The organism is Lelliottia sp. RWM.1, from assembly GCF_016859735.1.
Classification (GTDB): Bacteria; Pseudomonadota; Gammaproteobacteria; order Enterobacterales; family Enterobacteriaceae; genus Enterobacter.
This window is the reverse complement of record NZ_WLVC01000021.1, coordinates 1-57,671: the sequence shown is the minus strand read 5'-3', so window position 1 is coordinate 57,671 and position 57,671 is coordinate 1. Positions and strand designations below refer to the sequence as shown.

General features: G+C 52.6%; 54 protein-coding genes and 1 pseudogene (1 of these 55 running past the window's edge). 40 read left to right on the top strand and 15 right to left on the bottom strand.

Going from position 1 to position 57,671, the window contains the following annotated elements; all coding sequences use genetic code 11:
- The 3 genes in view from motB to cheW are tightly spaced (at most 19 nt apart) and all read left to right on the top strand, a layout consistent with a single transcriptional unit that may run on beyond the window.
- Positions 1-26, top strand: the 3' portion of a protein-coding gene (gene motB, locus GF617_RS15625) for a flagellar motor protein MotB (RefSeq protein WP_181619858.1). The gene continues 904 nt to the left of window position 1, outside the view; the window shows 26 of its 930 coding nt (coding positions 905-930); its start codon lies beyond the left edge, outside the window; the stop codon is at positions 24-26.
- Between the two features lie 4 nt (positions 27-30).
- The gene (gene cheA / locus GF617_RS15620) at positions 31-2,073 is read left to right on the top strand and encodes a chemotaxis protein CheA (RefSeq protein WP_203452034.1); all 2,043 of its coding nucleotides are present in this window, start codon (positions 31-33) and stop codon (positions 2,071-2,073) included.
- 19 nt (positions 2,074-2,092) lie between these two features.
- A complete protein-coding gene (gene cheW / locus GF617_RS15615) occupies positions 2,093-2,596 on the top strand; it encodes a chemotaxis protein CheW (RefSeq protein WP_181619856.1) in 504 nt (167 codons plus the stop codon).
- A 591-nt stretch (positions 2,597-3,187) separates the two neighbouring features.
- Here cheW and GF617_RS15610 read toward each other — a convergent pair.
- Positions 3,188-4,447 carry a dicarboxylate/amino acid:cation symporter gene (locus tag GF617_RS15610; protein ID WP_181619855.1) on the bottom strand — a complete coding sequence of 420 codons (1,260 nt, stop codon included), beginning with the start codon at positions 4,445-4,447 and terminating at the stop codon, positions 3,188-3,190.
- 429 nt (positions 4,448-4,876) lie between these two features.
- Between GF617_RS15610 and GF617_RS15605 the strand changes: the two genes are divergently transcribed.
- From GF617_RS15605 to GF617_RS15520, 18 genes are all read left to right on the top strand, one after another.
- Complete coding sequence (locus GF617_RS15605) at positions 4,877-5,449, top strand: spore coat protein U domain-containing protein (protein ID WP_203452033.1); 573 nt, start codon at positions 4,877-4,879, stop codon at positions 5,447-5,449.
- Between the two features lie 14 nt (positions 5,450-5,463).
- The gene (locus GF617_RS15600; RefSeq protein WP_181619853.1) at positions 5,464-6,012 is read left to right on the top strand and encodes a spore coat U domain-containing protein; all 549 of its coding nucleotides are present in this window, start codon (positions 5,464-5,466) and stop codon (positions 6,010-6,012) included.
- A 16-nt stretch (positions 6,013-6,028) separates the two neighbouring features.
- Positions 6,029-6,790: a molecular chaperone gene (locus tag GF617_RS15595; RefSeq protein ID WP_181619852.1), complete on the top strand. Its 762-nt coding sequence runs from the start codon at positions 6,029-6,031 to the stop codon at positions 6,788-6,790.
- A complete protein-coding gene (locus GF617_RS15590) occupies positions 6,766-9,150 on the top strand; it encodes a fimbria/pilus outer membrane usher protein (protein ID WP_203452032.1) in 2,385 nt (794 codons plus the stop codon). Before GF617_RS15595 ends, GF617_RS15590 begins: the two co-directional genes overlap by 25 nt.
- A gap of 14 nt (positions 9,151-9,164) precedes the next feature.
- Positions 9,165-10,115, top strand: a complete 951-nt coding sequence (locus tag GF617_RS15585) for a spore coat U domain-containing protein (protein ID WP_203452040.1) — start codon at positions 9,165-9,167, stop codon at positions 10,113-10,115.
- Positions 10,116-10,199: 84 nt separating this feature from the next.
- A complete protein-coding gene (tar, locus tag GF617_RS15580) occupies positions 10,200-11,867 on the top strand; it encodes a methyl-accepting chemotaxis protein II (RefSeq protein WP_181619850.1) in 1,668 nt (555 codons plus the stop codon).
- Between the two features lie 44 nt (positions 11,868-11,911).
- Positions 11,912-13,513, top strand: a complete 1,602-nt coding sequence (tap, locus tag GF617_RS15575; RefSeq protein WP_181619849.1) for a methyl-accepting chemotaxis protein IV — start codon at positions 11,912-11,914, stop codon at positions 13,511-13,513.
- A 19-nt stretch (positions 13,514-13,532) separates the two neighbouring features.
- Positions 13,533-14,402: a protein-glutamate O-methyltransferase CheR gene (cheR, locus tag GF617_RS15570; protein ID WP_181619848.1), complete on the top strand. Its 870-nt coding sequence runs from the start codon at positions 13,533-13,535 to the stop codon at positions 14,400-14,402.
- Positions 14,399-15,448: a chemotaxis response regulator protein-glutamate methylesterase gene (locus GF617_RS15565; RefSeq protein ID WP_166711579.1), complete on the top strand. Its 1,050-nt coding sequence runs from the start codon at positions 14,399-14,401 to the stop codon at positions 15,446-15,448. The genes cheR and GF617_RS15565 overlap by 4 nt, the downstream gene beginning before the upstream one ends.
- Positions 15,449-15,464: 16 nt before the next feature.
- Positions 15,465-15,854: a chemotaxis response regulator CheY gene (cheY, locus tag GF617_RS15560; RefSeq protein WP_095282410.1), complete on the top strand. Its 390-nt coding sequence runs from the start codon at positions 15,465-15,467 to the stop codon at positions 15,852-15,854.
- A 10-nt stretch (positions 15,855-15,864) separates the two neighbouring features.
- The gene (cheZ, locus tag GF617_RS15555) at positions 15,865-16,509 is read left to right on the top strand and encodes a protein phosphatase CheZ (protein WP_203452031.1); all 645 of its coding nucleotides are present in this window, start codon (positions 15,865-15,867) and stop codon (positions 16,507-16,509) included.
- A gap of 179 nt (positions 16,510-16,688) precedes the next feature.
- Positions 16,689-17,837: a flagellar biosynthesis protein FlhB gene (gene flhB, locus GF617_RS15550; RefSeq protein WP_181619847.1), complete on the top strand. Its 1,149-nt coding sequence runs from the start codon at positions 16,689-16,691 to the stop codon at positions 17,835-17,837.
- A complete protein-coding gene (gene flhA / locus GF617_RS15545; RefSeq protein ID WP_181619846.1) occupies positions 17,830-19,908 on the top strand; it encodes a flagellar biosynthesis protein FlhA in 2,079 nt (692 codons plus the stop codon). The genes flhB and flhA overlap by 8 nt, the downstream gene beginning before the upstream one ends.
- Positions 19,908-20,300: a flagellar protein FlhE gene (locus tag GF617_RS15540; protein ID WP_181619845.1), complete on the top strand. Its 393-nt coding sequence runs from the start codon at positions 19,908-19,910 to the stop codon at positions 20,298-20,300. Before flhA ends, GF617_RS15540 begins: the two co-directional genes overlap by 1 nt.
- Positions 20,301-20,672: 372 nt before the next feature.
- Entirely contained in the window at positions 20,673-21,116 is a 444-nt protein-coding gene (locus GF617_RS15535) for a hypothetical protein (protein ID WP_181619844.1), read from the top strand.
- 31 nt (positions 21,117-21,147) lie between these two features.
- Positions 21,148-21,657 carry a DUF805 domain-containing protein gene (locus GF617_RS15530; RefSeq protein WP_203452030.1) on the top strand — a complete coding sequence of 170 codons (510 nt, stop codon included), beginning with the start codon at positions 21,148-21,150 and terminating at the stop codon, positions 21,655-21,657.
- 317 nt (positions 21,658-21,974) lie between these two features.
- Entirely contained in the window at positions 21,975-23,558 is a 1,584-nt protein-coding gene (locus GF617_RS15525) for an MFS transporter (protein WP_181619842.1), read from the top strand.
- 4 nt (positions 23,559-23,562) lie between these two features.
- Positions 23,563-24,702 carry a glycoside hydrolase family 105 protein gene (locus GF617_RS15520; RefSeq protein WP_181619841.1) on the top strand — a complete coding sequence of 380 codons (1,140 nt, stop codon included), beginning with the start codon at positions 23,563-23,565 and terminating at the stop codon, positions 24,700-24,702.
- Between the two features lie 46 nt (positions 24,703-24,748).
- Here GF617_RS15520 and argS read toward each other — a convergent pair whose 3' ends face one another.
- Positions 24,749-26,482: an arginine--tRNA ligase gene (gene argS / locus GF617_RS15515; RefSeq protein ID WP_181619840.1), complete on the bottom strand. Its 1,734-nt coding sequence runs from the start codon at positions 26,480-26,482 to the stop codon at positions 24,749-24,751.
- A 239-nt stretch (positions 26,483-26,721) separates the two neighbouring features.
- On the opposite strand from argS, the gene GF617_RS15510 reads away from it, so the two are divergent.
- Both GF617_RS15510 and cutC read left to right on the top strand, forming a co-directional pair.
- Positions 26,722-27,282, top strand: coding sequence for a VOC family protein (locus GF617_RS15510; RefSeq protein WP_181619839.1), 561 nt, complete (start codon positions 26,722-26,724; stop codon positions 27,280-27,282).
- A gap of 86 nt (positions 27,283-27,368) precedes the next feature.
- A complete protein-coding gene (gene cutC, locus GF617_RS15505) occupies positions 27,369-28,112 on the top strand; it encodes a copper homeostasis protein CutC (RefSeq protein ID WP_181619838.1) in 744 nt (247 codons plus the stop codon).
- A gap of 139 nt (positions 28,113-28,251) precedes the next feature.
- On the opposite strand, the gene cmoB is transcribed toward cutC, so the two are convergent.
- Genes cmoB through GF617_RS15480 form a run of 5 tightly spaced genes read right to left on the bottom strand, consistent with a single transcriptional unit; the run spans position 28,252 to position 31,832 of the window.
- The gene (gene cmoB, locus GF617_RS15500; RefSeq protein ID WP_181619837.1) at positions 28,252-29,223 is read right to left on the bottom strand and encodes a tRNA 5-methoxyuridine(34)/uridine 5-oxyacetic acid(34) synthase CmoB; all 972 of its coding nucleotides are present in this window, start codon (positions 29,221-29,223) and stop codon (positions 28,252-28,254) included.
- Positions 29,220-29,963 carry a carboxy-S-adenosyl-L-methionine synthase CmoA gene (gene cmoA, locus GF617_RS15495; protein WP_181619836.1) on the bottom strand — a complete coding sequence of 248 codons (744 nt, stop codon included), beginning with the start codon at positions 29,961-29,963 and terminating at the stop codon, positions 29,220-29,222. Before cmoA ends, cmoB begins: the two co-directional genes overlap by 4 nt.
- A gap of 40 nt (positions 29,964-30,003) precedes the next feature.
- Positions 30,004-30,399 carry an MAPEG family protein gene (locus GF617_RS15490; protein ID WP_181619835.1) on the bottom strand — a complete coding sequence of 132 codons (396 nt, stop codon included), beginning with the start codon at positions 30,397-30,399 and terminating at the stop codon, positions 30,004-30,006.
- Between the two features lie 51 nt (positions 30,400-30,450).
- Positions 30,451-31,269 carry a DUF72 domain-containing protein gene (locus GF617_RS15485; RefSeq protein ID WP_203452029.1) on the bottom strand — a complete coding sequence of 273 codons (819 nt, stop codon included), beginning with the start codon at positions 31,267-31,269 and terminating at the stop codon, positions 30,451-30,453.
- A complete protein-coding gene (locus GF617_RS15480; protein WP_203452028.1) occupies positions 31,266-31,832 on the bottom strand; it encodes a hydrolase in 567 nt (188 codons plus the stop codon). The genes GF617_RS15485 and GF617_RS15480 overlap by 4 nt, the downstream gene beginning before the upstream one ends.
- 266 nt (positions 31,833-32,098) lie before the next feature.
- Between GF617_RS15480 and aspS the strand changes: the two genes are divergently transcribed.
- From aspS to ruvB, 6 genes are all read left to right on the top strand, one after another.
- On the top strand, positions 32,099-33,886 hold the full coding sequence (gene aspS / locus GF617_RS15475; protein WP_203452027.1) for an aspartate--tRNA ligase: 1,788 nt from the start codon (positions 32,099-32,101) through the stop codon (positions 33,884-33,886).
- 1 nt (position 33,887) lies between these two features.
- Positions 33,888-34,331 carry a dihydroneopterin triphosphate diphosphatase gene (nudB, locus tag GF617_RS15470; protein ID WP_181619831.1) on the top strand — a complete coding sequence of 148 codons (444 nt, stop codon included), beginning with the start codon at positions 33,888-33,890 and terminating at the stop codon, positions 34,329-34,331.
- Positions 34,332-34,471: 140 nt separating this feature from the next.
- Positions 34,472-35,212: a YebC/PmpR family DNA-binding transcriptional regulator gene (locus GF617_RS15465; RefSeq protein ID WP_181619830.1), complete on the top strand. Its 741-nt coding sequence runs from the start codon at positions 34,472-34,474 to the stop codon at positions 35,210-35,212.
- A gap of 111 nt (positions 35,213-35,323) precedes the next feature.
- Positions 35,324-35,845, top strand: coding sequence for a crossover junction endodeoxyribonuclease RuvC (ruvC, locus tag GF617_RS15460; RefSeq protein ID WP_003859749.1), 522 nt, complete (start codon positions 35,324-35,326; stop codon positions 35,843-35,845).
- Positions 35,846-36,038: 193 nt separating this feature from the next.
- Positions 36,039-36,650 carry a Holliday junction branch migration protein RuvA gene (gene ruvA / locus GF617_RS15455; RefSeq protein WP_181619829.1) on the top strand — a complete coding sequence of 204 codons (612 nt, stop codon included), beginning with the start codon at positions 36,039-36,041 and terminating at the stop codon, positions 36,648-36,650.
- An 8-nt stretch (positions 36,651-36,658) separates the two neighbouring features.
- The gene (ruvB, locus tag GF617_RS15450; protein ID WP_181619828.1) at positions 36,659-37,669 is read left to right on the top strand and encodes a Holliday junction branch migration DNA helicase RuvB; all 1,011 of its coding nucleotides are present in this window, start codon (positions 36,659-36,661) and stop codon (positions 37,667-37,669) included.
- Between the two features lie 55 nt (positions 37,670-37,724).
- Here ruvB and znuB read toward each other — a convergent pair whose 3' ends face one another.
- Both znuB and znuC read right to left on the bottom strand, forming a co-directional pair.
- Positions 37,725-38,510, bottom strand: a complete 786-nt coding sequence (znuB, locus tag GF617_RS15445) for a zinc ABC transporter permease subunit ZnuB (RefSeq protein ID WP_203452026.1) — start codon at positions 38,508-38,510, stop codon at positions 37,725-37,727.
- Positions 38,507-39,262: a zinc ABC transporter ATP-binding protein ZnuC gene (gene znuC, locus GF617_RS15440; protein ID WP_181619826.1), complete on the bottom strand. Its 756-nt coding sequence runs from the start codon at positions 39,260-39,262 to the stop codon at positions 38,507-38,509. Before znuC ends, znuB begins: the two co-directional genes overlap by 4 nt.
- Positions 39,263-39,339: 77 nt before the next feature.
- Between znuC and znuA the strand changes: the two genes are divergently transcribed.
- From znuA to lpxM, 3 genes are all read left to right on the top strand, one after another.
- Positions 39,340-40,284, top strand: coding sequence for a zinc ABC transporter substrate-binding protein ZnuA (znuA, locus tag GF617_RS15435; protein ID WP_203452025.1), 945 nt, complete (start codon positions 39,340-39,342; stop codon positions 40,282-40,284).
- 15 nt (positions 40,285-40,299) lie between these two features.
- Positions 40,300-41,619 (top strand): murein DD-endopeptidase MepM, encoded by a 1,320-nt coding sequence (gene mepM / locus GF617_RS15430; RefSeq protein WP_181619825.1) that lies wholly within the window; start codon positions 40,300-40,302, stop codon positions 41,617-41,619.
- A 119-nt stretch (positions 41,620-41,738) separates the two neighbouring features.
- Positions 41,739-42,710, top strand: a complete 972-nt coding sequence (gene lpxM, locus GF617_RS15425) for a lauroyl-Kdo(2)-lipid IV(A) myristoyltransferase (protein WP_181619824.1) — start codon at positions 41,739-41,741, stop codon at positions 42,708-42,710.
- 49 nt (positions 42,711-42,759) lie between these two features.
- On the opposite strand, the gene pyk is transcribed toward lpxM, so the two are convergent.
- Together pyk and GF617_RS15415 are read right to left on the bottom strand one after the other, a co-directional pair.
- Positions 42,760-44,202: a pyruvate kinase gene (gene pyk / locus GF617_RS15420; protein ID WP_181619823.1), complete on the bottom strand. Its 1,443-nt coding sequence runs from the start codon at positions 44,200-44,202 to the stop codon at positions 42,760-42,762.
- 123 nt (positions 44,203-44,325) lie between these two features.
- Entirely contained in the window at positions 44,326-45,195 is an 870-nt protein-coding gene (locus GF617_RS15415; RefSeq protein ID WP_203452039.1) for a MurR/RpiR family transcriptional regulator, read from the bottom strand.
- A 356-nt stretch (positions 45,196-45,551) separates the two neighbouring features.
- On the opposite strand from GF617_RS15415, the gene zwf reads away from it, so the two are divergent.
- The 3 genes from zwf (at position 45,552) to kdgA (ending at position 49,753) form a co-directional block, all read left to right on the top strand.
- Positions 45,552-47,027: a glucose-6-phosphate dehydrogenase gene (zwf, locus tag GF617_RS15410; protein ID WP_181619822.1), complete on the top strand. Its 1,476-nt coding sequence runs from the start codon at positions 45,552-45,554 to the stop codon at positions 47,025-47,027.
- Between the two features lie 234 nt (positions 47,028-47,261).
- The gene (gene edd, locus GF617_RS15405; RefSeq protein WP_203452024.1) at positions 47,262-49,073 is read left to right on the top strand and encodes a phosphogluconate dehydratase; all 1,812 of its coding nucleotides are present in this window, start codon (positions 47,262-47,264) and stop codon (positions 49,071-49,073) included.
- 38 nt (positions 49,074-49,111) lie between these two features.
- Entirely contained in the window at positions 49,112-49,753 is a 642-nt protein-coding gene (kdgA, locus tag GF617_RS15400; RefSeq protein ID WP_203452023.1) for a bifunctional 4-hydroxy-2-oxoglutarate aldolase/2-dehydro-3-deoxy-phosphogluconate aldolase, read from the top strand.
- A gap of 52 nt (positions 49,754-49,805) precedes the next feature.
- Here kdgA and purT read toward each other — a convergent pair whose 3' ends face one another.
- A complete protein-coding gene (gene purT / locus GF617_RS15395; RefSeq protein ID WP_181619819.1) occupies positions 49,806-50,984 on the bottom strand; it encodes a formate-dependent phosphoribosylglycinamide formyltransferase in 1,179 nt (392 codons plus the stop codon).
- Between the two features lie 181 nt (positions 50,985-51,165).
- Between purT and GF617_RS15390 the strand changes: the two genes are divergently transcribed.
- Both GF617_RS15390 and ptrB read left to right on the top strand, forming a co-directional pair.
- Complete coding sequence (locus GF617_RS15390; RefSeq protein WP_181619818.1) at positions 51,166-51,816, top strand: tellurite resistance TerB family protein; 651 nt, start codon at positions 51,166-51,168, stop codon at positions 51,814-51,816.
- Between the two features lie 85 nt (positions 51,817-51,901).
- A pseudogene (gene ptrB, locus GF617_RS15385) lies at positions 51,902-53,961 on the top strand (oligopeptidase B).
- Here ptrB and exoX read toward each other — a convergent pair.
- From exoX to GF617_RS15370, 3 genes are all read right to left on the bottom strand, one after another.
- Positions 53,958-54,620 carry an exodeoxyribonuclease X gene (gene exoX, locus GF617_RS15380; RefSeq protein WP_181619816.1) on the bottom strand — a complete coding sequence of 221 codons (663 nt, stop codon included), beginning with the start codon at positions 54,618-54,620 and terminating at the stop codon, positions 53,958-53,960. The pseudogene ptrB and the gene exoX sit on opposite strands and share 4 nt — an antisense overlap.
- 24 nt (positions 54,621-54,644) lie before the next feature.
- Positions 54,645-55,295 (bottom strand): carbon-nitrogen hydrolase family protein, encoded by a 651-nt coding sequence (locus GF617_RS15375; RefSeq protein ID WP_203452022.1) that lies wholly within the window; start codon positions 55,293-55,295, stop codon positions 54,645-54,647.
- 111 nt (positions 55,296-55,406) lie between these two features.
- Entirely contained in the window at positions 55,407-55,637 is a 231-nt protein-coding gene (locus tag GF617_RS15370; protein ID WP_181619814.1) for a DNA polymerase III subunit theta, read from the bottom strand.
- Between the two features lie 137 nt (positions 55,638-55,774).
- Between GF617_RS15370 and yobA the strand changes: the two genes are divergently transcribed.
- From yobA to GF617_RS15355, 3 genes are read left to right on the top strand one after another with little or no spacing between them, the layout of a single operon-like run.
- Entirely contained in the window at positions 55,775-56,149 is a 375-nt protein-coding gene (yobA, locus tag GF617_RS15365) for a CopC domain-containing protein YobA (RefSeq protein ID WP_203452021.1), read from the top strand.
- A gap of 1 nt (position 56,150) precedes the next feature.
- Positions 56,151-57,020, top strand: a complete 870-nt coding sequence (gene copD, locus GF617_RS15360; RefSeq protein ID WP_203452020.1) for a copper homeostasis membrane protein CopD — start codon at positions 56,151-56,153, stop codon at positions 57,018-57,020.
- 16 nt (positions 57,021-57,036) lie between these two features.
- Positions 57,037-57,375: a YebY family protein gene (locus tag GF617_RS15355; protein ID WP_181619811.1), complete on the top strand. Its 339-nt coding sequence runs from the start codon at positions 57,037-57,039 to the stop codon at positions 57,373-57,375.
- Positions 57,376-57,671: the final 296 nt, after the last annotated feature.

Here is a 57,671-nt window from a genome sequence, read left to right as displayed (position 1 = left end):
CATCGCCACCAGCCAATCCGAGGTGATAGCGTGAGCATGGATATTAGCGATTTTTACCAGACATTCTTTGATGAAGCTGACGAATTGTTGGCTGATATGGAGCAACACCTGCTGGATCTCGTGCCTGAAGCACCTGATTCAGAGCAGCTTAATGCCATCTTCCGTGCGGCGCATTCGATCAAAGGCGGAGCCGGAACATTTGGTTTTACCATTTTGCAGGAAACAACCCATTTAATGGAAAACCTGCTTGATGAAGCGCGACGCGGTGAGATGCAGCTCAATACCGACATTATCAACCTGTTTTTGGAAACCAAAGATATTATGCAGGAACAGCTCGACGCCTATAAAAGCTCGGCAGAGCCTGATGCCGCAAGCTTTGAATATATCTGCAATGCTCTGCGCCAGTTAGCGCTGGAAGCGAAAGGCGAAGCGGCGGTTCCCGCCGTTAGCGCAGCAAAATTGAGCGTTGTTGACGCAGCAGCTGCACAGGATGTTGCAACGGCCTCTGCGCCGGCCAGCAAACTGCGCGTGGTCCTCTCTCGCCTGAAAGAGAACGAAGTCAATCTGCTGGAAGAGGAACTGAGTAACCTGGCGACATTAAGCAATGTCGTGAAAGGGAAAGACAGCCTCGCTGCGACGCTTGATGACGGTATTGGCCAGGATGATATCGTGGCGGTCCTGTGCTTTGTTATTGAAGCGGATCAGATTGATTTTGAAACCGAAACGGTAAGCGCCGACGTCCCAGCTGAAGTGGAAGAGACGGTTGCTGTGGCAGAGGTCGCTCCACCTGCTGCCGTGGCCGCTGTACCGGCGTTAAAAGCTGTGCCGAAAGAGGCAGGCGCGCAGGCGCGTGGCGAGCGAGAAAAACCTGCTGCGCGTTCCAGCGAATCCACCAGCATCCGCGTTGCGGTTGAGAAAGTGGATCAACTGATTAACCTGGTGGGTGAACTGGTGATCACCCAGTCGATGCTGGCTCAACGTTCTAATGAACTGGATCCTGTGACCCACGGTGATCTGATCACCAGCATGGGGCAATTGCAGCGCAATGCACGTGACCTGCAAGAATCGGTGATGTCCATCCGTATGATGCCGATGGAATATGTCTTCAGCCGCTTCCCGCGTCTGGTACGCGATCTGGCCAGCAAGCTTAATAAGCAGATTGAACTGACGCAGTTGGGCAGTTCTACTGAGCTGGATAAGAGCCTGATTGAGCGCATTATTGATCCGTTAACGCACCTGGTGCGTAACAGTCTGGATCACGGTATTGAATCCCCGGAAAACCGTATTGCCGCCGGGAAATCTCCAGTGGGGAACCTGATTCTGTCCGCAGAACATCAGGGCGGTAATATCTGTATCGAAGTGACCGATGATGGCGCGGGTCTTAACCGTGAACGCATCCTGGCGAAAGCGATTTCGCAAGGCATGAATGTTAACGAAAACATGACCGACGAAGAAGTGGGCATGTTGATCTTCGCACCTGGCTTCTCGACCGCAGAGCAGGTGACCGATGTGTCTGGCCGTGGTGTGGGTATGGACGTTGTGAAACGTAATATCCAGGAGATGGGCGGCCATGTTGAGATCAAGTCTAAACAAGGCTCTGGCACGACCATTCGTATCCTGCTGCCATTAACACTGGCGATCCTCGATGGGATGTCGGTAAAAGTGGCGGGGGAAGTGTTTATTCTGCCATTGAATGCGGTAATGGAATCGTTGCAGCCTCGTGAAGAAGATCTGCATCCGTTAGCGGGTGGCGAGCGCGTACTGGAAGTACGTGGCGAATATCTGCCGCTGGTGGAACTGTGGAAAGTCTTCGAAGTCGATGGGGCAAAAACCGAAGCCACCCAGGGGATCGTGGTTATTTTGCAAAGCGCAGGTCGTCGCTATGCACTGTTAGTCGATCAACTGATTGGTCAGCATCAGGTTGTCGTGAAGAACCTCGAGAGCAACTACCGTAAAGTGCCGGGTATTTCTGCAGCTACCATCCTCGGTGATGGCAGCGTCGCGCTGATCGTCGATGTATCGGCGCTTCAGGGATTAAATCGTGAACAACGCGTGGCATACACAGCCGCCTGATTAAGAAAAAGGTAATAACATGACCGGTATGAGTAATGTAACGAAACTGGCCGGCGAGCCATCAGGGCAGGAATTCCTGGTCTTCACTTTAGGCGATGAAGAATACGGCATCGATATTCTTAAAGTGCAGGAAATTCGCGGCTACGATCAGGTGACTCGCATTGCCAATACGCCTGCGTTTATCAAGGGCGTGACGAACCTGCGCGGTGTCATCGTGCCTATCGTTGACCTGCGTGTGAAGTTCAGTCAGGGCGATGTGGAGTACAACGATAACACCGTGGTGATTGTCCTGAACCTCGGCCAGCGAGTGGTGGGGATTGTCGTGGATGGCGTATCTGATGTGCTGTCTCTGACTTCTGACCAAATCCGTCCTGCGCCAGAGTTTGCGGTAACGCTGTCTACCGAATATCTGACGGGCCTTGGCGCTCTTGGCGATCGCATGTTGATTCTGGTGAACATTGAGAAGCTGCTGAACAGCGATGAGATGGCTTTGCTGGATATTGCGGCGAGTCACGTAGCGTAATGTCATAAATGTAATTTTCGTGGGTTTTTCCGTTCACCTTATGTCCGGTTTCCCATGTCATATTCTCCGCCCGTGAACGGGATAAGGGGGCCGCTGCGGCCCCCTTATCAATCCCCGTGGCCCGCAGAAAATCGGTGCTTCACACGACGCTCACCTCCCGACCGGCTGCCAGCGGTCGCTCGACTTGACCTCCTGTCTCGTTTCGCCTCTGGCCACCATACCTGGCGTCCAGCCCTTGTCATCAGGCCTCCGGCTCGCCGATTTTAGCGGGGACTCAACCTCCGTACCTCATTCAGGCAATGAAGAAGCGAGAGGGAGCGAGAGTCCGGCTGGACATCGCCGAGACGTTTGCGGCTGGCCGGGGCCGCCTGCAGGGATGTGACGTCGTACCCGACCCGAAAGCCAGACGCAATAAGTCGAGGGAACCGTGAAGTGGCGATTTTCCTTGCCGGGAGCCGGGATTGTTAAGGGGGCGGCGATAGCCCCCTTAACACGTTCACCGCAGAGAAATGGACAGAAAGCAGGGGAACAGAAGTGAACGGAACATGACCACCAGAACTCTATATGACGTGTTCTGGAAGATTCATCACATTATGCTTCCTGCTCAACCATCTCTGGCTGCTCTTCCAGCAATCCTTCATTCTGCGCCAGCATCGCCGTTGCGATCCCGTTACCCAGTACGTTAATCGCTGAACGTCCCATATCCAGGAAGTGGTCAATGCCCATCAGCAGCAAAATGCCGGCAACCGGGATATTAAAGCTCGGAATGGTCGCGGCCAGAACAACCAGGGCAGAGCGCGGCACACCCGCAATCCCTTTAGAGGCCAGCATCAACGTCAGCATTAACACTGTCACTTCTGAGAAACTCAGGTGAATGTTGTACGCCTGGGCGATAAACATGGAGGCGAAAGAGCAGTACACCATAGAGCCCACCAGGTTGAACGAGTAACCAATTGGCAGTACGAACGACACGATGTTGCGTGAGCAGCCAAAGCGCACCAGTTGTTCCAGCGTTTTTGGATAAGCCGCTTCAGAACTGCTGGTGGTAAAGGCCACCAGGACCGGGTCCTTAAGCATACTGACTAAGCGGAACACCTCTTTTTTCAGCACCATGTAACCCACAGCCAGCAGCACCATACAGGTGAGTACAATCGCAACATAGTAGCCTCCGATAAAGGACGCATAGTTCAGCAAAATACCCAGACCCTGCGTTGCCACAACGGAGGAGATCGCGGCAAAAATGGCCAGCGGCGCAACATACATTACATAGCCCGTCACCTTCAGCATGATGTGGGAAACCACATCAAGTGCTGCAACCAGCGGCGCATTAAACTTCTCACCCAATGATGCCCCACCAATTCCGAAGAACATGGAGAAGACCACAATTTGCAGGATCTCGTTGTTTGCCATTGCGCCCGCAATGCTGGTCGGGATGGTGTGGGAAAGGAAGCCTTTCAGCGTCATCCCGCCAACAGCCAGACCCGTGTCAACGGATTCAACCGGAATGGCTAAGTTCAGACCGCTGCCAGGATGTTCCATGGTGACAATGAACAACCCGACCAGAATAGACAGTACAGATGAGCTAATAAACCACACCATCGCTTTACCGCCTACGCGGCCAATGGTGGAGGTTTCACCCAGTTTCATGATCCCAACGGTCAGCGTACTGAACACCAGAGGGGCAATGACCATCTTAATGAGTCGGAGGAAAATATCGGTAAGGAGCGTGATGTTGTCTGCCCAGGTGGCGATGACGTCATGTGATGCGTATTCATGAATCGCTGCCCCTGAAAGAATACCCGCCAGCATGAATATCACGATGAAGAGTGTGAGTTTGTTTGCACTTGCCACGAAAAAATACCCTCTATGCGCTTAGGTTGTCTTTGGCGCTGATGCATATTGATTTTTTATTACAGCGCCAGAAAAGATTCGGCACATAAATTGAAGTAAAGCGGGGGCAGATACAACTAGTTTTTATTTTTTATTAAATTTGTTGCTAACACAGTGACGATATATCGTGACGCTAATCACACTTTTGTGGATATATCCTCATCTTATTGCTTTTTTCTTCATTTTTATTTCATCTAATTTATTGTTTTTTATGTGAAATATGGGTCAATACGGCAAAGGTATTAGGCGAAGCGGCAGGAGTGGTTGAACGCGTCACCATAAACTAAATTCACATTAACCCCCCGTCAGGAAAGTTAAGTGGGGCTAACATATTGAGCCGTATCAATAAAATGCGAAAAGCGAACGGCAACATTTTCTGGAGGGCTGTAAATGAAACGAAAACTCCTTCTGATATGTACAGGCAGCATTCTGGCTACGGTGGCAGGACAAGCGCAGGCGGTGGTAACCAGCAGTGGAACCATCGGTGCAACACTGACGCTAACCAATGGCTGCTTGATCAACGGTTCGCCTTCGCAAAACGGCATTAACTTCGGGACGCTGGATTTTGGGACCCATCCAGCGACCTTTTCAACGCTCTCCACTCAGTTGACCGGGGCCAGCGGCGGCAACACCTTCACGATCCAGTGTACGACGACAAGCTATACCGTTGCGATTACCGGGAATACCAACTCCACTGCACCAGGTACTATTGTGGGAACCCCCGGCACACCGGCACGTTATCTGATCAACACCACGAATGCGGCGCAGGGTGTAGCTTACAGCCTCTATAGCGACAGCGGGTTTAACAACGTTGTGGCTAATAACGCCGCTCTGCCGATTGCGTCAACTACCGGGGGAGTCAATAGCTATACCCTTTATGGGCGGATCACCGGAGGTGGTAACAGCGTGTCAGTCGTGCCGGGAACGTACACCGATACCATTAACGTTAGCGTGACCTACTAGCTTCAGCGTTGATCATGAAGGCGTCCATTTTATGTCTGCGCTCTGGCGCAGAGGGCATTCTGCAAACTTTTTTTATGCTGGTGATAGGGCTGCTTTTGCTTCCTACGGCAGAGGCCGTCACCTCAAAGTCTTTTAAAGTTAGTGCGACCATTGTGCCGGGGTGTTCGGTGACAACCGGCAGTGGCGGGCTGTTTGGAACACTGGATTTTGGTACGCATACCGGTGTGGAAAGTAGCCCTGTGAGCACCAGTTTTGTGCCAAACGGAGCCCTGTCCATCGCCTGTACGCCCGGAGTGACGCTGAGTATGAGCATTGATGGTGGGCAGCACTACTCGTCTGTTCGACGAATGCAAAAAGCCAGTAGCACCGATGTTGTGGGATACCGGTTGTACAGCAGCAGTTCACTGGCCGCGAACAGTGAGATTGGGGTCAACCAGTCCGTGTCGGTGACCTATACCAACAGCAATAACATTGCGCTGCCACTGTTTGGTGTCGCGCTCTTGACGGGGTTTAGCCCCGCAGGAACCTATTCAGATCAACTTGCCGTGACGTTGTCATGGTGACTCAGGGAGAAGGTCGATGAAGGTCTCTTATGTGCGAAATGCTGTACTTGGCCTGTGGGGTATTTTCGGGGTGATCAGTGGCCATGCGAATGCCGCGGCGACAATTCTGTTATGGCCGATCGACCCCTGGTTGTCGGCAGATACCAAAGCGACTGAATTATGGATCCAGAACCAGGGCAGTGGCGCGACTACGATGCAGGTACGTATTGTACGCTGGCGTCAGGAAAATGGCTTTGAACGCTACGCCGCACAGCAGGATGTGGTTGCCAGTCCGCCGATTGTGACGATAGCGAAAGGCAGCAAACAGCTGATTCGGTTGATCAAACAGACCACCATCCCTATCGGCGTTGAACAAGCCTACCGCATTATTGTGGATGAAATTCCGCAGCCTGACGCGAAAGCAGAACCTGAAATTGGTCTCAAACTGCAAATGCGATATTCCATTCCACTGTTTGTCTATGGTCAGGGGATCCCGACAATAAAAGAAGGGGCGCACCATGCCCTGGCCGATACGCAAAAATTGAGCTGGCGAATCATTCAGGAGGCGGGACAACCTGCATTACAGGTCCGTAATCAGGGGGATGTGCATGTCAGGCTGAGCCAGGTGACGTTGAGTCAAGGTGGCCGGAAACGCGCGCTGGCAGAAGGATTGCTGGGATATGTCCTGCCGGACAGTACCCGCAGTTGGCCGATACCCGCAGGTGTACATCAGCCGGAGCAGATGAGCGCACAAATTAATGCCAGGGACACGCAATGGCAGTCGACGCCCGGCAACTGAAACCTGTGATGATTATCCTGCTCTGCGTCAGTACAAGCTCCTGGGCCGAATCCGGTGATGACAGTTTACCGCCACCGCCGGATGCCCGGGCAATAAATGACGAGGCGGTATTCCAGCTGGCCGTGGTGCTTAACCACTACGACACCGGGTTGGTTGCGCCGGTTGCGCAGCGGAGCGGGGCGTTCTTCATCTCCAGTGCCGATCTGCTGCGCGCGGGACTTCCACCAGAGCATGTGCCACCAGGTGAGGTAAATCTCTCCACGCTTTCGCAAGTCCGAGTGGCGTATGACAGCACGGCGCAACGCCTGCTGTTGACGGTTCCGGGAAACTGGGTTCCGTCACGCGTGACGCCGTTCAGCGGGCAAGCGATGCAGAGCAAACCCCATTACGGCAAAGGTGCGCTGCTTAACTACGATCTTTATACCAACCACACCGAACACGCTGGCGGTCAGGCTTCCTTCTGGCACGAATTCCGCTATTTCAATGAAAATGGTTCGCTCTCCTCGACCGGCTATGCCCGGGAGAACTTCGCCGGAAACAGTAGACAGCAGGAAGGGTATGTTCGCTATGACACGACCCTGATGATCACGAATGAAGACGATGCAATCACCTGGAGTGCTGGGGATGTGATAAGTGATGCCCTGAGCTGGAGCACCAGCGTGCGTATGGGCGGAATCAGTTATGGCCGTGATTTCTCCCTGCGCCCCGATCTGGTTACCTGGCCGCTGCCGGAATTCTCAGGAGAAGCGGCTGTTCCCACGTCGGTGGATCTCTTCATCAACGGCTACCGCTCGGGATCGACCCAGCTACAGCCTGGCCCGTTCACGCTCACTAATCTGCCCTATATAAACGGAGCAGGCGATGCTGTGTTGATCACCACCGATGCGTTGGGTCGTCAGGTCAGCACGACGTTACCCTTTTATGTGACCAGCGATTTACTCAAACAGGGGCTCAGCGATGGCGCCGTGACTCTGGGCCGTTTGCGCCGTAATTACGGTATCAAAAATTTTGACTATGGCCCGGCGGCGGGGAGCGGATCGTACCGCTATGGCGTGACCGACTGGCTAACGCTTGAAGGTCACGGTGAAGGAGCAGAGGCACTGGCGCTGGGTGGGGGCGGTGCAGTGGTCAAGTTGGGCCGCTTTGGCGTGGTGAATACCGCGTATAGCCACAGCAAAATGCGTGGGGACGATGGAGGGCAAATTAACTGGGGATACCAGTACAGCACGAGCGAGTTGAGTCTGAGTACCCAACATACCCGGCGTGACCGCGGGTTTGGTCACCTGGCATTGTATGACCAGCCTACGGTCTACGATGAAAATAATAAACCGATCGCCAGCCTGAGTCGTAATACCGATCAGTACTCCCTGACGTTTAACCTGGGCCAGTTCGGTAATATTGGCGCCGCCTGGATCGGCGTTGAGAGCTTTGACCGCCAAAAAACGGAGTTGCTCAACCTCTCGTGGAGCCGAAATTTATGGGGAAGTAGCAGCATTTATCTGGCGGCCAGTCGTGACCAGCAGCGCGGCGACTGGACTGTTGCTCTCTCCTTGCAGGTTCCGCTTGGTGAGCGTGACAGTGCCGCCGTCACCTTTGAAAACACGCCAGGCGCTGGCAACACACAGCGTATTAACTACAACCACTCTATGCCATCAGAAGGAGGTCTGAGCTGGAATATGGCCTGGGCGAACCAGTCACAGTCGAGCAACTATCAGCAAGGAACGCTGGGCTGGCGGAATAACCACATTGAGCTCCAGGGAGGTGGGTACGGCGAACGGGACATGATGGCCTGGTGGGGCGAGGCGATGGGGGCCATTGTGCTGATGGACGGCGAACTGTTCGCCGCGAACAAAATTAATGATGCCTTCGTGGTGATCAGTACTGATGGACATCCGGATGTTCCCGTAAGCTATGAAAACCAGCCTGTAGGTAAAACCAACAATAATGGTTACCTGCTCGTGAGCGGGGTATCAGCCTATTATCCGGCAAGTTACAGCATTGATACCCTCAATCTGCCAGCCGATACGCGGCTGAAGGAGACCGAACGCCGGATTGCGATTCGACGTCACAGTGGTTATCTGGTGGACTTTCCGATGGCGCAGGAACGGGTGGCGAGTGTGATCCTGCACGATGCGCAAGGAAATGCGATTCCGGTTGGCAGCCAGGTCAGGCGAGTTTCGCGTAGCAACGCGGTGGTTGGGTATGACGGGATTGCCTGGCTGGAAAATCTCAGCGATGTGAACGCGCTGGATATCTCCACCCCGGAGGGCAGGCACTGTAAGACCACTCTGACCATTGGCGCTAACCCTGAACATAAACTCTTAACCTACGGTCCACTGGTCTGCCGGGAGGCGCAGTGAAGCGCGCATGGTTGATGTTCATGCTGCTTCTGATCTCTTGCGGCAGTTGGGCTGCGTGTACCGTCAGTACCGTTAATGCGTCATTCGGGAATGTCCCGTCATTTTCCCTCAGCGGAACCGGGGAAGTGGAAACGACCGGCACGCTGGTGGTGGCATGTGATGCGCTACTCAACCTGCTCACCAGTGATACGGTGACACTGAACTACACATCAGCCACGATTTCGGCCAATAGCCGTGCCACCCTGAAACGCACCGACAATGCGACGATCACCGATGTGATCCCAACGCGGCTGTGTGGGTTGTCAGGCTGTGCGAGCAGCAGTGAAGTGCAAATCAGTAAAGCCTATACCTGGGGCAGCAGTACATTGTTAAATCTTATCGGAGGCAGGCAGTACAATATCCCTCTCTATTTCCGCACTGTGGCCGGACAAAACGTCACTGCAGGGCCGTACCAGGTCACCTTGACGTTGAGTATTACCTACAGTGTCTGTTCGGTGGGCGTGCTGAACGTATGCCTGTCCGGTTTACAAACCGGAACATCCATCACCACCATCACGGTAGACATGAACGTGACCAACGACTGCAGTGCGATGACAACACCTGATGTGAGCTTTAATAGCGCGCCGCTGGTCCAAAATTTTCCTGTTATCTCGCAGGCGATTGCGGTGACATGCACCAAAGGGAGCGTCTACACCATTGGTATTAATGATGGCGCGAATTCGCAGAACAACGTGCGCAGGATGGCCAGTGGCAGTAACTATATGAGTTACGACATTTATAAAGAGGCCACCTCTAACCGATGGGGCGGAAGTGGCGGCGAGCGCTGGGCCAGCTCGGCATCATCACAGCTCAGCGCAGACGGATTACTGCGCACCTATAACTACACCGCCAAAGTTCTCACCAGCCAGACTACGCCGCCTGCAGGAACTTACAGTGACACCCTGATAGTCGACGTTACGTTTTAAGTCCACGCTTTTCCCTTTCTCAAATGTAAAGTTCCCGCTGTCTGTGCCGATAACACCGTTAATAAATCTATGAGAAGGTGTTGTATGTTGAACCGTATCCGCGTTGTCACAATGCTTATGATGGTGCTGGTCATTTTCGCGCTTCTTCAGCTTATTTCCGGCGGATTGTTTTTCTCGTCGTTAAAAAACAATCAGGACAGTTTTGCCACGTCAAATGAACTGCGCTTACAGCAAAGTGAACTGACCTCGACCTGGGATTTGATGCTGCAAACGCGTATCAACCTGAGCCGTTCTTCTGCTCGCATGATGATGGATCCAAATAATCAGCAAAGTAGTGCAAAAACGGATCTGTTGAAAAATGCCCGCGCAACCCTTGCAGACGCCGCAAAACATTACGACGCCTTCAAAAAGAGTACGCCACAGCCTGCAATGGAGCAGGCGAGCCAAAACATCGACGAAAAATATAACGCCTACTTCGCCGGTCTGACGGAACTGATCCAGTTCCTGGAGAGTGGGAACACTGACGCCTATTTCGCCCAGCCTACACAAGGCATGCAAAACGCCCTCGGTGCGGCACTGACTGAGTATGCGAAAGCCAGCAGCGAGCAATATCACTCAGCATTTACGGCCAGCCAAAATGACTATCTTTTTGCCAAATGGCAGATGGCGGTTCTGGCGTTAGCGCTGGTGATTGTGCTGGTCGTCGTCTGGTATGGCATTCGCCACATTCTGCTTAATCCGTTGGGACGCGTTATCGCCCATATTCGTGAAATTGCCAGTGGCGACCTGACCAAAACGCTGACGGTTTCCGGACGTAACGAAATCACCGAACTGGCGAACAGCGTTCACCATATGCAGGGCTCGCTGATTGATACCGTCGCGAATGTGCGTCAGGGGTCGGATGCTATTTATACCGGTACGAGCGAAATCGCGATGGGTAACAACGACCTCTCTTCGCGTACCGAACAGCAAGCCTCTGCACTGGAGGAAACCGCCGCCAGTATGGAAGAGTTGACCGCGACGGTGAAACAGAACGCCGATAATGCCCGCCAGGCGTCTCAGCTTGCAGAAAGCGCCTCAGAGACGGCGCAGCGTGGTGGTCGTGTGGTGGATGGCGTGGTGAAAACCATGCATGAAATTGCCGACAGTTCGAAGAAAATCGCTGACATCATCAGTGTGATTGATGGAATTGCTTTCCAGACCAATATCCTGGCGCTGAACGCTGCTGTAGAAGCGGCACGTGCCGGAGAGCAGGGCCGTGGCTTTGCGGTGGTGGCCGGTGAAGTTCGTAACCTGGCAAGCCGCAGCGCGAATGCCGCGAAAGAAATTAAAGCCCTGATTGAAGACTCTGTCTCGCGCGTTGATACCGGCTCTGTGCTGGTGGAAAGTGCGGGAGAAACCATGAATGACATCGTTAATGCGGTCACCCGCGTTACGGACATCATGGGTGAAATTGCCTCTGCCTCGGATGAGCAGAGTCGGGGGATCGATCAGGTCGCTCTGGCAGTATCTGAAATGGATCGTGTTACACAACAAAACGCCGCACTGGTGCAGGAGTCCGCTACGGCGGCGGCTGCGCTGGAAGACCAGGCGAGCCGTCTGAAGATGGCCGTCTCGGCATTTCGTCTTATCTCAAAACCTACAAATACGGTCTCTTCTCGTCTGACACACAGCGAGGCGACGTCAGCGACGGTGGCAGTAAAAAACCGTGCGCTGACGACCGGACAAGATGACAACTGGGAAACATTTTGACTGACATTTAAACCGCGGCTGCTTGCCGCTTGATGGGAGCGTGGATGTTAAATCGTATTCGTATCTCGACCACACTGTTTTTGATTTTGATTCTTTGCGGTGTGTTGCAGGTTGGCAGTAACGGGTTGTCTTTTTGGGCGTTTCGCGATGGCTATCAGAATTTGCAGGAAGTCGAGGCGAGTAATCAACAGCGCTCCGCTCTGGCACAAACGCGAGCGGTTTTATTGCAGGCAAGTACGGCGCTGAATAAGGCAGGGACCTTAACCGCCCTGAGTTATCCGCCGGATGATATTAAAGCGCTGATGGTGACTGCGCGTGACAGCCTCAAGCAGGCCGATGCGCAGTTTAAAGCCTTCACCGCACAAGAGGCTGTCAGCGAAAAAGGGAAAGCGCTGACGGCAACCATGAAGAAGAATTTCGACCAGTGGCACAGCGATCTGGAGCACCAGGCGACCTGGCTTGAGAACAACCAGCTTTCAGACTTCCTGACCGCGCCAGTGCAGGATTCTCAGGCCGCGTTCGATGGCAGTTTCAACGCGTGGCAGCAGGATATTAACCAGTTTGTTGAACGTGCAGGTGAGGGCAGCCGCAGCAGTTACCACATGTCCGGTGTGATTTTCGCGGTCGTGGTCATTCTGGCCGCACTGTTAACCGGCGGGGCGTTGTTCTGGTCGCGCAAAATGATTGTGCAACCGCTGGCCATTATCAGCAGCCATTTTGACAGCATTGCGAAAGGCAATCTGGCGCGCCCGGTGGCGGTGTATGGCAAAAACGAAATTTCGGCCATTTTTGCCAGCCTGAAAGCAATGCAGGGCTCATTGCGTGAAACGGTTACAGATGTGCGCCAGGGCAGTTATGCCATGCACACGGGGATTTCTGAGATTGCGGCAGGCAATAACGATCTCTCTTCACGTACCGAACAGCAGGCCGCTTCGCTGGCGCAAACGGCGGCCAGCATGGAGCAGTTGACCGCGACGGTAAGCCAGAACGCCGACAATGCCCGTCAGGCGTCTGATCTGTCAAAGCAGGCCGCGCAGACTGCGAAGAAAGGTGGCGAACAGACGTCTCACGTTGCCAGTACCATGCATGCGATTGCCACCAGTTCGCAGAAAATTGGTGACATCATCAGCGTCATCGACGGTATTGCGTTCCAGACCAATATTCTGGCACTCAATGCGGCGGTTGAAGCGGCACGTGCAGGTGAACAAGGGCGTGGGTTTGCGGTTGTGGCAGGTGAAGTACGTAACCTGGCGAGCCGCAGTGCGAATGCGGCGAAAGAAATTAAGGTGTTGATTGAAGAGTCCGTGTCGCGTGTGCAGCAAGGATCAACTCTGGTTGATACTGCTGCGCAAACCATGACTGAGATCGTGACCTCCGTCACCCGTGTGAACGACATCATGGGCGAAATTGCCTCTGCATCGGATGAACAGCGCCGCGGGATTGAGCAGGTTGCTCAGGCGGTAAGCCAGATGGATCAGGTGACGCAGCAGAACGCCTCGTTAGTCGAAGAAGCGGCTGCAGCCACCGATCAACTGGCGAATCAGGCAGACCATCTGACCGGACTGGTCGCGGTATTTAATGTGAAAGAGCATGTTGAAGCAGTAACAGAAGTCGGGCGGTCGCAGGCCGTGCCAGTTGTATCCTGAATGTGATTAAGAAGGCGCTATGACATCACCAATGCCCTCAGGGCAAACGTCATTACTGTTGCAGATGACACAGCGCCTCGCGCTGTCCGACGCGCATTTTCGTCGGATATGTCAGTTAATCTACCAGCGTGCGGGGATCGTACTTGCTGATCATAAGCGAGATATGGTCTACAACCGTCTGGTTCGGCGCTTGCGCACACTTGGACTGGATGATTTTGGCCGCTATCTGAGCATGCTCGAAGCGAACCAGAACAGCGCCGAATGGCAGGCTTTTATCAACTCATTAACGACCAACCTGACCGCTTTTTTCCGTGAAGGTCACCACTTCCCGGTACTGGCGGATCATGCTCGCCGCCATAGCGGTGGTGAATACCGTGTCTGGAGTGCGGCGGCGTCTACTGGTGAGGAGCCGTATTCTCTGGCGATTACGCTAGCCGACACGTTAGGTATGGCCCCTGGTCGCTGGAAAGTGTACGCCAGCGACATCGACACTGAAGTGCTGGAAAAAGCGCGGAACGGGGTGTATCGCCAGGATGAACTTAAAACGCTGTCACCTCAGCAGTTACAGCGTTACTTCATGCGCGGTACGGGTCCGCATGAAGGTTTAGTACGTGTGAGACAAGAGCTGGCGAACTGTGTGGAATTTGCCCCCGTTAACCTGCTGGATAAGCAGTACAACGTGCCTGGGCCATTTGACGCTATTTTTTGCCGTAACGTCATGATCTATTTTGACAAAACGACGCAGCAGGACATCCTGCGCCGCTTTGTTCCGCTGCTCAAGCCTGACGGATTACTGTTTGCAGGGCACTCGGAGAATTTCAGCAACCTCGTGCGTGAGTTTAGCCTGCGTGGGCAAACGGTATATGCGCTGAGTAAGGAAAAAGCATGAGTAAAATCAGGGTATTGTCTGTCGATGATTCAGCGCTGATGCGTCAGATCATGACGGAAATTATCAATAGCCACAGCGATATGGAGATGGTGGCAACTGCGCCTGATCCTTTAGTTGCGCGGGATTTAATTAAAAAATATAACCCCGACGTGCTAACGCTGGATGTCGAAATGCCGCGCATGGATGGCATCGATTTCCTTGAAAAATTAATGCGTCTGCGGCCAATGCCTGTCGTGATGGTGTCATCGCTGACCGGTAAAGGTTCAGAAATTACGCTGCGTGCGCTGGAACTGGGGGCGGTCGACTTTGTGACCAAACCGCAGTTGGGCATCCGTGAAGGAATGCTGGCGTATAGCGAGATGATTGCGGAAAAAATCCGTACTGCCTCGCGTGCAAAACTGGCGGCGCATAAACCGATGGCAGCTCCCGTTACGCTCAAAGCTGGGCCGTTGCTCAGCTCTGAAAAACTGCTGGTCATTGGCGCGTCAACCGGAGGAACAGAGGCAATTCGTCATGTACTCCAGCCATTGCCGCTTTCAAGTCCCGGTATTCTTATTACCCAGCATATGCCACCAGGCTTTACCCGCTCGTTCGCGGAGCGTCTGAACAAGCTGTGTCAGATCAGCGTGAAAGAGGCTGAAGACGGCGAGCGCGTTCTGCCGGGTCATGCGTATATCGCCCCAGGTGACAAGCACATGGAGCTGGCGCGCAGTGGCGCAAACTATCAAATCAAAATTCATGACGGACCACCGGTTAACCGGCATCGTCCGTCAGTGGATGTGCTGTTTCATTCGGTGGCGAAACACGCGGGGCGCAACGCCGTTGGGGTGATCCTGACGGGGATGGGCAACGATGGCGCCGCCGGAATGCTAGCAATGCACCAGGCGGGCGCCTGGACCATTGCGCAGAATGAAGCAAGTTGTGTGGTGTTCGGCATGCCGCGCGAGGCCATCAATATGGGTGGCGTGAGCGAAGTGGTCGATCTTAGCCAGGTAAGCCAGCAGATGTTGGCAAAAATCAGTGCCGGACAGGCAATACGTATTTAAAGAGGAGTGTAGTTTTATGGCGGACAAAGAGCTCAGATTTTTGGTTGTGGATGACTTTTCCACCATGCGTCGCATCGTTCGCAACCTGCTGAAAGAGCTGGGTTTCAACAACGTTGAAGAGGCAGAAGACGGTGTTGATGCGCTGAACAAACTGCAGGCTGGCGGTTTTGGTTTTGTTATTTCTGACTGGAACATGCCTAACATGGACGGTCTGGAACTGCTGAAAACCATTCGCGCGGACGGCAATATGTCTTCTCTGCCGGTACTGATGGTGACCGCAGAAGCGAAAAAAGAGAATATCATCGCAGCAGCACAGGCGGGCGCAAGCGGGTATGTGGTGAAGCCATTTACTGCAGCGACTCTGGAAGAAAAGCTCGGCAAGATCTTCGAGAAACTCGGCATGTGAGGTAGTTATGATGATGCAACCTGCTATGAAACCCGTTGAAGAACATTCGCCCAGCGACATTATTGCCCGCATTGGTAGCCTGACGCGCATGCTGCGCGACAGTCTGCGCGAGCTAGGTCTGGATCAGGCTATTGCTGAGGCAGCAGAAGCGATTCCGGATGCACGCGATCGTCTCGATTATGTTGTACAGATGACCGCTCAGGCCGCTGAACGCGCACTGAATAGCGTTGAAGCGTCACAACCGCATCAGGATGAAATGGAAAAAGGGGCAAAATCCCTGACCAAGCGCTGGGATGAGTGGTTCGAAAACCCCATTGAGCTGGCTGATGCCCGCGAACTGGTGACGGATACGCGTAAATTCCTGGGTGATGTTCCCGGTCATACCAGCTTCACGAATGCGCAATTGCTGGACATCATGATGGCGCAGGATTTCCAGGATCTTACCGGTCAGGTGATCAAGCGTATGATGGACGTGATCCAGGAGATTGAACGTCAGTTGCTGATGGTTCTGCTGGAGAACATCCCGGAACCTGCTGCACGTCCTAAACGTGAGAACGAAAGCCTGCTCAATGGCCCTCAGCTCGATGCCTCTAAAGCGGGAGTTGTGGCAAGCCAGGACCAGGTTGACGACCTGCTGGACAGCCTCGGTTTCTGATTGCGAGTCTTATCCTCAGGTTGCGCGAGCAGCCTGAGGATACCCTAACGCAAATATCTCAAGACAACTCAACACCCCAGAAACCTCGAAAAGAGCCCGAATAGACAGGCTTTTCCCGCCATTGGTTTCTATCGCGGCTGGCATGATAAGCGTGACGTAATGGGCAGCGAGCGCGCACTGTGGCAGAAGACAGCGACGACAAAACAGAAGCCCCCACACCCCACCGACTTGAAAAAGCGCGTGAGGAAGGGCAAATCCCCCGATCCCGAGAACTGACATCCCTGCTGATTCTGATTGTAGGCGTGTGCATTATCTGGTTGGGAGGGGAGTCGCTCGCCCGAAGATTGGCGGGAATGCTGACGGCTGGGCTGCGTTTTGATCACAGCATGGTCAATGATCCGAATCTGATTCTTAGTCAAATCATCCTGTTAATTAAAGACGCGATGATCGCATTACTTCCGCTCATCGTTGGGGTCGTTCTGGTGGCGATTGTGTCGCCTATCATGCTGGGCGGCCTGGTGTTTAGTGCCAAATCACTGCAGTTCAAGTTTTCCAAGCTTAATCCATTTCCCGGCATAGCCCGGATGTTCTCGGCCCAGACAGGGGCTGAACTGGTTAAAGCTATCCTCAAATCGACGCTGATGGGCAGCGCGGCAGGTTTTTATCTGTTGCATAACTGGCCTGAAATGATGCGTCTGATGAGCGAATCCCCGTTTAGTGCCATGAGCAATGCCATGAACCTGGTAGGGTTGTGCGCGTTGCTGGTAGTGCTCAGCATCATCCCGATGGTGGGTTTTGACGTTATCTTCCAGATTTATACCCATATCAAGAAGTTGCGAATGTCCCGTCAGGATATCCGTGATGAATATAAACAAATGGAAGGTGATCCGCACGTGAAAGGGCGTATTCGCCAGATGCAGCGTGCTGCTGCACGCCGTCGCATGATGGAAGATGTGCCAAAAGCGGACGTTATCGTCACCAACCCGACGCACTATTCTGTTGCACTGCGATACGACGAAAACAAAATGAGTGCGCCAAAAGTGGTGGCCAAAGGGGCTGGACTGATTGCGCTGCGCATTCGTGAAATTGCAACTGAAAACCGTGTTCCGATTCTTGAAGCACCGCCACTGGCGCGTGCGTTATACCGCCATGCGGAAATCGGACAACAGATCCCTGGACAACTTTACGCTGCCGTGGCGGAAGTTCTGGCCTGGGTATGGCAACTGAAACGCTGGCGTTTAGCGGGCGGTCAACGACCTGTGAAACCTGAGAACCTTCCAGTGCCTGAAGCGCTGGATTTTATGAATGAGAAGGATACTGATGGCTAATCTGCTGGCAATGTTGCGCCTGCCAGGCAACATGAAATCGACACAATGGCAGGTTCTGGCCGGGCCGATTCTTATCCTGCTGATTCTGTCGATGATGGTTCTGCCGCTACCGGCGTTCATCCTCGATCTGCTGTTCACATTCAACATTGCGCTATCCATTATGGTGCTGCTGGTGGCGATGTTCACCCAGCGTACGCTGGAGTTTGCAGCGTTTCCGACCATTTTGCTCTTTACCACGTTGTTGCGACTGGCATTGAACGTTGCGTCCACGCGTATCATCCTGATGGAAGGACATACGGGTGCAGCCGCGGCAGGTAAGGTGGTTGAAGCCTTCGGCCACTTCCTGGTGGGCGGGAACTTCGCCATCGGTATCGTGGTGTTCGTTATCCTGGTCATCATCAACTTTATGGTTATCACCAAAGGTGCGGGACGTATTGCGGAAGTTGGCGCGCGTTTTGTGCTGGATGGGATGCCGGGTAAGCAGATGGCGATCGATGCCGACCTGAATGCCGGGTTGATTGGTGAAGATGAAGCGAAGAGACGTCGTTCCGATGTGACCCAGGAAGCTGACTTCTACGGTTCAATGGATGGTGCAAGTAAGTTTGTGCGTGGTGATGCCGTCGCGGGCATCCTGATCATGGTGATCAACGTTGTCGGCGGCCTGTTGGTCGGTGTGCTGCAGCACGGTATGGACATGGGGCACGCGGCAGAAAGCTATACGTTGCTGACCATCGGTGACGGTCTGGTCGCCCAGATCCCGGCGCTGGTGATCTCGACGGCCGCGGGTGTCATCGTGACGCGCGTGAGTACCGACCAGGACGTAGGCCAGCAGATGGTGGGGCAGCTTTTCAGCAACCCACGCGTGATGATGTTGTCAGCCGGTGTTTTAGGTCTGCTCGGACTGGTTCCAGGAATGCCAAACCTGGTCTTCCTGCTGTTTACTGCTGCGTTGCTTGGCCTGGCGTGGTGGATGCGCGGGCGCGAAAATAAACCCGTGGCTGAGTCTGTCCCGGTAAAAATGCCTGAGAATACTCAGGCGGTAGAAGCGACCTGGAACGATGTTCAACTGGAGGATTCACTGGGGATGGAAGTGGGCTATCGCCTGATCCCGATGGTGGATTTCCAGCAGGATGGGGAGTTGCTGGGCCGTATCCGCAGTATCCGTAAAAAATTCGCTCAGGACATGGGCTTTTTACCGCCAGTAGTCCATATTCGTGACAACATGGATTTACCTCCTGCGCGCTACCGTATTCTGATGAAAGGTGTAGAGATTGGCAGTGGTGATGCCTATCCAGGTCGCTGGCTGGCCATTAACCCAGGTACGGCCGCAGGGACTCTTCCCGGCGAGCAGACCGTCGACCCAGCCTTTGGGCTGGCGGCTATCTGGATCGAGAGTGCGCTGAAGGAACAGGCGCAAATCCAGGGCTATACCGTGGTTGAAGCCAGTACCGTCGTGGCAACACATCTGAATCACCTTATTGGTCAATTCTCCGCCGAGTTGTTTGGTCGACAGGAGGCACAGCAGCTTCTCGACCGTGTGACCCAGGAGATGCCGAAGCTGACGGAAGATCTGGTTCCGGGAGTGGTGACATTAACTACCCTGCATAAGGTACTGCAAAACCTGCTTGACGAAAAAGTGCCGATTCGCGACATGCGAACCATCCTGGAAACACTGGCGGAACATGCACCGCTGCAAAGCGATCCGCATGAACTGACGGCGGTTGTGCGTGTGGCTCTGGGACGTGCGATCACCCAGCAGTGGTTCCCGGGAAATGGCGAAGTTCAGGTTATTGGCCTGGATACACCGCTGGAACGTTTGCTGCTACAGGCATTGCAAGGGGGGGGCGGCCTGGAGCCGGGTCTGGCCGATCGTCTGCTGGCGCAAACTCAGGAAGCGCTGGCGCGTCAGGAGATGTTGGGCGCACCACCGGTTCTTCTGGTAAACCACGCGTTACGTCCGTTACTGTCCCGCTTCCTGCGTCGTAGCCTGACGCAACTGGTGGTGTTGTCAAATATGGAACTGTCGGATAATCGTCATATTCGTATGACGGCGACAATCGGAGGGAAATAATGCGCAAGTGGTTATGGATAGTGCTGTTTCCGCTGGCGGCGCAAGCCGCGGGTGATGGAATGTGGCAGGCCAGCAGTATTGGCATCACGCTGAATAATCGCGGAGTGTCTGCCTCGTCACGTCCTCTCGCAGCATCTGAACCCGTTTCAGGTTTGATGACGCTGGTGGTCTGGCGTTATCAACTGAATGGTCCAACGCCTGCCGGGTTGCTGGTACGTTTATGTTCTCAGACCCGCTGCACAGAGATTGATGGTGAAAGTGGAACGACCCAGGCGTTCAACGGCGTACCTGCTGTTGAACCGCTGCGCTTCGTCTGGGAAGTACCTGGCGGAGGACGTCTGATCCCTGCGCTCAAAGTACAGAGCAATTCTGTCATCGTAAACTACCGCTAACTGGTCAATGCCATTCACTTAAACGGAATGGCATTGCAGTTCATCAAATCATGTGTGCTTTTCTCTTTATCCCTTTCTCTGTTTTATTGCTTCAGTTCTTGTCGTAACCTGCGGATATAATATATTTGCAGAGATTATGTTTTTTGTCGTTTTATTCATTAAGATTCTATTTATTCATTCCACTTTGATCTTTTTAGTCTTGGTCACAAAGAGATTATGCCGCATGACTAAGCGGTGGCGCGATTTTGGCTGGATAAAAGACAGTGTGGACCCTATACTGCGCACTCGGATAGCTTTATTTTTTAATGCAATGATGAATTCATCATCCGCCCCGGGTTTTATGAATGCATTATCTTATCGTAAGGAGCGCAGGTGAAAATTAATTTCAGAAAGGTCTGCATGTTCTGGGGAGGGATGGATGCTTTATATATAGCACACTACTTTTGGTATAAAATTGCACAGAAACAAGTTCCTTTTGTCGATGATATTTTAAATTTTACAAATATATATTCTGATCATGGCAGCAGTTATTTACTGGTTACTATATTTGTTTTATCAATGCTCACAACGCTGTCGATTGTTTTTTCTGCTCTACTCCTCTTTTTATGCTGGGATCGGGTTTTCTGCGTGGTCGTGGCGCAGACCCCACTGCGCCTGTTGCTTGTGATACCTTCTGTCACTTTTTTACCGTGGTTAGTTAAGTCTATTGCGCCCGGTGAAATAGTGGTTGCGATAGTTTTATTGTTACTTTCTGAGGTTACAAAAATCGGTTCATTTTTGATTGCAATTCGACTGGAGAAGAGAGTTTTACTGTAGATAACGTGTTTATTTTAAAAAGGATGGATTAATGAATAAAAGTATCATGGAGTGTTACCTTGAAGGCTGGAAGAAAACCTTTGTCTATAAAGGTCAGACGACACGCAGAGAATTATTTCTATTTATATTAGTCAATGCTGTTATCATTTTATGCATTGCCGGAATAAGCTACTTATGTTTGGTCGGTTTTATGGCAGACCATACCAGCAGAGGCGGAATGATGCTGGTATGGGCCTGGTTTGTCTACTTTCCTCTTCAGACATTTGCTCCATTAATACTGTTAGCACCGATAATTTCTCTTGGTATCAGAAGAGTGCACGATACAGGAAGATCAGGTTGGTGGTTCGGCGGAGCGCTTTTGGTAAACCTGTTTGTGCTGCCTCTTATTCTTACTGGAATTCATAATGCCATTGTTGCAATAACAGATGACACCTCTGGGCAGCAGATAACGAGTGTTATCAGTATGGTATTAAATTCAATTGCCGTCTTTTATACGCTGTGGCTATGTTGCTTACCGACAAAAACGAAAGCACAACATTAAAAACATGTCTGTGTGCTGGCCGTGTGCCGGAAACATCAGGGTATCTTGCCCGCGTCTTGCCCATTTTTCACCCAGTCACCAGGTTATTCTGATGACTGGATCTCAAAATTGACCCTCTCTTTTGATGCAAAAGAAACGCTGTTTTATAAATCAGTGACACGCGTAACGACACTCTTTGCGTTTTTGCCACGCGATTCTTTGCGATGGCAGAAACAGAAAGGTATCAACAAAGCGATACTTTTACTGTAGCCGTGTAAAAGCTCCCGGACGAGGTTTGCTTACAGGGAGTCTCCTAAAACTGATTAGGGTTGACGGCAATGAAAACACGTAAAATTGGACTCGCAAATTATCTTGCTTATGGGTCAGGCGATTTCCTCGGCGCGGGCACAACTGCGCTGACCGCGGCCTGGCTTTTATATTTTTATACGACCTTCTGTGGACTCTCACCTATTGAAGCTACGTTCATCTTTGCTGCGGCAAGGGTGCTGGATGCGGTAGTCAGCCCATTAATGGGCTTTTTAACCGATAACTTTGGCACAACCTGGCTTGGCAAACGCTTTGGTCGCCGTAAGTTCTTTATTCTGATTGGTATCCCCTGCGTATTTAGCTATTCCCTGATGTGGGTAGGGGACATGGGCTTCTGGTATTACTTGCTGACTTATCTGGTGTTTGATGTTGTTTACACCATGATCTTAGTGCCCTACGAAACCTTAGTGCCGGAAATGACCGATGACTTCAAACAGAAAACCAAGTTTTCGGGCGCCCGTATCTCAATGGCGCAGATGTCAGCAATTCTGGCTTCCTTCCTGCCGGGTATTTTGTTGACGCAATTCGGTAAGGACAATGCTGTCTCCTTTTTCTATGCGAGCCTGGTGTTCTCCGTTCTTTGTGCGCTGATGCTGACGTTCGTGTGGTTCTTTACCTGGGAACGCCCGCGTGAAGAGTGGACGGAAGCGGCGTTGCGTGCTGAAGAAGAGAAAAAGAAACTCTCATTAGGGCAAAGTCTCAATCGGCTGTTTGTGGAGTTAAGTTCTACGCTGCGTATCAAGATATTCCGCCAGCATCTGGGGATGTATCTCGGCGGGTATATTGCTCAGGACGTGTTCAACGCGGTCTTTACGTATTACGTGGTATTCGTCCTGATGCAGGAAGCCTCAATGGCCTCAAACCTGCTGGGTACAATGGCTATCTTCCAGTTCATCGCTGTGATTGCCATGATCCCGCTTTGCATCCGGTTCGGGCCCGCGCCGTCATATCGTATGGTTGTCGTGTTGTTTGGCCTGGCGTCAATGTCTTACGCAGTGCTCTACTACGCCGGTCTGAGTGATCTCTATTCATTGCTGCTGCTGGTTTCTGCGGTGGCAGGTCTGGGGCGCGGCGGTATCAACTACGTGCCATGGAATACTTACACCTATATTGCCGATGTGGACGAAGTGATCACTGGCCAGCGGCGTGAGGGGATCTTCGCGGGGATCATGACGCTTACCCGCAAGGCGTCTCAGGCAGGGGCGATAATGCTGGTGGGCATCGTGATGCAGATGTCTGGTTTTGTCAGTGGACAAAAAGTACAGCCTGCGGAAGTGAGTCACACCATTCTGATGATCCTGAGCTTTGGCACGATCGCCGTTCTGATTTGCGGCTTCCTGGTGTCATTACGCTTCAAACTGAATTTACAAACACACAGCACATTGCGCGAAGAGACGGCAAAAATGCGCGAGTCTGGTCGGGCTATGCCTGAAGGAGCCACTCCGCAGGCCCGCGCCACCGTGGAAATGCTGGCCGGTATGCCGTACGAATCGTTGTGGGGCAACAACAACATCGGTTATCTCAATCGCAATAAGCCTGCTGCACCTTCCCTGAAGGATCGTACGGTACTGAATTCGACATATAACAGAGGTTAAGATTATGAAGGTTTGGCCTGTCAAACAGAGTCCGTTACTGCGTCAACCTGAGCGTTTTATCGCCAGGGATGAGCTGAAATCACTGATTAAAAAAGTGACGCTAAATCTGGTCAATATCCATGACAAAACGGGCGATTTCTTACTGCGGCTGGACGACGGGCGCGTGATCGACACCAAAGGATGGGCGGGATGGGAGTGGACGCATGGCGTTGGTCTTTACGGTATCTGGCAGTATTACTGCCAGACCGGCGATGAGAGCATGCGTGACATTATTGACAGCTGGTTTACTGATCGATTCCGTGAAGGGGCGACCACCAAAAACGTCAATACCATGGCGCCGTTCTTAACGCTTGCCTCTCGCTATGAAGAGACCAAAAACCCGGCCTGGCTGCCGTGGCTGGATAGCTGGGCTGAATGGGCGATGTATGAGATGCCGCGTACCGACCATGGCGGTATGCAACACATCACCCTCGCCGAAGAGAATCATCAGCAGATGTGGGATGACACGCTGATGATGACCGTCCTGCCACTGGCGAAAATCGGTAAGTTGCTTAATCGACCGGAATACGTGGAAGAGGCGGTGTATCAGTTCCTTTTGCATGTTCAAAATCTGATGGATCGCGAAACAGGGCTGTGGTTCCACGGCTGGAGTTACGATGGGCAGCATAACTTCGCGAACGCCCGCTGGGCACGGGGAAATAGCTGGCTGACTATCGTGATCCCGGATTTCCTGGAACTGGTTGATTTACCGGAAAATAATGCCGTTCGCCGCTATCTGGTTCAGGTACTCAACGCGCAAATTTCTGCTCTGGCGAAATGCCAGGATGAAAGTGGTCTCTGGCATACGCTGCTGGACGATCCGGATTCCTATCTTGAGGCATCGGCCACGGCAGGGTTTGCCTACGGTATCCTGAAAGCGGTGCGTAAGCGCTATGTCGGCGCGGAATTCGCGGACGTGGCTGAAAAGGCGATTCGCGGCATTGTGCAGAATATTTCGCCGGAAGGAGAGTTGCTGCAAACGTCATTTGGAACTGGTATGGGGAGTAACCTGGTGTTTTATCGAGAGATCCCACTCACCTCAATGCCGTATGGACAGGCCATGGCGATCCTCTGCCTGACGGAATATCTGCGGAAATACTTCTGATAATAAAAAAACCCGGCACTGGCCGGGTTTTTTTATGAAACGATCATTACATCCGTTCTACGGTTTCGATACCCAGGGTATCCAGACCCAGCTTCAGGGTTTTCGCCGTCAGCTGCGCCAGTTTCAAACGGCTGTGACGTACCGCGTCATTCTCGGCAGAGAGAATAGGGCAGTGTTCGTAGAAACCAGAGAACAGACCCGCCAGGTCATACAGATAAGCACACATTACATGCGGTGTGCCGTCACGGGCAACGACGCCCAGCGTCTCTTCAAACTGCAGCAGGCGAGCCGCCAGCTGCGCTTCACGATCTTCGCCGATCACAACGGCAGCATTAGCCAGCACGTTTTCGTCAATGTTAGCTTTACGGAACACGGACAGCACGCGGGTGTAAGCATACTGCATGTATGGCGCGGTGTTACCTTCAAACGCCAGCATGTTATCCCAGTCAAACACGTAGTCGGTGGTACGGTTTTTGGAGAGATCGGCGTATTTCACTGCGCCAATACCGACTGCGTTAGCCAGTTTTTCCAGCTCCTCTGCGGCCATATCCGGGTTTTTCTCTGCAACCAGACGACGGGCACGTTCCAGCGCTTCGTCCAGCAGATCGGACAGCTTCACTGTACCGCCCGCACGGGTTTTGAACGGCTTACCGTCTTTGCCCAGCATCATGCCGAACATGTGGTGTTCCAGTGGAACAGAATCTGGCACGTAGCCGGCTTTACGCACGATGGTCCATGCCTGCATCAGGTGCTGGTGCTGACGGGAGTCGATATAGTAGAGCACGCGATCGGCATGCAGCGTTTCATAACGATATTTCGCGCAGGCAATATCCGTCGTCGTGTACAGGTAGCCACCATCCTTTTTCTGGATGATGACGCCCATAGGTTCGCCTTCCTTGTTTTTATATTCATCAAGGAACACAACCGTAGCACCTTCACTCTCGACTGCCAGGCCTTTTGCTTTAAGATCGGCCACGATACCCGGCAGCATTGGGTTGTAGAGGCTTTCACCCATCACATCGTCACGGGTCAGCGTTACGTTCAGGCGGTTATAAGTCAGCTGATTCTGGGACATGGTGATGTCGACCAGCTTGCGCCACATCTCACGGAAGTATTCGTCGCCACCTTGCAGCTTCACTACGTAGCTACGGGCGCGTTCAGCAAACACTTCATCTTCGTCGTAATGTTTTTTCGCTTCGCGGTAGAAACCTTCCAGGTCCGCCAGTGCCATTTCACCAGCATTTTCCTGCTGTTGTTTTTCCAGGTAAGCGATCAGCATGCCGAACTGCGTACCCCAGTCACCGACGTGGTTAGCGCGGATCACTTTGTGACCCAGAAACTCCAGCGTGCGGACAGCGGCATCACCGATGATGGTGGAGCGCAAGTGACCAACGTGCATCTCTTTCGCAACGTTAGGTGCTGAGTAGTCAATAACTACCGTCTGCGCCTGTGGTTGGCTCACACCAAGACGGTCGGATTTCAGCGCCGCGTCAACATGTTGTGCCAGGAAAGCAGGCTCAAGGAAAATGTTAATAAAACCAGGACCGGCGATTTCTGTTTTACTGGCGATACCGTCCAGATCCAGATGAGTCAGCACCAGCTCAGCGAGTTGTCGCGGCGGCATGCCCAGTTTTTTAGCCACTGCCATCACGCCATTAGCCTGATAGTCGCCAAACTGTACTTTTGCTGACTGACGAACCTGGGGTTCGCAATCCGCAGGCGCACCTGCGGCAATCAGTGCCTGACTGACTTTTTCTGAGAGAAGAGCCTGAATATTCACCTGGATACCTTACGTTTTTGACGCGGGTTAACCAACACCCACGGCAGTTTAAGAATTTAGGGCGGGAGTATACTGCAAATGCCTTCTGGCGTCAGCATTGCGCGGGGGGAAGATCGCTCAGAATCCAGGCGGAGAAGGTCTGCATAAACATGCAGGAATAAAAACCCGAATTCAGCGGTTGGTTGACGTCTGGCAACAGAGTAAATTAGCGGCTTTGCGACACGATAAGAGACTGACTTATGGCGAACTGGCTATCCATTGACGAACTGCATGATATTTCCGCAGATTTACCCCGTTTCACTCAGGCGTTCACAGAACTTGCCACCCGTCTTGGACTGGATATCGCGCCGCTTGAAGCAGATCACATTTCTCTGCGCTGCCATCAGAATGCCACCGCCGAGCGCTGGCGTCGTGGATTTGAACAGTGTGGTGAGTTGCTCTCAGAAAACATTATTAATGGCCGTCCCATCTGCTTGTTTAAATTACATGAGCCCGTCTGCGTGGCGCACTGGCAATTCACTGTTGTCGAGTTGCCCTGGCCGGGAGAGAAACGTTATCCGCATGAAGGGTGGGAGCATATCGAAATTGTCTTGCCTGGTGACCCTGAAACCCTGAATGCCAGGGCGTTGTCGCTGCTCTCTGATGATGGGTTAAGCAAACCGGGTGTTTTTGTAAAAACCAGTTCCCCAAAAGGTGAGCGCGAGCGGTTACCAAACCCCACGCTTGCCGTTACCGACGGGAAAGTGACTGTAAAATTTCATCCGTGGACAATCGAACAGATTGTCGCCAGTGAAGAATAACACGTAAGACTTTGTGAACTTACGCTGAGTCCCAAAGTGGAAGGCGTGGGATGATAGCTCGTTTTAGGGACGTTAAGGAGGAAGGAATGGCGCTGCTGGAGATTTGTTGTTACAGCATGGAGTGTGCCGTCACCGCGCAACATTACGGCGCTGACCGTATCGAGTTGTGTGCGGCTCCGAAAGAAGGTGGATTAACACCGTCATACGGTGTGTTGATGTCAGTTCGCCGTGAGGTGACGATTCCGGTTCACCCGATTATTCGTCCGCGTGGTGGAGATTTTTGTTATACGACGGATGAGTTCAGTGCCATGCTTGATGATATCAGGCTGGTACGCGATCTTGGATTCCAGGGCCTGGTCATCGGCCTGCTGGATGAAGAGGGCCATGTCGATATGCCGCGTATGCGTCAGGTTATGAAGGCGGCAGAGGGGCTGGCGGTCACTTTTCATCGTGCTTTTGATATGTGTGCCGATCCGCTTCAGGCATTTGATAATCTTGCAGAACTTGGTGTGGCGCGCATTCTCACATCGGGCCAGCAAGCGTCGGCTGAAAAAGGTTTGCAATTAATTACGGAACTAAAAGCCCATTCCGGTGTTCCAATAGTCATGGCGGGTGCGGGAGTCCGTGCCAGCAATCTGGATAAGTTTTTAAACGCAGGGGTAGAAGAGCTTCATAGCTCAGCAGGCAAGTGGACGCCTTCACCTATGCGATATCGCAATACAGGGTTGTCAATGTCGACGGATGCTGAGGCGGATGAGTATTCCCGCTACGGTGTAGATGGAGAGTCGGTTGCGGTAATGAAATCGATGATTGAACGTTATCACGTGTAGCAACGTAGCGATTTTTACCGCGCATCATGTCGCCCAATATGATGCTTGCTTGTACCAGGCCCCTGCAATTTCAACAGGGGCCTTTTTTTATTCCCCTAACCCTCGCTCCTGTGGGGGGAGGGACGGGATGAGGGGAACATTACGGTTTGGTGGCAATCAACACTGCACGCATCGGCGCGGGATAGCCTTCAATGGTTTTGCTGTGGTCTTCCGGGTTGAGGAATTGCTCCAGTGATTCGGTTACCATCCAGTCTGTACGGCGTTGTTCCTCGATTGAGGTTACGCTCACATCTGCAATACGCACATCAACAAAGCCACACTTCTCCAGCCAGTTTTTCAGCGCCAGGGCAGAAGGAATAAAATAGACATTACGCATCTGCGCGTAGCGATCGCCTGGAACCAGTACGGTATTTTCATCGCCGTCGACAACCAGCGTTTCCAGTACCAACTCGCCTCCGTTCACCAGCTGATCTTTTAGCTGCCAGAGGTGTTCCAGTGGGGAACGGCGATGATAGAGCACGCCCATGGAGAAGACGGTATCAAAGGCATTTAAGGCTGGAAGTTGCTCTATCCCAAGCGGGAGAAGGTGCGCCCGCTGATCGTTACCCAGTAATTTACGTACCGCTTCAAACTGGCACAGGAACAGTTGCATAGGGTCGATGCCGACAACAAGATGTGCGCCTGCGCCAATCATACGCCACATGTGGTAACCGCTGCCGCAGCCAACATCCAGAATGGTTCGACCGCTCAGGTCAGACAGATGTGGCAACACGCGGTCCCATTTCCAGTCTGAGCGCCATTCAGTGTCGATATTCACGCCATATAAGGAGTAGGGGCCTTTGCGCCAGGGCATCAGGTTACGCATCAACGTTTCAATGCGATTTAACTGCCCAGGGCTGAGCGGCTCTTCGCTTTCTGCCGTGACACTGTGCAGGAGATCTAAACGGTGAGGCGTCAGTTCAGGCAGAAACTCAACGGCGTTTGACCACTGTTTTAACAGGCCATGTTGTTGCTCGCGTTGCCAGGTGGCAATTTGCGCAGGCAGTGTTTCCAGCCAGTGAGAAAGATGATTTTTGGCAATCAACTGATAAAAGTTACCGAACTCGATCATGCAGCCACCTCTGCTTTCAATGCCACCAGTGAGCCAAAGTTAAAACACTGGAACCAGAGTTCGCTGTGCTCGAAGCCAGCGCGATGCAGACGCGCTTTGTGCGTTTCAACGGAGTCCGTCAGCATCACATTTTCCAGCATGCTGCGTTTCTGGCTGATCTCCAGTTCGCTGTAGCCATTGGCGCGCTTAAAGTCGTGGTGCATGTTGAACAGCAATTCGCCCACGCTGGCGTCTTCAAAACTGAATTTCTCAGATAACACCAGCGCGCCGCCAGGGTTCAGGCCTTTATAAATTTTGTCCAGCAACAACTGGCGGTCGTCAGGCTCCAGAAACTGCAGGGTAAAATTCAGGACCACCATTGACGCATTTTCAATGTTGATCTCGCGGATATCACCTTCAATGACATCCACTGGCGTGGGTGCTTTGTAGGCATCGAGGTGACGGCGGCAGCGTTCGACCATTGCCGGGGAGTTATCAACCGCAACGATCTTACAACCGTCATGATGAATGTTACGACGAACGGACAGCGTTGCGGCCCCAAGCGAACAACCCAGGTCATAAACCTGCGTACCAGGCTGAACGAAGCGTTCAGCCAGCATGCCGATCATGGAGATAATATTGGAATAACCTGGAACAGAGCGCTGGATCATGTCAGGGAAGACTTCGGCTACCCGTTCATCAAAGGTCCAGTCGCCAAGGCTGGCGATAGGCGCGGAAAAAAGCGTGTCGCGATCAGACATAACGTAAACATCCGGGAAAAATAAAGTGGCGTATTGTGCGCTAATGGAAAGAGAAAACCAACTCCCACGGCATATACCAAAGGTTAGCCAGCACCATCAGCAACAGCGAACACCAGGTTGCACTCATGCCAGAACGACGCCAGCGAAATAAGCGATGATGAAAACCGTAGTAATGCATTAACCGGCCTGCAATCAGCAGAAGACCGCAAACGTGAACCATCCAGGTTTCCGCGCCGTTCATCTCCATAAACAGCAACAAAACGAGCGCGACAGGAATGTATTCCACCGCGTTGCCATGAATGCGAATGGCGCTTTGCAGCTCAGAAAAACCACCATCACCGTAGGAGACGCGATACTGCATTCTCAGGCGCACAACATCAAACGAAAACTTAATCAGCAGTAATGCACCTAACACGGCATACAGCGCGCTGACCATACAAACTCCCTGTTTTTGGCAGATGGCTCGTCTATATGATAGGGGCTGATATCAGAAAAGAGAAGATTGTTGTGGGATAGAAGGCGCTGGTCCGACCGACGGAACCGCAGTTTGTAAGGCTTGCCAGAGAGCATCGACCAGTTCAGGTGTCTGGGCAATATCCGGAGTATGCAGGAAAAGGTAGGGCGTAGTGGTTTGCTCCCATACAGGCAACGTGCGCAGCCAGACGGCAAACATCGCCTGATTCTGCTGCATATTGTCACTCCCGATAAAGCGCACCATTGGGTTCGTGGCGGTGACAACCGCATGCACGGGAACCTTTGGTTTTTTCCGTTGAGCCTCAATAACCGCCTCATTATGTGGAATGGCGCTATGCACCGGTCGGCTGTCGAGGATGACACGATTCACCGCGCGCTCATGCAGGCCGCGATTAAGCGCTTTTTCCGCGTCACCTTTTGCGAAAAAATCAGGGTGTCGCACTTCGACACCGTAAGTGAACTCACGAGGCAACATATCAAGAAACTGCCACAGCGCAGGCAGGTCTCGTGGGCCAAACGTGGCGGGAAGCTGGAGCCAGTATTGTCCGATTCGGTTTGCCAGCGGCGACATTCGGCTCAAAAATTCCTCGGTCAAATCACCGCAGTTACGCAGCGCTGCGTTGTGGGAAATGGTTGCCGGAAACTTAAAGCAAAAGCGGAAGCTATCGGTGGTTTGTTCGTGCCAGCGCGCCACAATTTCGGCCTTTGGCAAGGCGTACAGCGTGGTATTGCCTTCGACACAGTTGAAGTGTCGGGCGTACTCTTCGAGGCTGGTGATACCCAGCCGCACCCATTTCGGGTGCGACCATTGGGGAAGGCCCAGATAGATCATAACGCGCTTACGATCTCTTCTGTGCTGCGTACACGCCCAATGCGCGGGAAGATGTTTGTCATGCTGCCCTTATGCTGGTCAGCCGATGCCGCGCTGCATGCATCTTCTGCAATCACCAGGTTAAAGCCCAGTTCCCAGGCGTTGCGGGCGGTAGATTCCACGCCGATGTTGGTGGAGATCCCACACAGAATGATGGTGTCAATGCCACGGCGGCGCAGCTGTAATTCGAGATCGGTTCCGTAGAATGCGCCCCACTGACGCTTTGTTACCTCAATATCGCTGTCGCATTTACCCAGTTTTTCTGGATAAGCCCACCAGTTAGCAGGCAGTGCGTGAGCAGGCGCTTGCGCATCGACGGGCTGTTTTAATGCTTCAGCGAAGTCTTCAGACCAACCTACACGGACCAGGACAACCGGAGCGCCAACACGACGACATTTTTCTGCCAGGCGGGCAGCACGGTCGACCACATCCCCTGCGGTATGAGGGCCACCGGCAAAGGGCAGGATCCCTTCCTGCAAATCAATCACGACAAGGGCAGTTTTAGTGGCATCAAATGTCAACATGGTTACTCCAGTAAAATGAATCGCTTTGGCCACACCTTACGACGTAAAGGGGGGATGAAGATCGGATAATTTTGTTAATTTTTGTGAGAATGCGCAATAAGAGTGCAGCAAACGTGCGTCAGGCGCGCTTCTCTCTTATCGTATGGCGGAATTTTCAGTATAATAGCCGCCTTTTTTCACCCAGTGGTGACATACAGTTAAAGCTGCGACAAACGTAGCCTGGAACAAAGGCGACAATCAGCCTGCGGCTAATTAAGGGATATCTCATGCGTACAGAATATTGCGGGCAGCTGCGTCAGTCCCATGTCGGACAGCAAGTTACCTTGTGTGGTTGGGTCAACCGTCGTCGTGATCTTGGTAGCCTTATTTTCATCGATATGCGCGACCGTGAAGGTATCGTTCAGGTGTTCTTCGATCCGGATCGCGCGGATGCATTGAAGCTGGCTTCTGAACTGCGTAATGAATTCTGCATCCAGGTGACCGGTACGGTGCGCGCGCGTGATGAGAAGAACATCAACGCTGAAATGGCGACTGGCGCAATCGAAGTACTGGCCTCCGATCTGACGATCATCAACCGCGCAGAAGCGCTGCCGCTTGACTCAAACCACGTCAATACGGAAGAAGCTCGCCTGAAATACCGTTATCTGGATCTGCGTCGCCCAGAAATGGCTCAGCGTCTGAAAACACGCGCGAAAATCACCAGCCTGGTGCGCCGCTTTATGGATGATCACGGTTTCCTCGACATCGAAACCCCGATGCTGACCAAAGCCACGCCAGAAGGCGCACGCGATTACCTGGTCCCGTCCCGCGTTCATAAAGGCAAATTCTATGCGTTGCCACAGTCTCCACAGCTGTTCAAACAGTTGCTGATGATGTCCGGTTTTGATCGCTACTATCAGATCGTAAAATGCTTCCGTGACGAAGACCTGCGTGCTGACCGTCAGCCAGAATTTACCCAGATCGACGTAGAAACCTCCTTCATGACTGCCGAACAGGTGCGTGAAGTGATGGAAGCGCTGGTGCGCGGACTGTGGAACGACGTGAAAGGTGTAGAGCTGGGTGATTTCCCAATCATGACCTTTGCTGAAGCGGAGCGTCGTTACGGCTCAGACAAACCAGACCTGCGTAACCCAATGGAGCTGGTGGACGTGGCTGACCTGGTAAAATCCGTCGAGTTCGCGGTATTTGCTGGCCCGGCTAACGATCCAAAAGGCCGTGTTGCTGCTCTGCGCGTACCGGGTGGTGCAGCTCTTAGCCGTAAACAGATTGACGACTACGGCAACTTCATCAAGATCTACGGCGCGAAAGGCCTGGCCTACATTAAGGTGACCGAGCGAGCAAAAGGTCTGGACGGTATTACCAGCCCGGTCGCGAAATTCCTGAATGCGGAAATCGTGGAAGCGATCCTTGAGCGCACTGGTGCGCAAGACGGCGACATGATCTTCTTCGGCGCAGACAACAAGAAAGGCGTTGCCGATGCGATGGGCGCACTGCGTCTGAAACTGGGTAAAGACCTCAACCTGACCGACGAAACCAAATGGGCTCCGCTCTGGGTTATCGACTTCCCAATGTTTGAAGAAGACGGCGAAGGTGGTTTGACTGCAATGCACCACCCATTCACCTCACCGAAAGACATGACGGCTGCTGAACTGAAAGCTGCTCCGGAAGATGCGGTAGCTAACGCCTATGACATGGTCATCAACGGCTACGAAGTGGGTGGCGGTTCCGTGCGTATTCACAGCGGTGAAATGCAGCAGACGGTGTTTGGTATTTTGGGTATCAACGAGACAGAACAGCGTGAGAAGTTTGGCTTCCTGCTGGATGCGCTGAAATACGGTACGCCGCCGCACGCAGGTCTGGCGTTTGGTCTTGATCGCCTGACCATGCTGCTGACCGGCACTGACAACATTCGTGATGTTATTGCCTTCCCGAAAACCACAGCAGCGGCGTGTCTGATGACTGAAGCGCCGAGCTTTGCTAACCCGGCCTCTCTGACTGAACTGGGCATCCAGGTTTTGCCGAAAGTGTCAAAAGAGATTTCGGAGAACGAATAATATGCAATATAAGCGCCCCATTTCTGTCTTAGTCGTTATCTATGCCCAGGACACGAAACGGGTGCTGATGTTGCAGCGATGCGATGACCCTGATTTTTGGCAGTCGGTTACCGGCAGTCTGGAAGAGGGGGAAACCGCATTGCAGGCTGCCGTGCGTGAAGTAAAGGAAGAGGTCACTATCGATGTTGCTCTTGAGCAACTGACCCTGAAGGACTGTCAGCGCACGGTGGAGTTTGAAATTTTTAGCCATTTACGCCATCGCTATGCGCCGGGCATCGACCGTAATACGGAATCCTGGTTCTGTCTTGCGCTTCCCCACGAACGGGAGATCGTGTTCACTGAACATTTGACCTACCGCTGGGTAGATGCGGCGGATGCCGCCGCACTGACCAAGTCGTGGAGCAATCGGCAGGCGATTGAAGAATTTGTAATTAATGTTAATTAATTTCCAGGCATTTCAGTTACCAGGAAGGCGGCAAGGTCGCGAATCACCAGACGCTTACGTTGGTAAGTGACCGGTATGAGCGGGCGCAGCCAACGCACCCGGTAGCTGAAAGGCGACGGATAATTTTTGAGGAACTTTTTATGGCAGGTCATAGTAAGTGGGCCAACACCAAACACCGCAAAGCGGCACAGGATGCTAAACGTGGTAAAATTTTTACTAAAATCATTCGTGAGCTGGTAACCGCAGCGCGTCTGGGGGGCGGCGATGCCGCTTCAAACCCACGTCTGCGTGCAGCGATTGATAAAGCGCTGTCTAACAACATGACGCGTGACACCCTGAACCGTGCTATTGCGCGTGGTGTTGGCGGTGATGACGACGCGAACATGGAAACCATCATTTATGAAGGTTACGGCCCTGGCGGTACTGCAGTGATGGTTGAATGCTTGTCTGACAACCGTAACCGTACCGTTGCGGAAGTGCGTCATGCGTTCACCAAAACCGGCGGTAATCTGGGAACTGATGGTTCAGTTGCTTACCTGTTCAGCAAAAAAGGCGTCATCTCCTTCGAGAAAGGCGACGAAGATGTGATCATGGAAGCGGCGCTGGAAGCCGGTGCTGAAGACGTTGTAACCTTCGACGACGGTGCGATTGACGTTTATACCGCATGGGAAGAGATGGGCGCTGTACGTGATGCGCTGGAAGCTGCTGGTCTGAAAGCGGATAACGCAGAAGTCTCGATGATTCCGTCAACCAAAGCGGATATGGATGCAGAGACTGCGCCAAAACTGCTGCGTCTGATCGACATGCTTGAAGACTGCGACGACGTGCAGGAAGTGTATCACAACGGTGAAATCTCGGATGAGGTTGCGGCGACTCTCTGATGAGAGCGTATACCCGTCATACTTCAGGCGACAGGTGCGTTGTTTGCGTTCGCTTACCTTCCTGGCGCTCGAATTATATAGGGTGCATGAACCGTTTACAGGAGACGCGTGATGTCGATAATCCTCGGGATTGACCCTGGCTCACGCGTCACTGGCTATGGCGTCATCCGTCAGGTTGGACGCCAGCTAACCTACCTTGGTAGTGGTTGTATTCGCACCAAAGTCGATGATTTGCCGTCACGGCTGAAGCTCATTTATGCAGGTGTGTCGGAAATCATTACTCAGTTTCAGCCAGACTATTTTGCCATTGAGCAGGTCTTTATGGCGAAAAACGCCGATTCGGCGCTGAAACTGGGTCAGGCTCGTGGGGTGGCGATTGTCGCGGCAGTGAACCAGGATCTTCCGGTGTTCGAATATGCCGCACGTCAGGTGAAGCAGACGGTCGTGGGGATTGGTAGTGCAGAGAAAAGTCAGGTACAGCACATGGTGCGCACCTTGCTGAAGCTGCCGGCTAACCCACAGGCTGATGCCGCCGATGCGCTGGCAATTGCGATAACTCACTGCCATGTCAGCCAAAATGCGATGCAGATGAGTGAGTCGCGGCTCAATCTGGCACGAGGCAGGTTACGATAATAACAAATCAGGCTGGATGTTTATCCAGCCTTTTTTTATTATACTCGTCATACTTCAAGTTGCATGAGCGTTGGCTGCACTCGCTCACCCCAGTCACTTACGGGTTTTCGCTCCTGGGGATTTACTCCCTTGCAGCCTTCCTGCAACTCGAATTATTTAGGGCATAACTTCTTCCAGAACGCAGGAGCGTCATGTGATAGGCAGACTCAGAGGCATCATCATTGAAAAACAACCCCCGTTAGTACTGCTTGAAACGGGAGGCGTGGGCTATGAAGTACACATGCCAATGACCTGTTTCTATGAGCTTCCTGATGCCGGGAAAGAAGCCATTGTTTTCACCCATTTTGTCGTGCGTGAAGATGCACAACTGTTGTATGGGTTTAACAATAAACAGGAACGCACCCTGTTCCGTGAACTGATTAAAACCAATGGCGTGGGGCCGAAACTGGCGCTGGCGATTTTATCCGGCATGTCGGCTCAGCAGTTTGTTAACGCCGTTGAGCGTGAAGATCCTGTGGCATTGATTAAACTTCCTGGTATCGGGAAAAAGACGGCGGAACGTCTGATTGTCGAAATGAAAGATCGCTTTAAAGGTCTGCATGGCGATCTCTTTACGCCGGCAGCCGATCTGGTGCTGACCTCTCCTGATTCTCCGGCATCTGATGATGCTGAACAGGAAGCGGTTGCTGCACTGGTGGCACTGGGCTACAAGCCTCAGGAAGCCAGCCGTATGGTCAGCAAGGTTGCCAAACCGGATGCCAGCAGTGAAACCCTGATCCGCGAAGCGCTGCGCGCCGCATTGTGAGGTAAAGGATGATTGAAGCAGACCGCCTGGTCTCTGCCGCCAGTAACACGCCAGAAGATGTCGTGGATCGTGCGATTCGCCCAAAGCTGCTTGATGAGTATATTGGCCAGCCGCAGGTTCGTTCGCAGATGGAAATCTTCATCCAGGCGGCAAAACTGCGTGGCGATGCGCTCGATCACCTGCTCATTTTTGGCCCGCCAGGTCTGGGTAAAACGACGCTTGCTAATATTGTCGCCAATGAAATGGGCGTCAATCTGCGTACTACATCAGGCCCGGTACTGGAGAAAGCCGGTGACCTGGCGGCGATGCTCACCAACCTTGAGCCTCATGACGTGTTGTTCATCGATGAAATCCACCGTTTGTCACCTGTTGTTGAAGAGGTGCTCTATCCGGCAATGGAAGATTACCAACTGGATATCATGATTGGCGAAGGTCCTGCTGCGCGCTCGATTAAAATCGATCTCCCGCCGTTTACGCTGATTGGCGCAACAACGCGCGCGGGCTCTTTGACCTCTCCCTTGCGCGATCGTTTTGGGATTGTGCAACGCCTGGAGTTCTATCAGGTTCCTGATCTTCAGCACATTGTCAGCCGTAGCGCACGCTATATGGGGCTGGAAATGAGTGATGAAGGGGCATTCGAAGTGGCTAAACGCTCTCGTGGAACACCGCGTATTGCAAACCGTTTGCTGCGCCGCGTGCGTGATTTTGCAGAGGTGAAACACGATGGCACAATCTCGGTGGAGATTGCGTCTCAGGCACTGGATATGTTGAATGTGGATGCCGAAGGTTTCGATTATATGGACCGCAAGTTACTGCTGGCGGTGCTGGATAAATTCTTTGGCGGTCCGGTGGGGCTCGATAACCTGGCAGCCGCTATCGGTGAAGAGCGCGAAACCATTGAAGATGTGCTTGAACCCTATTTGATCCAGCAGGGTTTTTTACAACGTACGCCACGTGGGCGTATGGCGACAGTCCGGGCCTGGAATCATTTCGGGATCACCCCACCAGAGATGCCTTAGCTGACGCTTCCCTCTCCCACAGGGAGAGGGTGAGGGCATCTCATCGCCCTCCAGCTTAACTTGCGGTTTTCTTCATCATACTCAGAATAAACAGCAGCGCCGCGGACAGCACCACTGACGGGCCCGCTGGCGTATCGTAGAACGCCGAGAAGGTTAACCCCCCAGTGACCGCAATCATACCGATAATGACCGCGACTCCCGCCATTTGCTCCGGTGTTCTGGCAAAGCGACGCGCTGTTGCCGCAGGGATGATCAGCAGAGATGTAATAATCAATGCACCAACAAACTTCATTGCCACACCAATGGTTAACGCCGTGACCAGCATCAGCAGTAGTTTCACGTGCTGCAGTTTAACACCATCGACAAACGCGAGATCCGGGCTAACGGTCATCGCCAGCAAATTGCGCCACTGCCAGAATAAAATGCCCAGTACCACAACAACACCAATGGCGATGGAGATCAGGTCTTCTGGTGTGACAGCCAACAGGTCGCCGAACAGGTAGGCCATCAGATCGACGCGGATGTTAGACATCAGACTGACCACCACCAGACCCAGTGAGAGGGCACTGTGTGCCATGATGCCAAGCAGCGTATCAATTGCGAGGTGAGGGCGTTTTTCAAGCCACACCAGACCTGCAGCCAGCAGCAGAGTTACAACAATGACGGCGTAGAAAGGATTTACATCCAACAGCAGGCCAAAGGCCACACCGAGCAGAGAAGCGTGGGCTAAGGTATCACCAAAGTAGGACATTCTGCGCCAGACGACAAAAGAGCCTAACGGTCCAGCCGCGCAGGCCAGCATAATTCCGGCCAGCCAGCCGGGAAGTAACAGTTCAATCATGAGTGTCCATTGCCCCGACGCAGCACAATTCGTCCTTGCAAATCATGGCGGTGATTATGGTTATGACGATAAATACCCAACTGTTCGGCCCCACGGGAGCCGAACATAGAGATAAATTCAGGATGCATTGAGACCACTTCTGGCGTGCCAGAGCAGCAAATATGGTGGTTAAGGCACAGAACTTCATCTGTTTTTGCCATCACCAGATGCAGATCGTGAGAGACCATCAGTACCGCACAATCAAGTTCACGCCGCAGTTGGTCGATTAAATCGTACAGCGCAACCTGGCCGTTGACGTCAACCCCTTGAGTCGGTTCATCAAGTACCAGCAACTGGGGCTGGCTCAACAGTGCCCGCGCGAGTAACACTCGCTGTGTTTCGCCACCCGAAAGCTTCTGTAGGGGGGCATCCATCAGATGTCCTGCCTGAACACGTTTTAACGCGGGAAGCACGTCATCTTTACGCGTACCGGGGCGCAACCGCAGAAAACGGCTGACCGTTAGCGGCAGGGTCGCATCCAGGTGTAATTTTTGCGGCACGTAGCCAATGCGTAACTTGCCATCGCGCTTGATAACCCCCGTGTCAGGTGTTACCAGCCCAAGAACCACGCGCACCAGTGTCGATTTACCTGCCCCATTAGGGCCAAGCAGCGTTAAAATTTTGCCGGGTTTCAGATCCAGCGAGACGTCAGAGAGGACGCGGCGCTGACCGAATGACACCGAAATATTTTCGAGAGAAACCAAAGTCGTCATGTCAATTTAAGCTTGCAGAAGTCATCGAATGTTATAATATCACATTCCACGCATTCATTACGATGATTAGTCGCATTATGTTACATAAAAATACGCTTCTTTTCGCAGCATTATCCGCTGCCCTTTGGGGTACAACAGCACAAGATGTTAACGCCGCCGTTGTCGCTTCGCTTAAGCCATTAGGATTCATTGCCTCAGCCATTGCGGACGGGGTAACGGAGACACAAGCCTTACTGCCTGATGGGGCTTCAGAACATGATTACTCTCTGCGTCCTTCGGATGTAAAACGCTTACAGAACGCGGACTTAGTTGTATGGATTGGCCCTGAGATGGAAGCCTTCATGCAAAAGTCGGCCAAGCAGGTTCCTGCGCAAAAACAGGTAACTATTGCTGAGCTGCCAGGTGTGAAACCGTTGCTCATGAAAGGGGCTGATGACGATGGTGACGAACATGACCATGACCATGCCACAGGCGAAAAAGGTGACGACCATCACCATCATGGCGAGTACAACATGCATCTTTGGCTTTCGCCAGAGATAGCGCGGCTCTCGGCGGTTGCAATCCACGACAAATTAGTGGAACTTATGCCGCAAAGTCGAGCCAGACTTGACGCCAACCTGAAGGATTTTGAGGCACAATTAGCCGCAACCGATAAGCAGGTTGGTAACGAGCTCGCACCATTGAAAGGTAAAGGATATTTCGTTTTTCATGACGCCTATGGCTACTACGAAAAACACTACGGCTTGACCCCGCTTGGTCACTTCACCGTCAATCCTGAAATTCAGCCCGGTGCGCAGCGTTTACATGAGATCAGAACACAGTTGGTTGAGCAAAAAGCGACGTGCGTTTTTGCTGAGCCACAGTTCAGGCCAGCGGTCGTGGAAGCCGTGGCCAGGGGAACTTCCGTGCGCATGGGAACCCTGGACCCGCTTGGAACCCCTGTTAAGTTGGGCAAAGAGAGCTATTCACAGTTTCTCAGCCAACTGGCGAACCAGTATGCGAGCTGCCTGAAAGGAGATTAACGAGGAAGTGAATACGTGCAACAGATAGCCCGCTCTGTCGCTCTGGCATTTAATAACATGCCACGACCCCACCGCGTCATGCTGGGGTCGCTTACTGTACTTACCTTAGCGGTCGCCGTCTGGCGGCCCTATGTGTACCATCCACATTCTGCCCCTATCGTTAAAACCATCGAACTTGAGAAGAACGAGATCCGTTCTTTGTTACCAGAAGCCAGTGAACCGATCGATCAGGCTGCACAGGAAGACGAAGCCATCCCGCAAGATGAGTTAGACGATAAAACCTCGTCTGAAGCGGGTATGCATGAATATGTCGTCTCCACAGGCGATACGCTCAGTAGCATTCTTAATCAGTATGGCATTGATATGGGTGATATCAGCCAGCTTGCGGCAGCAGATAAAGACATTCGAAACCTGAAGATTGGTCAGCAACTTTCATGGACACTGACTGCGGATGGTGATTTACAGCGCCTGACGTGGGAAGTCTCTCGTCGCGAAACCCGTACCTACGATCGTACTGAAAACGGTTTCAAAATGAGCAGTGAAGTTCAGCAAGGCGATTGGGTTAATAACGTCCTGAAAGGAACAGTCGGTGCAAGCTTTGTGGCCAGTGCACGTGATGCTGGTCTCACCAGTGCGGAGATCAGTTCTGTGATCAGGGCCATGCAGTGGCAGATGGATTTCAGGAAACTCAAAAAAGGTGATGAGTTCTCGGTGCTGATGTCCCGCGAAATGCTTGACGGTAAGCGTGAGCAGAGCCAACTGGTCGGTGTTCGTCTGCGTTCTGATGGTAAGGATTACTACGCCATTCGTGCTGAAGATGGTAAGTTCTACGACCGCAACGGTACAGGGCTTGCGAAAGGCTTCCTGCGTTTCCCGACGTCCAAGCAATTCCGCGTCTCGTCTAACTTTAACCCGCGTCGCCTGAACCCGGTGACAGGGCGAGTTGCTCCACACCGTGGTGTCGACTTTGCGATGCCACAGGGTACGCCAGTGCTGGCTGTCGGTGACGGTGAAGTCGTGATGGCTAAACGCAGTGGCGCTGCCGGGTATTATGTGGCTGTTCGCCACGGACGCACCTACACCACTCGCTACATGCATCTGCGTAAATTGCTGGTACAGCCAGGGCAGAAAGTGAAACGCGGCGATCGTATTGCCCTTTCGGGTAACACTGGACGTTCTACCGGTCCACATCTGCATTATGAAGTGTGGATCAACCAGCAGGCAGTGAACCCGCTGACGGCGAAACTGCCGCGCACTGAGGGGCTGACCGGGAAAGATCGCACGGACTACCTGGCGCAGGTAAAAGAGGTCGCACCGCAACTGCGTTTTGATTAAGTCCTCGTTTGTTAAGGCCGGCGCACCGTGCGCCGGCTTTTTCTTTTGTACGAAGTAGCCTGCCTCGCTACACTATCTCATTATTCTTAATTTCTGCGTCACCAGACCCTGGAACCAGCATGGAAACAAAAAAAAATAACAGTGAATATATTCCTGAGTTTGAGCCGTCATTTCGTCATCCGCGCAACTGGGGAGCCTGGCTTGGTGTGTATGCGTTTGCAGGTATTGCTTTGTTACCTGCCTCTGTGCGTGATCCTCTCCTCGGTAAAATAGGCCTTTTGGCGGGGCGGATGGGTAAAAGTGCCCGCCGCCGTGCGCAAATCAACCTGTATTATTGCTTCCCTGACAAAAGTGATGCCGAGCGTGAGGCGATCATCGATGCCATGTTTACCACCGCGCCTCAGGCGATGGCGATGATGGGGGAACTGGCGTTACGTGGGCCTGAAAAAATCCTCTCGCGCGTTGACTGGAAAGGGCTGGAAATCATTGAAGAAATGCGGCGCAATGATGAAAAAGTGATCTTTTTAGTGCCACACGGTTGGGGCGTGGATATCCCTGCGATGCTGATGGCTGCCCAGGGGCAGAAGATGGCGGCCATGTTCCATAATCAGGGGAATAAAATCTTCGATTACGTGTGGAATACGGTACGTCGACGCTTTGGTGGGCGCCTGCATGCGCGTAACGACGGTATCAAACCGTTTATTCAGTCCGTGCGTCAGGGGTACTGGGGCTACTATTTACCGGATCAGGACCACGGTGCGGAACACAGCGAGTTTGTGGACTTCTTTGCCACCTATAAAGCAACCTTGCCTGCTATTGGTCGCTTGATGAAAGTGTGCCGGGCGCGCGTGATCCCGCTTTTTCCTGTCTACGATGGTAAAACGCACCGCTTAAGCATTGAGGTTCGTCCACCTATGGATGATTTGCTGAACGCTGACGATCACACCATTGCGCGTCGTATGAATGAAGAAGTGGAAATTTTGGTGGGGCCGCATACCGAACAGTACACGTGGATACTGAAGCTACTCAAAACGCGCAAACCGGGCGAAAAAGAGCCCTACAAGCGCAAAGAATTATTCCCAAAGAAATAAAAAAGCCCCTCGCCCTGAAAAGGTGAGGGGCTCGTACATCCCGCCTTTATTATTCGACGGTCATTACGCGCGTGGTGTTGGTTGAGCCGATAGTGCTCATCACATCACCCTGAGTCACAATGACGATATCGCCAGAGACCAAATACCCTTTATCACGCAGCAGGTTTACGGCATCGGTAGCCGCGATAACGCCATCGTTGGTGCTATCGAAGTAAACCGGTGTCACACCGCGATACAGTGCCGTCAGGTTCAGCGTTCGCTCATGGCGAGACATGGCGAAAATAGGCAATCCGGAGCTGATACGGGATGTCATCAGTGCGGTACGGCCAGATTCGGTCATGGTGATGATTGCTGTGACGCCTTTCAGATGGTTCGCTGCATACATTGCAGACATGGAGATGGCTTCTTCCACGTTATCGAACTGTACGTCCAGACGGTGTTTAGAAACGTTGATACTTGGGATTTTTTCAGCACCCAGGCACACACGCGCCATAGCCGCTACGGTCTCGGCCGGATACTGGCCCGCTGCCGTTTCAGCAGATAACATGACGGCATCCGTACCATCCAGCACGGCGTTTGCCACATCCATAACTTCTGCACGGGTTGGCATCGGGTTGGTGATCATGGACTCCATCATCTGGGTTGCCGTGATGACTGAACGGTTCAACTGGCGTGCACGGCGGATGAGCGCCTTCTGGATGCCGACCAGTTCCGGGTCACCAATTTCTACACCCAGGTCGCCACGGGCAACCATCACAACATCAGAGGCCAGAATCACATCGTCCATGGCATCCTGATTGCAGACCGCTTCAGCACGTTCGACTTTAGCAACAATTTTCGCATCACAACCTGCATCGCGAGCCAGACGGCGTGCATAGTTCAGATCTTCGCCACAACGTGGGAAGGAGACCGCCAGGTAGTCCACGCCAATTTGCGCCGCAGTAATGATGTCAGCTTTGTCTTTATCGGTCAGCGCTTCGGCTGACAGGCCACCACCAAGTTTGTTGATGCCTTTGTTGTTAGACAGTGGTCCGCCGACAGTGACTTCGGTGAACACTTTCATCCCCTGAACTTCCAGAACTTTCAACTGAACGCGACCGTCGTCAAGCAGCAGAATGTCGCCAGGAACGACGTCAGCAGGCAAGCCTTTATAGTCGATACCGACTTTCTCTTTATCACCTTCGCCTTTACTCAGGTTGGCATCCAGCAGGAATTTGTCGCCGATATTGAGGAAGACTTTACCTTCTTTGAAGGTTGATACGCGAATTTTCGGCCCTTGCAGGTCGCCGAGAATAGCGATATGGCGGCCCAGTTTTGCCGCAATTTCGCGCACTTTATCTGCACGTAATTTATGATCTTCCGGTGTACCGTGAGAGAAGTTCATACGCACCACGTTTGCGCCGGCGGCAATAATCTTTTCAAGATTATTATCGCGATCGGTTGCCGGGCCTAAGGTGGTTACGATCTTGGTTCTGCGAAGCCTTCTGGACATGTAATACTCCGTTGACTGAAACAACTTTGGTGTTGCGTGAACATTAAATCGGCGTTCTGCTCGCTGCAAGGCAACAAGGAACGGACCGAATGCCGTGAATCGTTACATCTTAGTTATTAACTATTAGGGAACATCGCTTTTCATAAGCAGTTCTTTATCAAAACGCGATTCCTTGAGCGCTTCCTTGACACGCTTCAAGTTATCTCTGAATTTTGTGCCACGACGCAAGGTAAAACCGGTTGCCAGCACATCAATCACCGTAAGCTGAGCCAAACGAGACACCATCGGCATATACATGTCAGTGTCTTCGGGCACATCCAGTGTGATAGCAAGTGTTGCTTCTCTTGCCAGCGGCGTACCTGCTGTTGTGAGTGCGATGACGATAGCATCGTTCTCCCGCGCCAACTGGGCCAGTTCAACCTGGCTTTTTGTGCGTCCGGTATGCGAGATGAGAACCACGACATCATCTTCACTACAATTCATACAGCTCATGCGTTGCAGCACGATGTCATCGGAATAGATCACCGGCACGTTGAAACGAAAGAATTTGTTCATCGCATCATGGGCGACAGCGGCGGATGAACCCAGCCCAAAGAACGCGATTTTCTTTGCCTGTGTCAGTAAATCAACAGCACGGTTTACGGATGCCATATCCAGCGACTGGCGGACATGGTCAAGCGTTGCCATAGCGGATTCAAAGATTTTGGCGGTGTAGACATCAACACTGTCGTCTTCATCAACATTGCGATTAACATACGGCGTACCGTTTGCCAGACTTTGTGCGAGATGCAGTTTAAAATCAGGGAAGCCACGCGTTTCGAGGCTTCTGCAGAATCGATTTACCGTCGGTTCGCTGACGCCTGATTCCTGTGCCAGGGTGGCGATGCTTGAATGAATCGCCTGAGCAGGAGAAGCAAGAATAACTTCAGCCACTTTTCGCTCGGATTTGCTAAGGTGTTCCAGTTGAAACTGGATTTTTTCCAGCATGTTCATCGTTAACCAGGCGCTCATGGGTGAAAACGATTTCATTGATGGATGAAATCATGATTCGATTCAGTCGATATTACCCCTGTGACTTCCCTAAAGGGTAATGTACGACAAGAAATGTTGTTGTTTTTTTTCATTACTTGATCACTGTCGGGTTTTACAGTGAGTCGATAGTACAAATATTCAACGCTTTTCGCGTCGTTACTGGATGTTATGTACCAGGCAACGCAAAAATCGCGGTATCGCACGCGAGGCTAAGCGCTAATGGTTTCGGGAATGACGTAAAAGCAGTACAGTGCATTGTAATAAAATTACAACGATACCTGGCAGAAGTACCAGGTTATCCAACTGAGGAGAATGACATGGCGGTAACGCAAACAGCCCAGGCATGTGACCTGGTCATTTTCGGCGCGAAAGGCGATCTTGCACGCCGAAAATTGCTGCCTTCCCTGTATCAACTGGAGAAAGCGGGCCAACTTCATCCGGATACCCGTATCCTGGGTGTAGGGCGCGCCGACTGGGACAAGGACGCATATACCAAAGTCGTGCGCGAAGCGCTCGAAACGTTCATGAAAGAGAAAATTGATGAAAGTTTATGGGATACGCTGAGCGGACGTCTTGATTTCTGTAACCTGGACGTTAACGACGTCAGCGCGTTTAGCCGTTTGGGTGAGATGCTGGACCAGAAAAACCGTGTCACCATTAACTATTTCGCGATGCCGCCAAGCACGTTTGGCGCCATCTGCAAAGGCCTGGGCGAAGCGAAACTGAACGCTAAACCTGCGCGCGTGGTCATGGAAAAACCGCTGGGCACGTCTCTTGCGACCTCCCGCGAAATCAACGACCAGGTAGGCGAATATTTCGAAGAGTGCCAGGTTTACCGCATTGACCATTATCTGGGTAAAGAGACGGTGCTTAACCTGCTGGCCCTGCGTTTTGCGAACTCGCTGTTTGTGAACAACTGGGATAACCGGACTATCGATCACGTGGAAATTACCGTGGCCGAAGAAGTGGGTATCGAAGGTCGCTGGGGTTACTTTGACCAGGCAGGTCAGATGCGCGACATGATCCAGAACCACCTGCTGCAAATTCTGTGCATGATTGCGATGTCTCCGCCGTCGGATCTGACGGCTGACAGCATTCGTGATGCCAAAGTTAAAGTGCTGAAATCTCTGCGTCGCATCGATCGCTCGAATGTGCGTGAGAAAACCGTTCGCGGTCAGTACACCGCAGGGTTTGCTCAGGGTAAAAAAGTCCCGGGCTATCTGGAAGAAGAGGGGGCAAATAAGTCCAGCAACACTGAGACATTTGTAGCGATCCGCGTCGATATCGATGACTGGCGTTGGGCGGGGGTTCCGTTCTATCTGCGTACCGGGAAACGTCTGCCAGCTAAATGTTCTGAAGTGGTCGTGTACTTCAAAAACCCAGAGCTGAACTTGTTCAAAGAGTCCTGGCAGGAGCTGCCGCAGAACAAGCTGACCATCCGTCTCCAGCCAGACGAAGGTGTGGATATTCAGATCCTGAACAAAGTGCCAGGCCTGGATCACAAACACAATCTGCAAACCACCAAGCTGGATCTGAGCTACTCCGAAACCTTCAACGAAACACATCTGGCCGATGCTTACGAGCGTTTACTGCTGGAAACCATGCGCGGCATTCAGGCACTGTTTGTACGCCGTGATGAAGTGGAAGAGGCGTGGAAATGGGTCGATTCAATCACCGAGGCCTGGGCTGCCGATCAAGATGCGCCTAAGCCATACCAGGCAGGGACCTGGGGACCGGTCGCATCGGTAGCGATGATCACCCGTGATGGCCGCTCCTGGAACGAGTTTGAGTAACCTATCTCTCTAATCCAGAGGTGTTATTTTACCGGTAACATGATCTAACACAGTTAGTGGCATAATTTTTAAACTTTTAAGCTCCGTGTGGATTCACCCACGGAGCTTTTTTTATTACACTGCCGGAAGCGATTTTGCCCATGAGCTCCGGACACCAAGCGTTTCAGCGTTGTTAACGACCGCAAGACACTTTGTAAACTCCCGAGCCTGGCCAGATAAATTAGAGGAGCTTTTATGAATCCGACATTGTTACGCGTAACACAGCGCATCATCGAGCGCTCGAAAGAGACCCGTTCTGCCTACCTCGCTCGTATCGAACAGGCGAAGACCGACACCGTACATCGCTCGCAACTGGCTTGCGGTAACCTGGCACACGGGTTTGCTGCTTGCCAGGCTGATGATAAAGACTCACTCAAAAGCATGTTGCGTAACAATATTGCGATCATTACCTCTTACAACGACATGCTCTCTGCGCACCAGCCGTATGAGGGTTATCCGGATATCATCCGTAAAGCGTTGCATCAGGCGAATGCGGTCGGTCAGGTTGCGGGTGGCGTGCCAGCCATGTGCGATGGCGTGACGCAAGGGCAGGACGGCATGGAGCTGTCCTTGCTCAGCCGGGAAGTGATTGCGATGTCTGCGGCGGTAGGGTTATCGCATAACATGTTTGATGGTGCGCTTTATCTGGGCGTGTGTGACAAAATTGTCCCCGGTCTTGCCATGGCGGCATTGTCATTTGGTCACCTGCCTGCCATTTTTGTGCCGTCAGGCCCAATGGCGAGTGGTTTGCCAAACAAAGAGAAAGTGCGTATTCGCCAGCTCTATGCCGAAGGCAAGGCGGACCGTCAGGCACTGCTGGAAGCTGAAGCCGCGTCCTATCATGCGCCGGGAACCTGTACCTTCTACGGCACAGCCAACACCAACCAGATGGTGGTGGAGTTTATGGGCATGCAGCTTCCGGGATCCTCCTTCATTCAGCCGGATGCGCCCCTTCGCCAGGCGCTGACCGAAGCGGCAGCCCGTCAGGTGACGCGCCTGACCGGCAACGGTAATGAGTGGATGCCGCTGGGCAAAATGGTCGATGAAAAAGTCGTGGTCAACGGCATTGTGGCTCTGCTGGCAACGGGCGGCTCAACCAACCACACCATGCACCTGGTGGCGATGGCGCGCGCGGCAGGCATTCTGATCGACTGGGATGACTTCTCTGATATCTCATCCGTGGTTCCTCTGATGGCTCGCCTGTACCCGAATGGTCCGGCTGACATCAACCACTTCCAGGCGGCAGGCGGCGTACCGGTAATGGTTCGCGAACTGCTGAAAGGCGGTCTGCTGCATGAAGACGTTAACACCGTGGCGGGCTTTGGTCTGAAACGCTACACCCTGGAACCCTGGCTGAACGATGGCAAGCTGGACTGGCGTGAAGGGGCGACAGATTCTCTGGACCCACAGGTTATCGCCACGTTCGAAAAACCATTCTCTCACCACGGCGGAACGAAAGTGCTCAGTGGCAACCTGGGCCGCGCGGTCATGAAAACCTCTGCTGTCCCGGTTGATAACCAGGTTGTAGAGGCTCCGGCTGTTGTTTTTGAAAGCCAGCACGATGTACTGCCTGCGTTTGAAGCGGGCTTGCTGGATAAAGATTGCGTGGTGGTGGTTCGTCATCAGGGACCAAAAGCGAACGGAATGCCAGAATTACATAAACTTATGCCGCCACTTGGTGTATTATTGGACCGCTGTTTCAAAATTGCGTTGGTTACCGATGGACGACTCTCCGGCGCATCAGGTAAAGTGCCTTCAGCTATTCATGTTACTCCTGAAGCCTACGATGGTGGTTTACTGGCGAAAGTTCGCGATGGCGATATCATCCGCGTTAATGGCCAGACAGGTGAATTGACCCTGCTGGTGGACGAGGCTGAGCTTGCGGTCCGTAAGCCGCATATTCCTGACCTGAGAGCGTCGCGTGTTGGCACGGGGCGTGAGCTGTTTGGCGCACTGCGTGAGAAACTCTCCGGTGCAGAACAGGGTGCGACCTGTATTACGTTTTAAGACGACAAGATTTATCGATCTGGCGAGAGAAAACTCTGATGAAAAACTGGAAAACAAGTGCAGAAGCAATCCTGAAAACTGGCCCGGTAGTGCCGGTGATCGTGGTGAATAAACTGGAACATGCTGTACCGATGGCGAAAGCCCTGGTTGCGGGTGGCGTTCGTGTTCTGGAAGTGACCCTGCGCACCGCATGCGCAATGGACGCGATCCGCGCAATTGCGAAAGACGTTCCTGAAGCGATCGTGGGGGCGGGTACGGTGCTGAATCTGCAGCAACTGGCTGACGTAACCGAAGCTGGCGCGCAGTTTGCGATCAGCCCTGGCCTGACTGAACCGCTGCTGAAAGCAGCAACTGAAGGTACGATCCCGTTGATCCCTGGTATCAGCACCGTGTCTGAACTGATGCTGGGTCTGGATTTCGGTCTGAAAGAGTTCAAATTCTTCCCGGCAGAAGCCAATGGCGGTACAAAAGCGCTGCAGGCTATTGCGGGTCCATTCTCACAGGTGCGTTTCTGCCCAACTGGCGGTATCTCTCCGGCTAACTACCGTGATTATCTGGCGCTGAAAAGCGTACTGTGCATCGGTGGCTCCTGGCTGGTTCCGGCCGATGCGCTGGAAGCGGGTGACTGGGATCGGATTACCAAACTGGCTCGCGAAGCGGTTGAAGGCGCGAAACAGTAAAGTTTGTTAGCTGAACAAGCAAAACGAAAAACGGGCCATATGGCCCGTTTTTTTATCCCGCAACGTCCACCGATGCCGCCGCTGTTTTCGCACGCGTGATGGCATCACTGACGCTCTCTCCGGTGGCTAACACCACCCCGAGACGACGTGTGCCGTCAATTTCGGGTTTACCGAACAAACGTACCTGCAAACCTGCGCCGACTGCGCTTTCAACGTTATCAAACGTGACGTTTTGGCTGGTTAACTGTGGCAGGATAACGGCAGATGCCGCCGGACCGTACTGGCGGATGCCACCAACGGGCAGGCCGAGGAATGCCCGAACGTGGAGAGCAAACTCAGAGAGATCCTGAGAAATCAGCGTAACCATGCCTGTATCATGAGGGCGAGGGGAGACCTCACTGAAGATCACGTCGTCGCCGCAAACAAACAACTCGACACCGAAAAGACCATAGCCACCCAGAGCCAGCACAACATTGCGCGCAATCTCCTGCGCACGTTCCAGCGCGAGTTCGCTCATCTGCTGTGGCTGCCAGGATTCGCGGTAATCCCCCTCTTCCTGTCGGTGGCCCACGGGGTCGCAGAAATATACACCGTCCACAGCGCTCACCGTCAGCAGGGTGATTTCGAAATCAAACTTAACAACGCCCTCAACAATGACGCGGCCCGCACCTGCGCGCCCGCCCTGTTGGGCATAATCCCAGGCCGCATCAAGTGTTTCTGCGTCACGGATAAAGCTCTGACCTTTGCCGGAAGAACTCATCACGGGCTTAATGATGCACGGGTAACCGATTTCCGCGACCGCCTGAAAAAATTCATCTTTACCATCGGCAAAACGGTAGGCGGAGGTAGGCAGCAACAGCTCTTCCGCTGCCAGACGACGGATACCTTCGCGGTTCATGGTGAGTTTGGCCGCTTTTGCACAAGGCACAACACGCTGTCCTTCCTGCTCAAGTGCAATCAACGTATCGGTGGCAATCGCCTCAATTTCCGGTACAACAAAATCGGGTTTTTCCAGCTCAATAAGCGCTCGCAAGGCATCGCCATCGAGCATGTTAATGACGTGGGCGCGGTGGGCAACGTGCATTGCAGGTGCGTCGGCATAGCGGTCAACGGCAATCACTTCAACACCTAAACGCTGGCACTCGATGGCGACTTCTTTTCCCAGTTCGCCCGATCCCAACAGCATTACACGTGTTGCCGCTGGTCGCAGCGCGGTTCCTAAACGAGTCATAACAATCCCCCTGAAAAAGTTGCGCGCAGTATAAACGAAAACGTTTGCGTATGTCTCGTCGCGATGAACCAACCATACTGGTCTGCAGCCGATAAATTTGCGCTTCTTTTGTCATGGCAGACATTTCCTGACACCGCGGTGCTTAGTCTTTAGACATTGCGCACAGTAGAGTGAGGAAAACATGTCGAACTGGTTGAATCAATTGCAATCGCTGTTAGGGCAGAAAATGGGGCCATCGGGTGAGCAGGGGTTAGGTAAGTTTCTTGTTCCTGGGGCGCTCGGTGGGCTGGCGGGCTTGCTGGTGGCCAATAAATCCTCCAGAAAATTACTGGCGAAGTATGGTACGGGAGCGTTACTGGCTGGCGGCGGTGCGATCGCGGGTACGGTTCTCTGGAATAAATACAAGGACAGAGTCCGTACCGCACATCAGGATGAGCCTCATTATGGGCAGCACACCTCTCCACTGGATCTGCGAACCGAACGGTTGATACAGGCACTGGTGTTCGCGGCGAAGAGTGACGGGCATATCGATGACAAGGAGCGAACGGCAATTGAACAGCAGCTCCGTGAAGCCGGTGTTGAAGAGCAGGGCAGAGCCTTGGTGGCTCTGGCTATAGAACAACCTCTTGAGCCGGCACGCCTGGCGCAAAGTGTGAAAAATGAAGAAGAGGCGCTGGAACTCTATTTTCTCAGTTGTGCCGCCATCGATATCGATCACTTTATGGAGCGCAGCTATCTGAATGCGCTGGGTGACGCACTCAAAATACCTCAGGATGTTCGTGAGGGGATAGAAAAGGATATTCAGCAACAAAAACAGGCATTACAGAGCTGACTTTCGGCCTGAGTGGGTATGTTTCGCTTGCATCATGCGCAGGTTTTGCCACCCTTATAGGGTGTAAAACTCAAAAGAAAATGACATGCCACCAAAAGCCCGACGTATTCCTTACGCGATGACCACGCATGGTGATACGCGTATCGACAATTATTACTGGCTGAGGGACGATGAGCGCTCCCAGCCAGATGTGCTTGATTATCTGCACCAGGAAAATGCATATGGCCGAAAGGTCATGTCCAGCCAGCAGGCGCTTCAGGATGCATTACTGGGAGAAATGGTTGAGCGCATTCCTCAGCGGGACATTTCCGCCCCTGGACTAAAAATGGTTATCGCTATCGCCATCTCTATGAGCCTGGAAATGAATATCCTGTCTATCAGCGGCAATCGGTTTTAAGTGCCGAATGGGATAGCTGGGACACGCTGCTTGATGCCAACCAACGGGCTGCTCACAGCGAGTTTTATACCCTGGGCGGGCTGTCGGTCTCGCCTGACAATACCATCATGGCGCTGGCGGAGGATTACCTGTCTCACCGTCAGTATGGTCTGCGTTTTCGTCACCTGGAAACCGGCAACTGGTATCCTGAAATGCTGGAGAATGTCTCGCCGGATTTCGTATGGGCAAATGATTCCGGGACGGTCTACTACGTTAAAAAGCATATTTCGACACTGCTGCCTTACCAGGTCTGGCGTCACACCGTCGGGACACCTGTAGCTAATGATGAGCTGGTGTATGAGGAGAAAGACGAGACGTTTTATGTCAGCCTGCATAAAACCACGTCTCGCCACTATGTGATCATCTCTTTGGCCAGTGCGACCACCTCAGAAGTGTTGCTACTTGATGCCGAACTTCCTGACGCCCAACCGTTTTGTTTCTTGCCACGTCGTAAAGATCATGAGTACAGCCTGGATCATTTTCAGCACAGTTTTTACCTGCGTTCTAACCGCGAAGGCAAAAATTTTGGTCTGTATAAAACCAAAGTACGTGATGAACGAAAATGGGAAGTGTTAATCCCTGCCCGCGATGAGGTGATGCTGGAGAGTTTTACGCTTTTTACCGACTGGCTGGTGGTGGAAGAGCGGCAGCGTGGCTTGACGAGCCTGCGGCAAATTAACCGTAGAACCCGCGAAGTCGTCGGGATTGCATTTGATGACCCGGCGTACGTGACGTGGATAAGCTATAACCCTGAGCCGGAGACGTCGCGATTGCGCTACGGCTATTCGTCAATGACGACACCGGACACCCTGTTCGAACTGGATATGGATACCGGACAGCGCCGGGTGCTTAAACAGGCTGAAGTGGCCGGTTTTGAGTCTGAAAACTATCGGAGTGAACATTTGTGGGTGACGGCTCGCGACGACGCTGAAGTACCGGTATCTCTGGTGTACCGCAAAGAACATTTCCGCAAAGGTAAAAATCCACTGCTGGTATATGGCTACGGCTCTTACGGTTCCAGTATGGATGCCGATTTTAGCAGCAGCAGGCTCAGCCTTCTCGATCGGGGATTTGTTTTTGCTATCGCCCATATTCGCGGCGGCGGTGAATTAGGTCACTACTGGTACGAAAACGGTAAGTTTCTGAAAAAGAAAAATACCTTTAACGATTATCTCGATGTCTGCGATGCCCTGATTGCGCAGGGATACGGAGATACAGACCTGTGCTTCGGGATGGGGGGAAGTGCTGGCGGTATGCTGATGGGGGCGGTGATTAATCAACGTCCCGAACGTTTCAAAGGCATTGTGGCACAGGTTCCGTTTGTCGATGTGTTGACCACGATGCTGGATGAAACCATCCCTCTGACCACTGGTGAATTCGAAGAGTGGGGTAACCCGCAGGACGAAACTTATTATCGCTACATGAAAGCGTATAGCCCTTACGATAACGTGGAGCCAAAAGCTTATCCGCATTTGCTGGTGACGACCGGGCTGCATGATTCACAGGTTCAGTACTGGGAGCCGGCTAAGTGGGTCGCGAAACTGCGGGAAATGAAAACGGACGATAATTTGTTGCTGCTGTGTACGGACATGGATTCTGGTCATGGCGGTAAATCAGGGCGCTTTAAATCCTATGAAGGGGTCGCTCTGGAGTATGCCTTCTTGATAGGCCTGGCACAGGATACGCTGCCAGGCCGCGCCGAGCGTTAGACCTCACCAAGGTAGTGTTTTAGCGTCAGGCGAAGTTCCGGGCTCATTCTGTCGAGGTTGTTGTACAGCCAGCGCAGATAGCCCGGATCTTTATCGGCAATGTCCGAAACGGCTTCGCCGCGATATTTACCGAAGGTAAACGTCGTCAGTAAAGCAGGGCGTCCGGTGATCGTCGCCATATCATCGGGTGTCCAGCCGGAGATGTTCATGATATCGATCAGCAATGCCGCGGTGATGTAACAATCATAGAGGGCACGGTGATGATGAAGACCCTCAGGGGTTCTCACACTGAGCTTACGGGATTTGTACAGTGCCATATTGCTGTACTTGATGCCCGGCCATAACCGACGCGCCAGTTTCATGGTGCAGATCCACTCACCGGGCATTTCAGGCAATACCCGGCGGTCAAAGCTGGCATTATGTGCAACATACCATGTGCTGCCGTAATAGTGCGGAATGACCTCTTCAATCCAGGGTTTGTCTGCCACCATGGATTCCGTAATACGGTGGATCGCCATCGCCTGCGGGCTAATCGGACGATCGGGGCGCACCAGGTGGCTCATCGGGTTGACTATTTTTCCGTCAACAACGTCGACAGAGGCCACCTCCACGATTCCGCCCTGGAGATCGCAAGTTTCTGTGTCGATAACACGCAGCATGGATCACTCCTGACCATAAAACGCCTAGCCTAATGGAATGATATCGCCTTGCCAACCCTGTCTGTTCAGAGAACCGGTTAACAGCAGTTCACCTCTGTCGGCACGCACAATAAGTTGGCCTTTATCATCCCATAACGCGCTACCGCCACGCGCATTGGCCATTAACACTGCAATAGCATATTTATGCGCGAAACGTTGCAACGTACTGATGGACTGACGCCATCGGTTGTCACCTACGGCCTGGCTGCTGGTGAACAGTGTAGCCAGCGGATCAAGGTTGGGGGAGTCAGATTGGCTATCCACAATGGTTAAATGCTGCTCGTCAGGTGTCAGATACGCCCCCTTTCCTTGAGGGTATCGCAGGATTTCATCGTGAAAAGGGGTAAACAGGGCGAGTCCTTTCTCTCTGTGTCCTTGAGTTTCCAGTGTTAACCCGGCAATCACGGTAATATCGTGAAACTGCGCAGCATGAACCAGAGGGAAGATTTGTTGATCGCCGGGCGGGGTGGGTAGGGTTGACTCGCCGGGCCCCGTCAACGACAGTTCAGGGAATACCAGTAAGTTGCACTGTTGCCGGGCAGCTTCAGCGATAAAACGAAGATGGTGTTCCACGTGCTCATCAACACGGTGGTGTTGTCTGGCGTACTGGGCAGCAGCAATATTCCATTGTGACATCGTGACTTCCTTTTACACAGAGTCGCAGGGATTTGAGAATACACCTTAAAAAAATCAGGTTTTTCCTATCCTGCCATAAACCGCGTAAGGAAATGTAACAAGTCGTTAAGGTTATTTAACTTTAGGTTCGTACGGCAGGCGCGAAAGCGTGACGGAGGTGAGTCGGTGTGCAATTAAACGTTCGCGAAACCAGTCACGCAGATGCGCGGGTTGTTCCCGCTCCACAACTTCCGCGACGATGGGCATGTTGTAACGCTCTTTAAATGCCACGCCAGCGGCAGCGAGATCGACATTCACTTTGTCCATCTCGTCCTGAGGAAGGGTGGCCAGATTGATTTTCATTACCTTCTCCTTTTTATGCGGCGGCAACGTTACCGTGATTATCCGGCGTTGACAAGCAGACGCAGGATGTTCCTCGACTCGTTTATTATACAGGGTTATCCTCTGTCATGTAGACATAACAAAAAGGAATGATTGCTATGGTTTTCTCCTCTTCCCGTTTGATTTGTGCACTGTCCTTTATGGTTTCTGTCGCGATGATACCCCAGGCTCTGGCCCATGCTCACCTTAAACAACAGGAGCCTGCAGCCAATGCCCAGCTTGCGTCCCCGCCACAAAAACTCACGCTGAGTTTTTCCGAAGGTATTGAGCCGGGGTTTAGCGGCGTCTCCATAACCAATGAACAGCAGCAGGAGATCAAAACCGGGGCGATTTTACGTGATGAGAAAGACAAAACTCTGCTCGTGGTTCCTCTTGAGCAGGCGCTGAAAGCGGGGACGTATCAGGTTGACTGGCATGTAGTGTCTGTTGATGGGCACAAAACGAAGGGCAGCTATCACTTTAGCGTGAAATAAGATGCTTGCCCTTAGCTACGTGGCGTTGCGCTTTTTACATTTTGGCGCGCTGATGCTGATTTTTGGCAACGCGCTGTACAGCACCTGGTTCGCGCCGTCTTCACTGCATCGCCTTATGACGCGACGCTTTCAGCGACAGCAAAAAGTGGCTGCGGTTGTCACGCTGGTGAGCGCAATCATGATGTTTGCCCTTCAGGGGGGACAGATGGGGGATGGCTGGGGGGATGTGGTACGTCCGGATATCTGGCGTAGTGTCCTCGGGACGCAATTTGGCAGTATCTGGCTGTGGCAGATGATCCTGGCTCTGGTCATGACTGGCGTGGCATGGCTTGCTCCGCAGAAAGGTGCGAGAGTGCTATTGCTCGCGATGGGGCAGTTTATCCTGCTGGCTGGTGTTGGGCACGCGGCGATGAATACCGGTATGATGGGTGGGTTGCAGCGTGCTAACCATGCCATGCATCTGCTTTGTGCGGCGTCCTGGCTTGGTGGGTTACTGCCTTTGCTGTTTTGTATGCATCATGTGAAAGGGCGCTGGCAGACAGCGGCTATTTACACCATGATGCGTTTCTCACGTGCAGGCCACTATGCTGTGGCGGGTGTAATCTTGACTGGCGTGATCAATGCGCTTTTCATTCTCGGCTGGAATGCACCGTGGCAAACAGAATATGGGCAATTGCTGTTGTTCAAATGTGCGCTGGTCGTAATGATGGTGGCAATTGCGCTGGCGAATCGGTATTTTTTGGTTCCACGCTTTCGTCCGGATGCCGGACGAGAACAGCAGATTTTTATCAGGATGACGCAAGCAGAGGTGGTGCTTGGGGTAATAGTGCTGGCAGCCGTCAGTGTTTTCGCAACCTGGGAACCCTTCTGATAAGGTTAAATAACATATGAAAAAGACACTACTTACACTTTTATTGCTGGCCTGTACAGGCAGCGCCCTGGCTGCGCCGCAGGTGATTACGGTTAGCCGTTTCGAAGTGGGTAAAGATAAATGGGCGTTCAATCGCGAAGAGGTGATGTTAACCTGCCGCCCTGGCCATGCGTTGTATGCGATAAATCCCAGCACGCTGGTGCAATATCCGATTAATGACATCGCCGAGCAACAAGTCGCCAGCGGCAAAAGCAGCGGAAAGCCTGTCAGCATTATCCAGATTGATGACCCTGCAAACCCAGGGCAGAAGATGAGCCTGGCTCCGTTTATCGAGCGTGCCGAAAAACTCTGCTAGTACCAGGTTTCCAATAAAAAAACCGCAGACAGCTTACATAAAGCCCTGCGGTTTTTTCGTTTTGATGATGATCGTACGCTTTTTTTTAGGCCACGTTTGTCGCGGACTGGAAAACCTGGCGTCGTCATCTATTCTTAAGAGGCAAGGCGATTTTAGCCTGCATTAATGCCAACTTTTAGCGCACGGCTCTCTCCCAAGAGCCATTTCCCTGGACCGAATACAGGAATCGTATTCGGTCTCTTTTTATGTGCTTGTTTTCGTTGGGTTTTTTCGGTGCCATCACGAAATCCCACGAA

Excerpts from the sequence above, each read along its gene's own strand:
- cheW (WP_181619856.1), top strand. The coding sequence starts at position 2,093 with ATGACCGGTATGAGTAATGTAACGAAACTGGCCGGCGAGCCATCAGGG.
- GF617_RS15605 (WP_203452033.1), top strand. The coding sequence starts at position 4,877 with ATGAAACGAAAACTCCTTCTGATATGTACAGGCAGCATTCTGGCTACG.
- GF617_RS15600 (WP_181619853.1), top strand. The coding sequence starts at position 5,464 with ATGAAGGCGTCCATTTTATGTCTGCGCTCTGGCGCAGAGGGCATTCTG.
- GF617_RS15595 (WP_181619852.1), top strand. The coding sequence starts at position 6,029 with ATGAAGGTCTCTTATGTGCGAAATGCTGTACTTGGCCTGTGGGGTATT.
- GF617_RS15590 (WP_203452032.1), top strand. The coding sequence starts at position 6,766 with ATGGCAGTCGACGCCCGGCAACTGAAACCTGTGATGATTATCCTGCTC.
- GF617_RS15585 (WP_203452040.1), top strand. The coding sequence starts at position 9,165 with ATGTTCATGCTGCTTCTGATCTCTTGCGGCAGTTGGGCTGCGTGTACC.
- tar (WP_181619850.1), top strand. The coding sequence starts at position 10,200 with ATGTTGAACCGTATCCGCGTTGTCACAATGCTTATGATGGTGCTGGTC.
- tap (WP_181619849.1), top strand. The coding sequence starts at position 11,912 with ATGTTAAATCGTATTCGTATCTCGACCACACTGTTTTTGATTTTGATT.
- cheR (WP_181619848.1), top strand. The coding sequence starts at position 13,533 with ATGACATCACCAATGCCCTCAGGGCAAACGTCATTACTGTTGCAGATG.
- GF617_RS15565 (WP_166711579.1), top strand. The coding sequence starts at position 14,399 with ATGAGTAAAATCAGGGTATTGTCTGTCGATGATTCAGCGCTGATGCGT.
- cheY (WP_095282410.1), top strand. The coding sequence starts at position 15,465 with ATGGCGGACAAAGAGCTCAGATTTTTGGTTGTGGATGACTTTTCCACC.
- cheZ (WP_203452031.1), top strand. The coding sequence starts at position 15,865 with ATGATGCAACCTGCTATGAAACCCGTTGAAGAACATTCGCCCAGCGAC.
- flhA (WP_181619846.1), top strand. The coding sequence starts at position 17,830 with ATGGCTAATCTGCTGGCAATGTTGCGCCTGCCAGGCAACATGAAATCG.
- GF617_RS15540 (WP_181619845.1), top strand. The coding sequence starts at position 19,908 with ATGCGCAAGTGGTTATGGATAGTGCTGTTTCCGCTGGCGGCGCAAGCC.
- GF617_RS15530 (WP_203452030.1), top strand. The coding sequence starts at position 21,148 with ATGAATAAAAGTATCATGGAGTGTTACCTTGAAGGCTGGAAGAAAACC.
- GF617_RS15525 (WP_181619842.1), top strand. The coding sequence starts at position 21,975 with ATGAAAACACGTAAAATTGGACTCGCAAATTATCTTGCTTATGGGTCA.
- GF617_RS15520 (WP_181619841.1), top strand. The coding sequence starts at position 23,563 with ATGAAGGTTTGGCCTGTCAAACAGAGTCCGTTACTGCGTCAACCTGAG.
- GF617_RS15510 (WP_181619839.1), top strand. The coding sequence starts at position 26,722 with ATGGCGAACTGGCTATCCATTGACGAACTGCATGATATTTCCGCAGAT.
- cutC (WP_181619838.1), top strand. The coding sequence starts at position 27,369 with ATGGCGCTGCTGGAGATTTGTTGTTACAGCATGGAGTGTGCCGTCACC.
- cmoB (WP_181619837.1), bottom strand. The coding sequence starts at position 29,223 with ATGATCGAGTTCGGTAACTTTTATCAGTTGATTGCCAAAAATCATCTT.
- cmoA (WP_181619836.1), bottom strand. The coding sequence starts at position 29,963 with ATGTCTGATCGCGACACGCTTTTTTCCGCGCCTATCGCCAGCCTTGGC.
- GF617_RS15490 (WP_181619835.1), bottom strand. The coding sequence starts at position 30,399 with ATGGTCAGCGCGCTGTATGCCGTGTTAGGTGCATTACTGCTGATTAAG.
- GF617_RS15485 (WP_203452029.1), bottom strand. The coding sequence starts at position 31,269 with ATGATCTATCTGGGCCTTCCCCAATGGTCGCACCCGAAATGGGTGCGG.
- GF617_RS15480 (WP_203452028.1), bottom strand. The coding sequence starts at position 31,832 with ATGTTGACATTTGATGCCACTAAAACTGCCCTTGTCGTGATTGATTTG.
- aspS (WP_203452027.1), top strand. The coding sequence starts at position 32,099 with ATGCGTACAGAATATTGCGGGCAGCTGCGTCAGTCCCATGTCGGACAG.
- nudB (WP_181619831.1), top strand. The coding sequence starts at position 33,888 with ATGCAATATAAGCGCCCCATTTCTGTCTTAGTCGTTATCTATGCCCAG.
- GF617_RS15465 (WP_181619830.1), top strand. The coding sequence starts at position 34,472 with ATGGCAGGTCATAGTAAGTGGGCCAACACCAAACACCGCAAAGCGGCA.
- ruvC (WP_003859749.1), top strand. The coding sequence starts at position 35,324 with ATGTCGATAATCCTCGGGATTGACCCTGGCTCACGCGTCACTGGCTAT.
- ruvB (WP_181619828.1), top strand. The coding sequence starts at position 36,659 with ATGATTGAAGCAGACCGCCTGGTCTCTGCCGCCAGTAACACGCCAGAA.
- znuB (WP_203452026.1), bottom strand. The coding sequence starts at position 38,510 with ATGATTGAACTGTTACTTCCCGGCTGGCTGGCCGGAATTATGCTGGCC.
- znuC (WP_181619826.1), bottom strand. The coding sequence starts at position 39,262 with ATGACGACTTTGGTTTCTCTCGAAAATATTTCGGTGTCATTCGGTCAG.
- znuA (WP_203452025.1), top strand. The coding sequence starts at position 39,340 with ATGTTACATAAAAATACGCTTCTTTTCGCAGCATTATCCGCTGCCCTT.
- lpxM (WP_181619824.1), top strand. The coding sequence starts at position 41,739 with ATGGAAACAAAAAAAAATAACAGTGAATATATTCCTGAGTTTGAGCCG.
- pyk (WP_181619823.1), bottom strand. The coding sequence starts at position 44,202 with ATGTCCAGAAGGCTTCGCAGAACCAAGATCGTAACCACCTTAGGCCCG.
- GF617_RS15415 (WP_203452039.1), bottom strand. The coding sequence starts at position 45,195 with ATGAACATGCTGGAAAAAATCCAGTTTCAACTGGAACACCTTAGCAAA.
- zwf (WP_181619822.1), top strand. The coding sequence starts at position 45,552 with ATGGCGGTAACGCAAACAGCCCAGGCATGTGACCTGGTCATTTTCGGC.
- edd (WP_203452024.1), top strand. The coding sequence starts at position 47,262 with ATGAATCCGACATTGTTACGCGTAACACAGCGCATCATCGAGCGCTCG.
- kdgA (WP_203452023.1), top strand. The coding sequence starts at position 49,112 with ATGAAAAACTGGAAAACAAGTGCAGAAGCAATCCTGAAAACTGGCCCG.
- purT (WP_181619819.1), bottom strand. The coding sequence starts at position 50,984 with ATGACTCGTTTAGGAACCGCGCTGCGACCAGCGGCAACACGTGTAATG.
- GF617_RS15390 (WP_181619818.1), top strand. The coding sequence starts at position 51,166 with ATGTCGAACTGGTTGAATCAATTGCAATCGCTGTTAGGGCAGAAAATG.
- exoX (WP_181619816.1), bottom strand. The coding sequence starts at position 54,620 with ATGCTGCGTGTTATCGACACAGAAACTTGCGATCTCCAGGGCGGAATC.
- GF617_RS15375 (WP_203452022.1), bottom strand. The coding sequence starts at position 55,295 with ATGTCACAATGGAATATTGCTGCTGCCCAGTACGCCAGACAACACCAC.
- GF617_RS15370 (WP_181619814.1), bottom strand. The coding sequence starts at position 55,637 with ATGAAAATCAATCTGGCCACCCTTCCTCAGGACGAGATGGACAAAGTG.
- yobA (WP_203452021.1), top strand. The coding sequence starts at position 55,775 with ATGGTTTTCTCCTCTTCCCGTTTGATTTGTGCACTGTCCTTTATGGTT.
- copD (WP_203452020.1), top strand. The coding sequence starts at position 56,151 with ATGCTTGCCCTTAGCTACGTGGCGTTGCGCTTTTTACATTTTGGCGCG.
- GF617_RS15355 (WP_181619811.1), top strand. The coding sequence starts at position 57,037 with ATGAAAAAGACACTACTTACACTTTTATTGCTGGCCTGTACAGGCAGC.